The sequence below is a fragment of the Psychrobacillus lasiicapitis genome (assembly GCF_006861795.1).
In the GTDB taxonomy this organism is placed as follows: Bacteria; Bacillota; Bacilli; order Bacillales_A; family Planococcaceae; genus Psychrobacillus; species Psychrobacillus lasiicapitis.
The window spans coordinates 230,687-288,357 of record NZ_VDGH01000007.1 but is presented as its reverse complement, the minus strand read 5'-3'; the positions used below and the strand labels follow the sequence as shown (position 1 = coordinate 288,357).

Sequence of the window (57,671 nt, the reverse complement as noted above, 5' to 3'; positions counted from 1 at the left end):
TTCTTCATCATTCGCTCGACTTGCATGTATTAGGCACGCCGCCAGCGTTCGTCCTGAGCCAGGATCAAACTCTCCATAATAGAGAACTTAAAAAGCTCATTTTGTTTTGCTGGCATCATCATTAAATGATGTCAAAATTTTTTTATGAAGTTAATCATAAACTATATGTCTTAACGTTTTGCATGTTCAGTTTTCAATGTTCATGGTTTTAATTAATGGAGCGGGTGAAGAGAATCGAACTCTCATCATCAGCTTGGAAGGCTGAGGTTTTACCACTAAACTACACCCGCATATATAAAATTCAATATTATTGTTTAATTGGCGCGCCCGGCAGGAGTCGAACCCACAACCTTCTGATCCGTAGTCAGACGCTCTATCCAATTGAGCTACGGGCGCTTAATGTGTGCTTTGGTGCGGCCGAGAGGACTTGAACCTCCACGGGGTTATCCCCCACTAGGCCCTCAACCTAGCGCGTCTGCCGTTCCGCCACGACCGCGTAGTTTTACTTGGACAAGACTTATGATACTCTCATCAATCGAGTTTGTCAACAATAAATTGATGAGCCATGAAGGACTCGAACCTTCGACCCTCTGATTAAAAGTCAGATGCTCTACCAACTGAGCTAATGGCTCGTACAAATGGCTGGGGTACCTGGATTCGAACCAGGGCATGACGGAATCAAAATCCGTTGCCTTACCGCTTGGCTATACCCCAAAATGGCGGTCCCGACCGGGATCGAACCGGCGATCTCCTGCGTGACAGGCAGGCATGTTAACCGCTACACCACGGGACCTTTAAAGATATAAAATTGAAATGACCCCTACGGGATTCGAACCCGTGTTACCGCCGTGAAAGGGCGGTGTCTTAACCGCTTGACCAAGGGGCCATATAATGGCTCCGAAGGTAGGACTCGAACCTACGACCAATCGGTTAACAGCCGATTGCTCTACCACTGAGCTACTTCGGAATATTTTTTGTCGTTTTGTTCTTCTCGACTTTTTCTATTATAGAGAGCCTTTTACAAAACGTCAACTACTTTTATGAAATTTATTTAAGTTTTTTTGAAGAAACTAAAATAAGACCTCCCAAACACTTACCACATCTGTATTTGCTCGTATTTAAACGAATTTTCCGATTATATAACAAGGAGCATTTTGTACATTGATATGTGTAAATTTTACTTCTTACCCGCTCCTCCCGCTCTACAAGAGTCGAACAAAATCTTGGAGAATTGGTTCTTTTTAAAAGCTCTCTAAAATCTGCATCTCTATGTTTATACCCTTTTCCTTCTATATGTAAATGATAATGACAAAGCTCGTGCTTGATCACCCCAATCAATTCATCCATCCCATGTTTTTCAAAAACAAGCGGATTAATTTCTATATGATGTGTTCTTAACATATATCTCCCACCTGTCGTGCGAAGACGTTTATTAAAATAAGCATCATGTCGGAAGTCTTTCCTAAAAACTTCTTTTGATACACTACAAACTAATTCAGTCAATTTTTCATCTGTCATACTTTTTCACTCCTATTAGAAAAACGCAAGCATCTATGACTGCATTGCAGGCAAGATGCTTGCGCTGAATCTGTATTTATAAAAGATAGTTGTCCAATGCTTTAACATTGGCAACTACTCATTTATTAAATCTGTTGCTCTGGAGGAAGCATGGTAAGTGCAATTCTTCCTTTATTTGCATCGAACTGATCTACCCAAACTGTTACTATATCTCCTAATGAAACAACATCTAGTGGGTGTTTGACAAAACCTTTTTTCAACTTGGAAATATGAACAAGTCCATCTTGTTTGACACCGACATCAACGAATGCCCCAAAGTCGACTACATTACGAACAGTTCCTTGGAGTTCCATTCCCGCTTTTAAATCTTCCATTTTAAGCACATCTGTTTTTAAAATAGGTTGTGGAAAAGCTTCTCGTGGATCTCGCGCCGGTTTGATCAATGTGTCTACTATATCTTTTAATGTAATGTCACCAATTTCTAATTCTTTACTTACTTCTACTATTGAAATGTTTTTTAAAGCCTCTTCCGCTTCTTTGGAGCCAATTTGTTCTTTTTTCAATCCTGCAATTGCTAGAACTTGTTCGGCCGCCTTATAACTTTCTGGATGAATTCCGGTCGCATCGAATGGATTCTTTGCATCTGGTACTCGTAAAAATCCAATTGCTTGCTCGTACGTTTTGGCACCTAGACGAGGTATTTTCTTAAGCTGTGCTCTAGAAGTGAACCTTCCTTGCTCATTACGTAAATTCACCACGTTTTCTGCCACCGTTTTGGATAGACCAGAAACGTATTGTAAAAGCGATGCAGATGCAGTGTTTACGTTTACTCCAACTTGGTTAACAGCAGTTTCTACTATAAAAGATAGCGACTCGGATAACTTTTTCTGTGATACGTCATGTTGGTATTGACCTACCCCTACCGCTTTTGGGTCTATTTTTACTAGTTCAGCTAGCGGATCTTGTAATCTTCTTGCAATTGATACAGCACTTCGCTGCTCCACTTGAAGATCAGGGAACTCATGTCTTGCGGTTTCGGATGCTGAATAAACACTCGCCCCAGCCTCATTGACAATAACATAGGCAACATCACCCTCTGCTTCTTTCAGACAATTTACTATAAACTGTTCTGTTTCGCGAGAAGCAGTACCATTGCCGATAGCGATTAACGAAATCGGGTACTTTTTAAGATAAGAAAGTACTTTCTTTTTCGAGCCTTCTATATCCATTTTCGGTGCATGTGGATAGATTGCGGAAACCTCTAATAATTTACCAGTATCGTCAACTACCGCTAGTTTACAACCAGTACGATATGCGGGATCGACTCCAAGAATCACTTTCCCTTTTAATGGCGGCTGTAATAGAAGGTTTCGTAGGTTCTCTGAAAAAATATGAATTGCTTGTGCTTCTGCTTTTTCAGTAAGCTCCGTTCGAATTTCACGTTCTACAGATGGCTGAATTAGACGTTTGTAGGAATCTTCTATTGCTAGTTTTACATGTTCTATTGCATCACTTGATGAATGATTAGGTATCCACTCTGTTTGCATAACGGTCGTCACCTTATTGACCGGTACTTGGACACTTACTTTTAAGACATCCTCTTTTTCCCCGCGATTAAGTGCTAATATACGATGTGGAACTATCTTTTTTACTGGTTCTGCATATTCATAGTACATCTCATAGACATTTTTCTCGTCTAATTCTGCCTTTTTCAAAGCACTGATTATTTGTCCGTCTACGCGTGAAATATTGCGGATTTGTTCTCGAATTTTTGCATCATCCGCAAATTGCTCAGCAAGTATGTCACGTGCACCTTGTAGAGCTTCTTCTATTGTTAGTACTTCTCGTTCTTCATTTAAAAAGTCTTCTGCTAAAACAGCAACTGACTCTTTTGGAAAGGTCATCAATAGACTCGCAAGTGGTTCTAAGCCTTTTTCTTTGGCAATCGTTGCCTTTGTTCTACGTTTTTGCTTGAATGGGCGATATAAATCTTCTACTCGTTGCAAAACAGTCGCATTTTGAATAGCGCTACTCAGTTCTTCTGTCAATTTCCCTTGCTCTTCAATAAGTCGTATCACTTCTTCTTTTCGCTGCTCTAGTTGTTGTATGTAGTTGTAGCGATCTTCAATTGCTTTTATTTGAACCTCATCTAACGAACCAGTTTGTTCTTTTCTATAACGTGCGATAAAAGGAACCGTATTTCCTTCTTCTAATAATTTGATAACCTGTTCAGCTTGTGATGACTTAACGCCAGTTTCTTTAGAAACAAGCTGAAGCATTTTCTTCATTTCCAAAACAAACACACCCTTTCCTTATTAGATTTATTTTAACACAAAAAAGCTTACTCTAATGCCTCCTAGAGTAAGCTTCCTACTATAAACGTAGCGTCGTCGCCATGTTCTATTGTATTAAGCACCGAATGATAAAGACAATTAGCATTAAGTGCATTTTTTATCGTTTTCTTGGGACTATTCATGTTTACACCATCAGAATGTAAGATGAATAAGTCATTTTTCTTACATGCATACGTCTGTGTTTTTACTTTTTGTTTTCTTCCCGATAAATAGCCCATTACTGGTAAGGGATATAACATTTTATCTGTTTCTCGTTGGTACATATAAAATTTGATATTCCCTATGCAACTGTATGAGATAGTTTGGAGATGATAATCTATCTTCACAATCGCAACAGCTGCGCCTCTTTTTTGAACCATTCGTTCATTACATCGCAATAATAATTCATCTAGTGATTCTTCGGGATATTTCTCTAGAATCTCAGGAATAATATCTGCAGATTCTTTTGCAATTGGACCATTTCCTAAACCATCGGCAATAGCGCACAGCATGAAGTCTTCGTTTTTCGATACATAGTATGTATCTCCTGATTCTAAATTACCCGTCTTGGCTTCCTGAAATACTAACAGCTCAACTTTTTCGTCCGAAAAATTCTTCACTTTACTACTCCACCTGACGCTAATATTGCCTCTTGCAATTTTTTTATCGCTTTTCGTTGAATTCTTGAAACATGCATTTGAGAAATTCCAAGTCGATCGCCTGTCTCTTTCTGGCTCAGCTGCTCCAAGTATGTAAGTTGTATTACTTCCTTTTCACGATCAGATAACACACCAAGAGCATTAGCTACCAGTAACCGTTGATCGGTCTTTTCGAACTCTCCGTCTGTTTTTCCAATTACATCGAATAATGTAATTGTACTTCCATCAGAATCTGATTCAAGTGAGTGGTCCATGGACAATGCTTGATAACTTTTTCCCATTTCCATAGCTTCTAATACATCTTCTACTTCTACGTTTAAGTATTCAGCAATTTCCGGAACTAAAGGCGAGCGTTGAAATTCGCTTGTTAACGTTTCTACCGCTACTCTGATCCGAGGGCCAAGCTCCTTTATTCTTCGTGGCACATGTACCGCCCATGTCTTATCACGAAGAAAACGTTTAATCTCACCTATGATTGTGGGGATAGCAAATGCTTCAAAGTTTTTACCGAATGTCGGATCATATCTTCGAATCGCACCAAGCAGTCCTACCATTCCTACTTGTACAATATCCTCATGATGGGATTTACCATTTGAATACTTTCTTGAGATGGACTCAACTAATCTTGTATAATTTAAAACTAAATTGGTCTGAGCTTCTTCACTCTCAGTGTTTTGGTATTCACTTATCCATTCAAGAATTTTTTCCTTGGATTGCTTGTTAGGAAGAGATGTGTTTGACATTACCATCCACCTGCTCTATTCCGACATGCTTCGTCATAAATACAGTTACACCTTCCTGTTGATGAACTTTCACCTCGTCCATTAATGTCTCAATTAAATATAATCCAAGGCCACCTTCTCTTAAAAAGGATATTTCTTCCGATTCATTATAAGGTCCAACTTGAGCTTTTGTTTCTTCGAAATTAAAGCTCTTTCCATGATCTGCTACCATTATTTCCATTTTTTCTTCATATAAAGCACATCCAATGACAACTTCGCCATCTTCCTCTTCGGAATACGCATGTTGAACAGCGTTTGTAATTGCTTCGCTCGCAGCTATTTTTAAATCTTCTATCTCGTCATATGTAAATCCAACACGATTGGCTAGACCTGAAATCGTTAAACGCGCTACGCTTACATATTGTGGCTTTGCTGGCACTCGAATTTCAACATAATCAAACGGTTTCATCTATTTTCACCTCTCCACTGCTCGCTTGAATATCCATAATTTCCCCTAATCCAGTAATATCAAACAATCGTTTTAAACGAGATGAAAGTCCGATTAGCTCCATATGACTATTTGATGCATTTATGCTCTTGTAAAAGCCAACAAATACTCCTAGCCCTGTGCTGTCCATGTAGGAAACATCCGTTAAGTCTATTATCACTTGTAGGTTTTCTTTTAAGTCAATCTCTGCAAGTTTTTCTCTTAAAGTTGGTGCTGTAAATGCATCAATTTCTCCTTTAATAATCCCATTAACTGTGAGTAGGTCTGTTTGATGCAGTTCAACTGAAATATTCATGTGTTTTATCCCCCGTTTTATCTATATAGTGTTTTAATACCACGATTCAACTAAAGTTAAACATCTTTGCGAAAAAAACTATATTTTTTTGAAAATCACAAGGGTGAAATCATCTCGTTGTTCAAAGTCTTGTAATTCTTCCAACTTATGAAATACATACTCTACCATTTCTTGGGCAGGCTGATCTCTAACATTTTCAATAATATCCATAATCGTTTTTTGCTCGATGAAGCCTTCTTTAGAACGACATTCTGTTACCCCGTCTGTCATCATCACAACAAAATCGCCTTTGTTTAGTGTAATGGATTGTTGTTCATATTTTACATTTGGAATGACTCCTAAGAGTAGACCTTTTGCTTGTAGCTCGGTAAAACTAGATGTCTCTGAGCAGTAAAAAAGTGGAGGTTCATGTCCAGCCGAAGCATACGTAAATTCACTTTTCGAAGTATCATACTTTCCGTAAAACATGGAAATGAACATTGAGTCACTTACGCTTTTCTCTACGATTCGATTGATCACATCTAAAACAATCACTGGATCTGTTTCAGCTCCGTCTAAACTGTCCATACCATATTTAATCATGGACATACATAGTGCAGCAGGGATACCTTTTCCGATAACATCTGCTACTGCTATGCCTACATGTGTGTTGTCATGTAAAAAGTGTGCATAGTCTCCATTCATTTCTTTGGCGGGAACAGTTATAATACCGATATCTAAATCGATTTCTTTTGGTACTTTCGTTTTTAACAATGTTTGTTGCACATTAGCAGCAAGTTCCATCTCCATCTTAATATTTTGCTGTTTTTGTATCAACGTCTGATGTTCTTTAAGTGCCAATCCATAACGTATCATTACTTCAATGAGTAGATCAAAAGAATGTTGTACATCTCCATCTAAATCAGACATAATCTCTTCTAGCGATGCCTTATGTATACTAATTACTTCCTCAGGAGAGATATTTTTCTGTATTAGTTGTCTACTAATATTTTGACCTTCATATAAATTATGTTCCGTCTGTTTCAATATATACTGTTCTAATATTTTTTTATATTGTTTTTTAAACTCTTCCATATTTGCTTCACCTTCCTTACCTCAACCACTTTGTTGCACTAATCACCGTACCTTCTCCAAAAACTGTTTCAATCTTAAAGTCATCCATAAGTCGCTTTACTCCCGGAAGTCCTGCACCTAATCCACCGGATGTTGTAAATCCATCTTCCATCACTTTACGGACATCTGCTATTCCTGGGCCTTTGTCAGATGCAATGACTTGTAACCCTTTAAGATTGCCTTCTGCAATTTGTTTTATTTCTATGTTACCTTTTCCTGCATATAAATAAATATTACGAGCAAGTTCACTAATCGCTGTTGTAATTCTAGCTTGGTCAACTGTACCGAAACCTACATCCTTCGCTTCATTTCTTCCAAGCTGTCTAGCAGCAACAATATCCCACTCAGTTATGATATCAACAGAAGACCTTAAGTTCATAATGGACTAGTCCTCCAATTCTCGTTCTAATTTTTCCAATCCATTTTCTAAATCTAGTGCTGTTACCACATTTTCTAATCTAATACCCAGCTCGATTAATGTAATGGCAACAGCAGGCTGAATACCTGTAATAACTACTTTTGCCCCCATTAACCCCGACATATTAATAACATCTCCTAGTACTTTTGCGATGAATGAGTCGATAAAGTCGATTGGAGTCAGGTCAAGTACTACTCCCCTTGCAGCGGTCGTGTGTAATTTTGCAAGCAAATCTTCTTGAAATGCTAACGCAGTTTGATCATCTAATTCCCATTGAATTGAAACGATTAGGCATTCTCTTAATTTTAAAATTGGAATTCTTGTCATCATTTTACGTTCACCTCTACAATTGCTCTATTTGTTAAAGCCAGGGCTTGTTCCATTCCTCTTTGCAATGTACTTGTCGTAGTAAAGTCAGTCAAATTTATACCAAGTGTTACGATTGTTTGTGCAATTTCAGGACGAATTCCTACCAACATACATTTGGCACCTACTAAACGAACGGCGTCCGCCGCCTGGATAATATGATGTGCAACCATCGTATCTACCACTGGAACACCAGTGATATCTAGCAGAACAACCTCTGCACGATGTTTTACCACACCTTGTAGTAAGTTTTCCATAATGAGCTTTGCACGTTCCGTATCAATCGTACCTACTAACGGCATGACAGAGATTTTATCAAATACGGGAATTAGAGATGCTGAGAGCTCTTGTAAGGCAATCTTTTGTAAATTCACGGTTTTTTCCCATACTTTTGAATATGCATCGACGACACTCTGGTTAAGTGGTGTTATCCAATTTGTCAGTACTTCTCTAAATGATTTATAATTACTTTCATTTAGCGACCCCTCTTCTTCCATTTCTTCGTAAATTACTTCTGAGAAATTGTTAAGAGCTCTGAGTACAAAAGTGATCGACCAGCCATAACGAACAATTTGCACAGAAAAATCCTTCAGCTTTTCATCATAGGTTTCTTCACTTGCCGTTAAACTAGAAACCATCAGTTCCCCAAATTCTCGAACAGTTGTGTCAATAACTTGGTCGGACATTATTTGAAAGAAACGGTCGTCTTGATCGTCCTCCATTTTTGCTTTCCATCTTTCTAAAATTTTATCTATATTTTTTTGAATGTATATTGCTATTTCTCTATTCATACTTTGTCGTACATCTCCTCTTTTAAATAGTCGTACCTATAGTTTAACGAATAGTGAGCTGATTTACATCTTTTAAGGTAAAAAATAAAAAACACAATGCGTATTTGTCGGCTACACATTGCGTTTTGTCTATGTATTAAAATTTTACAATTCCTAAGCTAATACCTAATGCATGATCAACTTCACACATAACATCTTCATCTAAATGTGTAATTTTATCCGTCAGCCTAGATTTGTCTATTGTACGCAATTGTTCTAGCAAGATAACTGAATCTCGTTCAAAATCGTACTGTTTCGCATTGATTTCCACATGTGTTGGTAATTTTGCTTTTTGAATTTGTGCGGTAATTGCTGCAATGATAACAGTAGGACTGAATCGATTTCCTATATCATTTTGAATCACCAAAACGGGTCTGGTTCCACCTTGTTCAGACCCGATTACAGGTGATAAATCTGCAAAAAAAACGTCCCCACGTTTTACGATCAAGTTTTCATCCTCCACTTACGAGTCGCTCTGTCGTATGTTGCGCTTCATATTCCGCATGTAAACATTCCGAACTTATGGATAAGTTTATATGAGACATTTCAACATAACCTTTCATCATCGCTTCTCTTATAAGATTTGCCTGGCCTTTCTTAATGTATTCATTTGCTTGGACACGAGCTATATTTTCACTAGTAGCGAATGATCGTTTGACAACCTTTACTCCTTCATTAACCATTTGCTTTGGAAGCTCTATAACTGCTTCCTTTTTCTTTTTTCCACTTACCACAGCAAACACCTCCGACAAAACATTTCCCTATATGACAATATACTTAATCTTACCATTACTAGAGGCATAATAAAAGACATTATAAGAAATGGTTAGACAAATCATTCACTAAGTTCGAGTTTTGTCGAAGAATTATTCACTATATAATCTAGGAAGTCTATTGGAAAAGGTGCAGCAAATTTCATATGGTATTGTCTGCAAAGCGTTTGCCCATTCTTCTATCCTAATCTCTTCATTCATTTGTTTCCCTAGCAACACTACTTTTTCACCGATATCCACCTGTTCATCTAAGCGGATCATACATTGATCCATACAAATTTTTCCGACGATCGGCATTCTTTTTCCTTTTATTAATACGGATTGGTTATGCAATTTTCGAAGCAGTCCATCTGCATAACCAATCGGTAGGGTTGCAATCCATTCATCCGATGAAGCCGTATATGATGCACCATAGCCAATCGAAGTACCTTTTTTCACTCTCTTCACATGCACTACTTCCGTATGTAGCGAAAGTGCTCTTTCCAATGGAAATGGGAGGTTTTCATCGATCCAGGGAGACGGTGCAATTCCGTACATCGATATACCAAAACGTACAGCATCCCAATCTTGACTAGGATTTCTAAGCGTAGCAGCACTATTAGAAGTGTGGACAATCGCTGGTCGTTGCTCAAATAAATCAAGCATCTGTTCGAATGCAGCGATTTGTTTCTTAAAATGAGTAGCATCCTCTTCGTCTGCTGTCGAAAAATGGGTAAAAACCCCCGTTACGTTTATCCACTTTCTATCGCGTACAAAAACAAGTGCTTTCTGCAATTCTTCCTGCTGTACAAAGCCAATTCGACCCATACCACTGTCGATTTTAATATGCGTTTTAAATGATTTTGTAAAATGACGTGTAGCAAATAACCACTCGTAGGAATATGCTGTTAATGTGATGTTGCGTTCTGATGCAATAGGTAAAAAAGAGATTGGGGAAGCTCCGAGAACAAGTATATCAGCAGTAACTCCTGCATCTCTTAACTGGACCGATTCCTCCGGGGAGGCGACGGCTAATAGAGTAGCTCCTGCTTGTAAGGCTGCATTTGCAACTTCAATTGCCCCGTGGCCATACGCATTTGCTTTTACGATGGCCATTATGCTTGTATGCTTTTGTAATTTTTCTTTTAAGTGCTTAATATTAGACTTGATGGCTTGTAAATCTACTTGAATAAATGTTGGACGGTAGTATGACTGAGACATGAGACTTCCCTCTTTTTCCGTATGTTTTACTATTATTCGTTTCATTATCCTACTAGTGAGAAGAAGTCGTCAAATAGAAATTTATTTCAATCCAGCTATCGTCATAGATGATGCAACTTCAATCATTTCTTCTTTCGTTAATGATGTAGAGGCGATGAAGAATGACATTCCATCCTGTTCCCAAGTAAGCGATTTATCCGTTACCGCTCCAACAGCTACACCTAAATCCACAGGATCCCCTGGTGCGAATACTGGGATTGTAGAAGATACGCTTGGATCGCTTAGCTGCTGAATAATTGTAAATTCTTTCTCACCGCTGAAGGTTAAAATAACTCGTCTATCGTCTTCTACTTTCATCTCTTTTTCATCGATTAAGTGAACACCTTCCCACTTAATCATTGGGTAATGTGTTTCAAACTCTTTGTTTTCCATTTCCGCTGAAGCTTCTACAGTGCCCTCTTCCGTTTTTCCAGTTGGTGCTGACTGTTCAATCTTGTAATCTCCTGCTGCATGCGCTTTCCCAAGTGATACCTGTTTAAATTTTATATGAATTTGTTCTTCTTTATTTTCATTTAAGATCGCAACATCTTTTGGCAATAAAGTCTTTTTATCAATATAGATTCTTTGAGTTGGTAGCATGTTTTTGTGATTATTAGAGGTTTTCGTTTCAAATACATAGTTATTTCCTTCTTCTTTGAATGTAGAATTTTTATCTTTTTTAATATCTTGCGCAAGCGAACCTATTAGATATGCTTGGCTATTTTCCGCTGGCCAGTTACTTTGAAACTTATACGTTTTGTTAAGCGCTGGTGTTACAACAAAAACTCCCTCTGTGTTACGTACGATCATTTGTGTATTTTCCGCATTCGCATCAGATACTTTCACGCGATAAAAATCAGGCTTTGTATGCCAAACTTCCACGTCATACACTCTCGGCTCTTGACCAGTTAAGATGCTCATCTCCGCAGTTAACTCATATCCTTTTGCATCCACCCACTTATTACTCAATTTTTTTAATACATCTTCTTTTGACTCAGCTCCACATGCAGATAGTACCAGGATCATCATTGCTAATACAAATAACAGTTTGGCCACTCGGCTTTTCAATCAGTCCATCCTTTCTATTATCACTGCGTTCGTTCATTGTATGTAGTTGGACGACCGGTTATGATTGGAGAATTACTTGAGCAGCTACATATTCTTTTGTATGAGTAATAGAAACAAAGCCATTCACTTGGTTTCCTTTAAAATAAAGACTTGGTTTCCCGTTATTTTCCTTGAGAATTTCAATATCATGAAAACTACATTCTTTTCCTATTCCCGTTCCTAACGCTTTCGAAAATGCTTCTTTTGCTGCAAACCTTCCCGCTAGAAATTCTAATTGTCGTGTAGCAGATAAATTTTGCATTTGTGCAATTTCTTGATTCGTTAAAATTCTTGCTTCAAATTTACTTGTTTTTTCTGTTAATTTTTTTATTCTAGATAATTCGGTTATGTCTAAACCTATTCCTGTAATCATAAGGGTTTCTCCTTTTCAAATATAGCTTCTCCAAGCTATAATATTAGTAGAAAAATCGAGGTGAAATAATGTTTACAAGAACAGAAAACTTCAAGCAATACATTAAATACTATCCAGTCGTTTCTACGCTGCTTGCTTTAAATATTGTTATTTATATTTTAACAAATATCCCAGTTCTGGGTGACGTGATATACTCTCAGGGTGTTCACTTTAACTTACTTATAAGCGAAGGGGAATATTGGCGTCTAGTCACCCCATTGTTTTTACATGCGACTTTTTTTCATTTGTTATTCAATATGTTCTCTCTTTATCTATTTGGACCAGAGCTAGAACAAATTGCAGGTAAAGCTCGTTTCTTAACCATTTATTTGTTAGCTGGTTTAGTCGGTAGTATTGCTACTTATTTAATACACGATTGGAACTATGTGAGTGTAGGTGCTAGTGGCTCTATTTATGGTATTCTTGGTGCCTTTGGAGCTTTAGTTTATTATACGAGAAATCTATTGCCACAGCTTAAGCAAATCATTGTCCCTATTATTGTTATTGGTGTTATTATGACATTTCTTCAGCCTAATATTAATGCCACTGCACATATTGCAGGTCTTGTTACTGGCTTTATCATCGGCATTATTTATTTTCACCCAAAACGAATTGCTGCTTGGAGAAAACGGAAAAGTAAGCTTAGATCAGTGAAGTAAAAAAGTATAAAAATTCTATCATTTTGAAGTTTTTTGTTTGGTAGTTACTGTTCAATTATACGAGAGGCTTGTCATGACGTCAGTCGCAACAAGCCTCTTTTTTCTATTTAATCTTATTGCGTTGCGCTCTTCTATCCGTCTCCCTCCTTCAACAGTTCGGCAAGGTATGGATTTTTGGGGGAAAAGAAGTAAGATGATACCACTCCAACTCATAAAATCCAGCGGAAGACAGTATAAGGAAACTGCGCGGTAGTGAGTTGAATGAAGTGTCCGCTGGGATTTCCGCTTCAGGGCAGACGCTTTCCGCGGGGTGAGACAGGAGTCGCCGCCCTTCCGCTTCAATCCGATAAAGCAAGCTACTTCCTTCCTGTCACTAGCTATAAGGGAAATGTGAAATATTATGGAACAAGAGTAGATGTGATACCAATAACTAGTTGAAAAAGACGAGCCGAGCTTTATCCTAATAAACGAGCTACTTATTTGGTGATAGCCTTGTCTAATTTGGTTTGATTATTATGGAGTGGTAAACTTGATAAATTTATAACTTTGATACCTGCAGACACCAAGTTGGCAGCCCATCCATAATGATTGAAGCGGAAGGCGGCGACTCCTGCCGGAATAGCATGAGCTGAAAGCCCCACAGGAGCGTTAGCGACGAGGAGATTAAAGTCATGCCGGCGGAAAGCGTCCGCCTGAAGCGAAAGTCATAGTAAACTCCTAATAGGACACCTTACCTCACAGTTCCCCTAAATAGTTACTTACCTTTACCCTATGAGAAACAATAAAAGAACAGCCTAGTCTAATGGCTGTTCTATTTCTATGCTTATCTTTCGATGCGGTTCGTACCAATTTAAAATCATTTCTGCATCCGTTTTTTCGATATGTGGGATTGTTGTTGACACTCCCGTGACACCAGATTTAATCGTTGTGATAATAGATGAAACGTTTGCTTTCTTTTGAAAAATAGTTGCACGCTCCGTCATTGATTGAATCCTTCTTTTTTCCATCCACACCATAACTTTACTGAACAGTCGATATTGTATGACCAGCTGACGTTCATTCAAATAATAGCCTGCTGTTTTTTGTTGCCAAACACCAAGTCCATAGCTTAGTGGGAATAACAAAAGTGAAAATAATCCAAAAGGATAAAAGAAATAACTAACTGCTCCAGCAACCGGGATCATCCATATATAATCTAATCGATAGAAAAACTTTCTTGACCTTTTCGGTATTTTCGTAAGGATAGGATCAAACTGAAGCTCTGGAAATATTTCTTGTAAAATTGGTGTTATCTTCGTTTTTTTAATAAGTGGAAGCAAGCGAATTTTTTCATCTTTTTCCGCTAAAGAACCGCCAGCACTATCGACAATTACCGTTGCATAGCCCATTAGCTGACGCAACGGATTTTCAACAACTCTTACCCCTTGAATTCGGGAAAGTGGGATCGTTATTTTTTTCTTTTCTAACAATCCTCTCGTAATAATTATTTCTTCATCTTCTACTATAATCATAAATTCGTAGTAGTTTATAAAAGTCAGCACGACGGAAACAATCCAAGCGATTAATAACACAACAAAAACAACCAACGCCACAATAAGTGCACCAAAACGAATAAACACTACTATTTCTTCATAAATCGCTTCATATGGAATAACATTTGAAAATTGAGAGACAAAGACAGCTAACCCAGAGAAAAATACTCCCACTCCACCTGAAGTACTTGCAAGCACAAATAAGTCTTTTGGAGACATTTTAAAAATGGACTGTCTTTCCACTTTTACTACTTGTTGAACCTCCGCCGAGTCGTCTAATGGTTCCGTAAATTTATTTTTTGCTTGTAGCATTTCAAGTTTAATCTGTTCCGCTGCTGCTTTTGTAATCGCTGTTAACTCTGCGTCTGCTTCTTTTGTCGCTCCGCCGCCAGCTGTTTCTACTTTTACTTTCACGAGTCCAAACGGTCTATGGAAAATACCTTCTGTATAGTTCAAGCTTTGTATACGCTCAAAAGGAATATATCGCTTTTTCTTTACGAACAAACCATACTCAATACGAAGCTCCTCTTCCTCAAACCAATATCTGAATCGTTTCCATTTGATAATGCCACTAACTAACAAAAAGATTAGCATTATACCATAGATTCCATAGGTAATATAGGAGGACCAATCGCCAGAACCACCACTTCCTCCAAAACCATTCACTGCAATAACTACAATCAACGGGATAATCATTTCTTTTAATACTTTTACAAAGTTTATAACTGCAGAAATCGGATGTAATTTATATTTTTCTTTAGACATCATCTTCCGCCACCCTTGCAAGTACAGAAATTCTGCCACGTAGTTCATCCGCTTCTGCGGTTATTAGTGCTGGTATCGTGTGATTTGTTGCTGCTGTGGAAATTGTAATAGATGCTAAATCATATTTCCGTAAAATTGGCCCTTGTTCAGTGTCGACATGCTGGACTCGAACCATTGGCACTAAAGTCCGCTTTACAACGAACAAACCGTGCTGCAGCTCTATTTCCTGCTCTCTTACTTCATATCTCCAACGTGTCCATCTAACTTTCGGAAATAAATAAATGAGTAAATATGCAATGATTAGTACAATTACGACATCTACTATGTACAGCCAAATGTACTCACCAGTAAAGAAGTTTATAACCCCCGCCCCTATACCGAGCAATAATGCTATTAGCGTTTGGAAAACCCCATAGATTCTCCACACACGAAGTCCTTTTTTAGATATTCTATTTATTGGTTCTGTTCTCATTATCAACACCTCTTCCCTTGTATTGTATACGATTTCAGCGGGAAAATGTTTCAAATTATAGAAGAATGTTTTAGCTGGGTGAATGTCCAAATAAAAAAAGATGAATCTGCATCGAAATGCGCGATTCATCTTATAGACAAATATTATTTTAGTTTTCGTTACGTGGTGAACGAGTTCTAGTGCTACGTTGAGTAGAACCGTCACGTGGACCACTACTACGACGCGAGCTGCTAGGACGTGAACCGCCACCTGATCGAGAAAATCCACGATCGCCGCCTGAGCGTCCTGATGAGCTACGTCCGCCAGAACGAGATCCGCCTTTGTAACCACCACCAGAGCGAGAACCGCCTCCACCGCTACGCTCTCTGCGTGCAGGTAATGGACGCTCTTCAGAAAGAGCGATCGGAGTATCATCTGGCTCATTTGTCATTGATTTTAAAGCTGCAGCAATTACATCTACCGCTTCAAACTTTTCAAGCATTTCCGCAGCAAGTGTACGGTAATCACCTAAATCATTTTTATTCACGATTTCTGTTAATGATTCAATTGCTACTCGTTGTTGACCAACTAGTGCTTCGTCTGAACTTGGTGGACGAAGAGGAGTCATACGTTTTTTCGTTGTATCTTCAACGATACGTAAGTAACCCATTTCTCTTGGTGTTACGAATGTTACAGCTACACCATTTTTCCCTGCACGACCTGTACGACCGATACGGTGTACATAGCTTTCAGGATCTTGTGGAATATCGAAGTTGTAAACATGTGTTACACCAGAAATATCTAATCCACGCGCAGCCACGTCAGTTGCAACTAGGATATCGATTTTATTTGATTTAAATTGTTTTAATACAGACATACGTTTCGCTTGGCTCAAATCACCATGAATTCCTTCTGCAAGGTAACCACGGATGCTTAGTGCGTGCGCTAATTCATCTACACGACGTTTTGTACGACCAAAAACAATCGCAAGTTCTGGTTGGTGCACGTTTAGAATACGTGATAAAATATCAAATTTCTCACGCTCATGCGCTTTTACAAAGAACTGCTCAATGTTTTCAACAGTCATTTCTTTAGACTTGATTTTTACTTCAACTGGGTCTTTCATGAATCTTTCTGCAATTTTACGAATAGGTCCCGGCATTGTAGCTGAGAACAATAGTGTTTGACGATCATCAGGAACACTTTCTAAAATTGTATTGATGTCTTCGATGAATCCCATGTTAAGCATTTCATCTGCTTCGTCTAAGATAAGTGTTTGAACTTGATCAAGTTTCAATGTACGACGGTTGATATGGTCCAAAATACGACCAGGTGTACCAACGATTACTTGTGGTTTATTTTTAAGGGCGCGAATTTGACGACCAATCTCTTGGCCTCCATAAACAGATAATAGACGGACTTTTTTATCATACCCTAATTTATATAGCTCTTCGGAAACTTGGATTGCAAGTTCACGTGTTGGAGCGATGATTAAAGCTTGAATGTTAGGATTTTTAGTATCGATTTTTTCAATCATAGGGATACCAAATGCAGCAGTTTTACCCGTACCAGTCTGTGCTTGACCGATAACGTCGCGTCCACTCATAGCATGTGTAATAGTACCTTCTTGGATTGGTGTTGCTTCTTCAAATCCCATACGTTGAACGGATTTTAATGTAGAAGCACTAATATTTAATTCTGAAAAATTTGTCAAAATTTTAATCTCCTTTTTCTTTTGTTTTGACAAATGGTTACATTTTCAGATGAAATTGCGGCAAATTCGAGCCTATACGAGGAACGTTTCCGTTACTTAAAATTCTCTGTGGTTTTCAGTTCAGAGGGGTCTTATATAAAGGGAAAGCCCGGTCTTTTGCCGAGCGGTTCGTTTGTGAGAGATTCAATCCCTACTACCTAAACAAACCGTTATGTTCAAAAAAAAGTACTCTTCAATTAAAGCTGAAGAGTCTTCACACAAAATGTATCCATTGCTCTAAACGTAGTATATCATGCCTTATTATTAGTTGCAACGAAATAGCAACTGTTATAATTATTAGTTTAATTATCCACTCCTTTTTCGGTTAAAAACTTTAGCGCTCGATAAAACCAGTCTTCGCAATCCTCACAGTAACAAATATGGTGTTTACCTGTTTCGGAAAAGATCAGTTCTTTTTCCTCGGAGCCAATTTGGTCAAATAAAAACTCAGCGGTCGTATAAGGGACAATCCCATCTTTTTTACCTTGGACTAAACAGACTGGTATTTTAATGTGGCTATAATATGGTTCAACTATACGTACTAAACGGATAAATTCAAGCGTCGCCCGAATCGGCGTTTCTTTCAATTTAGAGCTATATCGCTTGTACAAAATATTGTCCTCTAGTTTTCCTTCCACTGCTTCTTTGGCCATTTCTTTAATATCTTGCAGGAGCTGTGTAGGATAAATATATTTAGCTGCTGCACTTAGCAAAATAAGTTTGGCAATTGGATACCGAATTGCTAAGTACATTGCAATAATCCCACCCATGGAAAATCCAACTATGTATACCTTGTCCACTTCTTTTAGAAGTTTTCTTAATGCTAGCTCTGCTGCCATCAACCAATTTTCCGCAGTTAGATTTTGTAATTCCAACGTTTCACCATGACCAGGAAGTGTAGGGACAATAATTTTCCAGTCTGTCCTTTCCTGTAAAAATTCCACGAATGGCTGCACCTCATATGGTCCACCCGTAAAACCGTGAATGCAAAGGACGCCTGTTTTCATATTGCCCTACTCCTTTCTAATTTTTACTTTTGAAACGGTTCGATTATCTGTTCTAACTTCATACCACGTGAGCCCTTTACTAAAACAATGGAATCTGCATTTATTCTTTGATTTAAAAATGAAATGATTTGCTCGTATTCATTTTCAACACAGATAAGCTGTTCGTTATTAAACTTACCTAGTAGTTTCTTGTAAAGCCACTCCATTCTCGGTCCAAATAAACAAACACCAGTAAACTCTTTATCGGAGATATATGCGCTCATCTCTTCATGATATTGCTTTTCGTTTTCACCAAGTTCCAGCATATCACCAAGGACAAGCCATTTATCTGATTTTATCGTTGACTTCTCTACAAAAGAAATCGCTGCTTTCATCGATGTTGGCGCTGCATTATAGGCATCATTAATGAAAATAGCCCCGTTAACTGCCTCTATTACTTGCATACGCATATCCGTCAATACGATTTCCTTTAATGCTATCCGCATCTGCTCGGAAGTAAGCCCAACTTCTTTTGCGATCAATAAAGCCGCTAATGTATTTTTCACTTGATGCTCTCCAAGAATAGGAATAGACATTTCTTCGTTGATCAAGCCGTCTGTACGAAATTTACTTCCTTGTTCGGTAAATGTCACTTCTACAATACGCAGATCATTGGCTTCCTCTTTACCAAAAGATATAGAATGTAAGGATGGAGTATTTTCTATAAATGGACGTAGTAATGGTTCATCGCCATCATAGAAAAGCTTTCCGTCTTCCTGTAAGCCTGCAATAATTTCAAACTTCGCTTTTGCAATTCCTTCGCGAGAGCCGAGATCTTGCATATGCGCTTCGCCTATATTTGTAATAACTACATACTTTGGCTTAGCAAGCTTGGATAGAAACTCTATTTCACCAAATGAACTCATCCCCATTTCCAATACAGCAAATTCCGTATCTTCTTCAAGGGCAAGAATTGTTAAAGGTAATCCTAGCTCATTGTTAAAATTACCTTCCGTTTTTTTCACACGGAAATACGGCGAAAGTATACCAGCCACTAAATCCTTCGTTGATGTTTTACCATTTGAACCCGTGATTCCTATAAAAGTTGCATTCAATTCTTCTCGGTACGCTTCCGCCATTTGCTGAAGTGCTTTTTCGCCACTTTCGACAAATAAAAGCGGAACATCCTTTGGTGGATTCGGTTCGTCCTTTAACCATAGAGACGCTGCTGCTCCTTTATCAAAAGCGTCTTGCACAAAACGATGGCCATTTACATTTTCCCCGCGAAAAGGGATAAATAAATCGCCGGGCTGCAATGTTCTTGTATTAATCGAAACGCCTGAAACTAGGGGATTATTTTCAAGAGAAACATCTTCCCCTAACCAGTTTGCGATTTCTGCTAAGCTTTTCTTCAAGTTGCTCACTCTCCGTCCTTCGAATGCTCAAGCTGTTGCTTTTCCTCGTAACGCTCTAGAGCTAGCATGATTAATTCTTCAATTAGACCCGAATAAGATAAACCAGATTCTATCCAAAGCTTCGGATACATACTAATCGGTGTAAAACCTGGCATTGTGTTTACTTCATTGATAATAATTTCTTCCTCATCCGTCACAAAAAAGTCTGCACGAACAAGCCCAGAACAATCAAGTACTTTAAATGCACGAATCGCTGCATCTTCCATTCTCTCCAGCAAATCAGCAGATACTACAGCTGGTATAGCATAGTTTGTCGTACCATCTTCATATTTTGCTTCGTAATCATAAAAATCTTTTGTAGGCAATACTTCGCCAGCTATAGAACATCTTGGATTATCATTTCCTAGCACACTCATTTCTAATTCGCGCGCTTTAATTCCTTGTTCTACAATAATTTTACGATCATATTTGAATGCTAATTCTACTGCTTTAATGAGCTCTTCTCTGTTCGTTGCTTTTGTAATCCCTACGCTTGATCCTAGATTAGCCGGTTTAACGAACATAGGCCATTTTAAGCTTTCTTCCATTTTCTGAATAAGCGTCTCCTGGTTACTTTTCCATTCTTTACGAATAAAATGCACGTAAGGAACTTGGGATAATCCCGCTATTTCAAAAAGCTGCTTCATGACTACTTTATCCATTCCAGCAGCAGAAGCGAGAACACCATTTCCGACATAAGGCAAATTCAACACTTCTAATAAACCTTGTACAGTGCCATCTTCACCATTTGGACCATGTAGCAATGGAAAAATAACATCTAGCTGAGAATCGTCGTTTCCTTCTACCGGCAAGAAACTTGAAATATTATTTGGCTTGCTCACTGCCTCACCAAATTTTAGTGTTTCCACGGATTCCGCAGGACCAGTCAAAACACTTCCTTTTATCCATTCACCTGTTTTTGTTATATATATTGGATATACTTCATATTTTTCAAAATTTATCGCCTGGGATACTGCTCTTGCTGTAAGTAATGACACTTCATGCTCAGCAGATTTACCACCGTATAATAAGCCTAATTTTATTTTCATTTGTAACTAACCTCCACGTTTTGGGATACTACCAGTTTATCACGGACCGCCTCATTAGATGAACACCTATCCGAATAATTTCAAGCCTACCACACCAAAGATAATGCAGCTTAAAAAGAATAACTTTTTCCAGCTTTTTTTCTCATGGAAAAAGTACATGCCTATCAATACACTTCCGGCTGCTCCAATTCCAGTCCATACTGCATATCCAGTACCTACAGCAATATCTTTAAGAGCAAGTGATAAGAGGAAAAAGCTTAAACAGGCAGAAATAACAGTAAAAATAGTGTATTTTACATTCTTAAAGCCATCTGAGAGCTTCATATTGACGACAAATGCTACTTCGAATATACCTGCAACAATTAACACAAGCCACTCCATTATGCAACCTCCTCTTCATCATCCACTAGTTTTAGCCCAATGATGCCAAAGAGTAATACACCTAAAAAGAATAGCTTACCGAAGCTAACTTCCTCGTGAAACCATAGAATTCCTACAATTACAGTTCCCGCCGCACCGATCCCTGTAAAAATAGCATATGCCGTTCCAATTGGAATCGTCTTCATTGCTTTTGCAAAAACGAAAAAACTTACGACTAAAAAGACGATTGTAATAATAGAAGGCACTAGCTCCGTAAAGCCATTTGCTTCTTTAAGACCAATCGCCCAAACGATTTCCGTTAATCCTGCAATGATTAATAATAACCAAGCCACTTCTAAAACACCTCTGTTCTATTACATTCACTCATTTTAGCACAAGAATGATTTAGGAAATAATAAAAACAAAACGGGTTAAGAAGATTAAGTATGTGTGTTGCGTATTATAGGGCAACTACGCGGTAGTGAGTTCATTGAAGTGTCCGCTAGGATTTCCGCTGCAGGGCGGACGCTTTCCGCCGGCTGGAGTCGCCGCCCTTTCGCTACAATCCACCATATTAGTCACAAGTTTACTGTTAAAATCGATAATTCTTAAGAGATGTTATGTTTGAGTAATTCGAATTTTATCCTGCTAAATGCAGATACTTTATAAGCAAGAAATTCCCATTGATTGAAGCGCAAGGCGGCGACACCTGCGGGATCAGCGGGACAGGTGAGACCCCGCGGGAGCGTACGACGAGGAGGCTCACCGCCCGCCCCGGGGTAAGCGTCCGCCTGCTGCGAAAATCCTAGCGGTCACTTAATACAACATTCTACTGCACAGATTCCCTAAATAGTGACGTACCACCTACTAAATATTTTTCTATAAAAAAACCTTTTGCACCTAAACATTGCAAAAGGTTTTTAACATTAAAGTTGGATTAAAAAATCAGCTGGCTTCTTTAAATGATGCTTTAAATCGCCTAGCACTTCATCTGGAAATATATTATCGGGTAAGCTTCTAATTTCAATGCCATAATTAGCCTTCCCTATTTTGCATAAAGACATGAGGACGCCATCCTCGTAGTAGTCGGCATATGCTTCTATCTTTTTGGTCGTCAATTCCGGTAAAACGATGTTGTTTTTTTTACGCCAAAAAGCAGTAGTTTTCACTTTTTCACTAATTTGTTGATTAAACACACTAGCAACCAATTGATGGAAGTCTTCTATGTCACGGAAATATATTTTCGTTATTTGTTCACTCTCATCCGTCAAATAAACAAATCTATTTTGCAGATGATGATAAAAAGGTAAACGTAACGTCTCTTTCTTATGTGCGATATATAGCAGCTCCGCTTGCTCTTGAGGAGATAACATATTTAACTTACGTTCATCCGTAAAGTCTAATAAGCATAAAGCGGTTGGCCTTTCTGCAAATTCCTTTAAAAAGCGGTTATATTGGCCATGCACAACAAACTCCAGCTGTGTATGAATATTAAAAGATGCTTCTTCGTATTCATGCTTTAACAATAAAAGAGCGGGCAAGTCTGAGAATTGCCGAATAAACTGGTGAACAGTAATACCACTAAACAACACAAAATGCTCGATATCATTTACATGCACATATAAATGCGTTATATATTCTTCAATTTCTTTCTCTTTTTTTGCCACTCAATTCACCCCTTTATTCTAAATAATATAATAGCATAATTTTTCCAATGAAACATCTTTATCTTAATCTTCGTCTCTTTTATCTACAAGCCAAAAACATTATTTTAAGCTATAATGAATAAGTGAAATTTGAAAGAAATTTAGGTGACTCTTATGGAAAACAAAAAAGGCTTTGCCGATCGCTTCGATTGGACCCTCGCTTTTATTATATTATTATTTTTAATCGTTAGTTTACTTGCTATTTCTTCTGCAGTAACTACTGGTCAATATGCTGGATACAACTTTGTAGCAAAACAAGTTTTCTGGTATGGCGTTGGTGCCGTCATTATCGGGCTTGTCATGTTTTTTGAACCTGATCAGTACAAAAAAATGTCTTGGTATATTTATGGTATTGGTGTACTGCTACTATTCATTCTTTTTATCTTGCCGGGTAGCTTAGCACTGGTTGAACCAAGAAACAATGCGAAAAGCTGGTTCCACTTACCTATTGGGGATATTCAACCCGCCGAATTCATGAAAACTTTTTTTATATTAGCTCTTGCCCGTTTAATCACAAATCATCATGAAGTATATTTAATGAAGTCTTTAAAAACGGATTTTATTTTACTCGGAAAAATCGCTATTACCTTGCTGATTCCATTAGCCTTTATTCTCAAACAGCCTGACCTTGGAACTGCGCTTGTTTTTATCGCTATTACAGCAGCGTTAGTTATAGTAGCAGGAATAACTTGGAAAATTATTCTGCCGTTATTATTGGGATCCGTAACTATAGGAGCGTCTCTTCTTTGGATGGCGCTTTATATGCAAGATTTTTTACAGGAAAAGTTCGGCTTACAGGGTTACCAATTCGCTCGTATATATTCTTGGCTTGATCCTTATTCCTATGCCTCCGATGAAGGAATGCACTTAATCACTTCCTTAAACGCTATTGGTTCAGGGGAAATATTTGGTAAAGGTTATGGTGGACGAGTTGTGTACGTACCTGAAAATCATACCGACTTTATATTTGCAGTTATAGGTGAAGAGTATGGCTTTATAGGTACAAGCATTGTCATCAGTATTTTCTTTTTACTTATTTTTCATTTAACGAAAATTACGCTTCAGCTTAAGGATGCGTATAGCACGTATGTATGTGCAGGAATCATTGCAATGATTACATTCCACGTGTTCGAAAATATTGGGATGACGATACAATTGCTACCAATTACGGGGATTCCATTACCATTTATAAGCTACGGTGGTAGTTCGCTCATGGGAAATATGCTCGCACTCGGCCTCGTATTCAGTATGAAATTTCACCATAAAACGTATATGTTCGCTAAAAATGAAGATGATGACTAAAAAAGAATGGATCTAAAAAGAGTGGCTCTAAAGTTCAATTTTATACGAACTTTTCGAGCCACTCTTTTTAACTTTGCGTGTGGGGAGTTTGTGCTGGTGGTGCTAACGCTTTAAGTATGTCAAGTCTCGATTTTGTCATTGTAACTGTAACACCCAGCTTTGAAAGATTACTTACAATTTTCTTTAAATCAACTTCCTTTGCCATTCTATCCACCTCGTCCTCTCCATTTATTATTACGATTTATGTTGAAAAAAGTTTCTTTTGTTTTTTATTTTGTTTTTATCATACCACTTTTTTATTCATTTTAAACTTTCTTTTATATTACATATTTTAAACTTTTGTAAACCAAACTAGTAAAGAAATGTGGAAGCGCCTATGTCTGCCCCGACAGGCAAATGGGGTGGGGTAGGTCTGCAAAGTGCGCCACATCGTGTGGCAAAGCAGACATAACCCGTATTGTACAGGCCAAGGAGGCAGCTCCTCAGCCACCACAAGCGATTTTGTTTGCGACGAGCTTTGCGCAGGAGTAGCTTTTTCAAATTTGACCCCAAGGGGGAAGGCGCTGAAACTAGACAGTTACAAAAAGAAAACTGCGAACAAAAGGAGTGAATTAATATGAACGTGAAAGATGTGATGAGTAGAGAAGTAGTAACATGTAATCCACAAGATTATGTAAATGAAGTGGCAGATCAAATGCGAACACTTGATATCGGTTGTTTGCCAGTGGTCAGTAACAAAAAATTGGTTGGTATGATTACGGATCGGGATATCGTGACACGTGCTGTTGCAAGAGATGTACGAAGTAAAGTAGAAGATGTCATGACGAAATCAGTCATTTCCGTTTCTCCTGACGATACAACCACAGATGCTTCAGCAGTGATGGCGCGCAATCAAGTTCGTAGGCTCCCCGTAATGGAGGATGGTTTACTTGTTGGCTTCGTATCTTTGGCTGATCTAGCATTCCCTTTTCCGCATGTGCAAGAAATTTCAAACGCTATGGAAAGCATTTCCGAACCACGAAGTTTTTAAACGAAGAGCTATCCCAAAATTTCAGGGGATGGCTTTTTTGAGTTTTCCATCACATTCAATGAATTAACTACATAAAAAAAGGACTCCATCTCCAATGTGCCAAACCGTATGAAAACATGTAATATAGAGAGTAGAAGTTTTCCAGAAGGCAGGTTTTTGTATGAAAAAGACTCTTTTTGTATTAATGTCCATACAGTTTTTAGTTTATCTAGGTTTCGGGATTATCATTCCTGTTTTACCCGAAGTCATTTTACATCAGCATTATCACGAGATTCATGTTGGCGGTTTATTAACCGTTTACTCCCTAGCCGCTTTTTTCACTGCACCATTTTGGGGAATGCTCTCTGATCGTGTTGGTCGGAAAACACTTATATTAGTTGGGCTAGTTGGATTTAGTTTGAGCTTCTGGCTATTTTCCTTATTTTTTGATTCATTGTTTATGCTTTATTTATCCCGTGTAGTGGGAGGATTATTCTCTGGTGCACTTTACGCAGCGGTAACTGGATTTGCTGCTGATTTATCAGATGAAGAAAATCGTAATAAGTATATGGGTTTTCTTGGGATGTCGATTGGTTTAGGCTTTATTTTTGGACCTGCAATTGGCGGTGTACTTGGACATGTTAACTTAGCACTTCCGTTTATTGTTTCGGCATTGTTATTACTGGCGATTTTTGTGTATGCATTTATTATTTTGAAAGAACCAGAACGTACTGGTGAAGCAAACAAACGCGCTCTTCTTCCCAAAGGTGCCGCAAGTCTTTGGAGTTATCGTATTAAGTATTTATTTTTGTTTTCATTTATGGTCACTTTTTTACTTGCTGGTTTAGAGGCTACGTTCCAACTGTTCCAAATTGAAAGAATAGACATTACCCCACTTCAAATTGGTTATTTATTTATGTTTAGTGGATTTGTTGATGCAGCTATTCAAGGAGGCGTCGTACGTCGTATAAAAAATGGCACGGAAACAAAGTGGCTCTTATATGCACAAATTTTCACGGCAATTGGCTTGTTTATGACTGTATTTACAAACAGTATTTTCTGGGCTGGTTTCTCCTTATGCGTATTCACTGCAGGAAATGCACTTGCAAGAACAACGATTGTTTCACTTACCTCCAAAGAGTCAGGTGGACGCTATGGTACGGCAGCTGGGATGGCATATTCAATGGATAATCTCGGCCGAATCATTGGTCCATTATTATTTGCATGGTTGTTCACCGTTCAACCGGATAATATTTATGTCTTGTCTGGTGTACTGGCCATATTATCTATCGGATTGATATTCGCATTCCGCAATTCAAAGAAGACGTTAAAGGTGTAGCATAAAATTGTATGCCAAGGAAGCGAGGAATCGCTCCTTGGCATTTTCTATTTCAGTTCAGGATGTGCGGTACGAATAACAGATGGTCTTGCAAGTATCAATACAACCGCTATTAATAACAGACTCGATACGATAAGAATACCTTCTGCAGGCAACAAATCATATAAAAATCCATAGATTACAGTTCCTAGGGGCATAAGCGCCATCGCCATCGTCTCTATAATAGAAAATACGCGGCCTTTGTAATCATCCTCAATCATCTTTTGCATCATCACCTGCATAGGAGTATTAGTGATGATCATCGCCGCTCCGAGACAAAACATTAAAACAGCATAGTAACCGAATGTAATATTGTAGGACATGCTAAAGATTAACGGTAAAGCTACTGCTCCCATGAGGATCCCCATTATCACTATGCTTCTCTTGGAAAGCAATAAAGGATACTTCACTTCTTTTCTAGTAGAGAAGTAAATGGATAAGAGCAACATGCCTACCGCAAAAGCACCCTCTGTTAATCCAAAATGCTCGGAAGCCACTTTTAGCTTTTCGATTAAAATAAACGAATATCCTACCATATAAGCACCAAATAAAAAGTTAATGAAAAGTGAAATCCACACAATCGCTTTCAAGATGGGTTGGTTTTTCAAATAACGCAATCCTTCTTTCATACTTTGAAGCATTGGTTCTTTTTCTTCTCCCTCCACCACTTCTTTGCGTTTTGCAAATAAAGTAAAATTCATCGTAGATTCTAAAATTACTGCAATAATGGACGCAACCATATACATAACTAAGAACACTGGCATAGGAACTGCTCCATACAATAATCCACCTAATGCAGGACCTCCTATTGCAGCAAATGAAATCGACATTTGGTTCATCGACATCGCTTTTTGAATTCGTCCTTCATCCACTAATCCTGTAATGGATGAGCTAAATGTGACACTAGAAAACGTAGAAGCTAACGATAAAACAACAGTCGTAGTATAAATCGCTACTAATGACAAATCAGCCCTTAAACTAACAATAAGCAGCCCTAATATCGCTAAAGTCGTTGCAATTTGTGCTACAATAACAATCATTTTCCTCGAATATCTGTCCGCTGCATAGCCTGCAAATGGCGCTACTAAAGTCCTTGGCAAAATACTGCAAATCAAATTCAATGCAAAGTTTGAAGCGGACCCCGTCAACTGTAAAATATAAAAACTAATTGCAAAAGCATACACTTGTGCACCAAAACTAGAAATCATTTTACTAATCGTAAACGTCCACAAATGATAAGTAGCCCTTTTAAGCTTTAGCACTTCTTCCATTTTCATTTCCCCTTTGAAATGTTTAATTTAATTAAACAAATAATAGCATAGCATCCCTTCCATTTCAATTAAAAGTTTAATATAATTAAACTAATAAGATAAAACTTCAATCAAGGGGTAATTCGCCCCCACTGATTGATAGTTAAACCAATCGGGCGCATGCCAGCAGTGGATATCCCACTTAGCTTTTTGCTTTTCTTAAATTTGAAGTGGGAGTCTTACTGCCCGTTAATGCGAGATAAAATGAGGTGTATAACATGTCAACCTTAGGAGAGCGAATTCGCAAACTAAGAAAACAACAAAAGATGACACTAGAAACTCTTGCGGGCACAGAGCTCACAAAAGGAATGCTTAGTTTAATCGAAAACAACAAAGCAAACCCCTCCATGGAGAGCTTGAATTATATAGCAGAACGACTAAATGTGGATGTGACGAATCTTTTAGAAGAGGTCAGCAACCTCGAATTAAGGGATATACTGGAAAAAGCAGAAATTCTTTTTAGCACCAATTATGAAGATCTAACAAATGAGCATGAGCAATTGATAGAATTAGTAAAACCTTATGTACCTAAGCTTACACAGGGATATGAAGCTGCTCGTTTACTTGAAATGTACAGTCGCTGTTTAGCTTTTACTAATAATAGTGATTCCGAGGATCTATTAAAACAAGTTGCAGTAATGTATGAGCAATTAAACTTAACTACGAAACGGGCAGATATTGGGACATCCCTTGCAGTAATTCCATATCGAAAGCACCAATACCAGGAGTCACTGGACATACTTCTTGCAGAACGTGGAAAATTGGAAGCAAATCCGTTATGGATAGATCCCCTTTCTCGGTTGGACTACGACTATTTAGAAGCTACTTTATATTTTGCTGTTGGCAAATACGAAGAAGCTATTCGAGTAATGGAAAAGGCAATTCATTATTCGAACAAACATAAAATATTTAAACAAGTGGATAATTTATATAGATTAGCTGCTGCACAAGCGATGATGGCAGAGGATGAGATAAAAAAGGAGTATTATCTAAACAAGCTTCTTGCATATAGTGAATTTGCCGATGACGAGGATTCGAAAATCTTCACTTATTACGCGGAAATCCATTACTTAAATTCTTATAAAAAAATGTATGAAGAAGCAAATCATTTATTCAATGCACTTTCAATTAAAGGTATAAACAAAAAATTATTCACGCCGTTTTTCTTGCTAGAAAAAGGAAAAATATTATACGGTTTGGAGCAATATGAGCAGGCTATTGATAAATTACAGGAGGTTGTCATTCCAGATGTTCTTCATCATCCTATCGATTTATCCATCTTCTATGAAAAAGATGCCTATATAGCTTTATGCTACCTAGAGTTAGATCAGCAGGAGAAGGCAATGGAAGCAGTACAAGTTGCTTTGGATAATATTCGTGAAATGCCAGACACACCATATAAAAAATATATCGAAGAAATTTATAAAAAAGTGTCGTCTCCCCATCAAAACTGACTGGGAGACAACACTTTTTATTTAAGACGATCTATTATTTTTTCAATCATCATTTACTTTGTATGGTATGCCCGATAATTATCCAGCCAATTTGTAAACTTCGACCAAGCATCTTCAAAATCTGGTTGAATACATGAAACCTGTAGCAGTCCTCGTTCTACTAAATAATCACTTTTATAATGAAGATCGAAGCCCGACATTCGTGCATCCTCGGCTAAATGAGGAAAGACTTTTTCCTGCCAAGTAATAATCATTGGGTAATGATCATTCGCTAATAATAGGATTTGCTGCTTCTTCACTTCTTCCTCGATAAACTTCATCCGATTTTGTAAAAGTGTATATCTTACACCTTTTTCATAGGCTTTCAGGGCATTCTCCAAACTTTGTACAAGCTGGGAGGACATCGTAAAGGGAGTCGTTTGACTAGCTGTTAGACCAATATCTAAATAAGCCGGAATGTTATCGCTCGTCACAATTTCCGAGTTAGAAAAGACGAATGCTAAACCACTCATTGTTCCTAAAGCTTTTCCACTGACACCAGTAGCTAAATACACGCCAGCCATTGAAAATGGCAACGCGCCAAAAGAACTTACACAATCTGCACAAAGCAGCACATTATACTTTTTACATATATTAGCGAATGCTTCGATATCATTCAACATTCCCGTAGAAGTTTCCCCATGCGTCATTAATAACCAGCTATAGTTACCAGTTGCAAGTTCTTTTTCAATTTCCATCCTATCAAATGATGTTCCCCACTCATAGGCTTGTACCTCAAAAGCAAGCCCCCATCGGCTGGCTTGTTTTTCCAAGCGTTCTCCAAATGCACCATTTGTAAGTATTAGCCCCTTCTCTCCTAATACATATAATTGGGCAATCATGGCTTCGTTTGCAAGTGTCCCACTTCCAGCTAAAAGATGTACATACTTTGCCTCGCTCATCTTCAAAAGTTCATTTTTTACTCGTTCAAGCATCACTTCAAATGCATGCGAGCGATGGGATATCGGTTTTTCTAAAAATGCCTGTTGAATCAGTTCCGTTGGTTGAACAGGCCCTGGATAAAACGAATATCTTTTTTGCTTAAAACGAGCAGCAACGGAACGGTCAAATCGCTCTCTTGTCAGCACCATTGGGACGAAAAGGGCATCCCCTGTCCCGACTGTTTCTGCAAAAGGTTCAAAACCTAGCTGATTATATAACTTTTGTTCACGAATAGTCCCAGATATAACAGCCGCCCCGTATCCGTTCTCATACGCATAATCAGATAATGCACGCGCTAAATAGTAAAATACTCGTCCATTCCGATGAGCTTTATCGACTGCCATTAGACGCACTTCACACAACAGTCCGTTAAGCGCATCTTCTGGAAGCAAATCCTCTACTGGTCCAAGCTTTAAATCTAAGGAAAAAGGACGGACTGCACGAAATGCAACCATCCCTGCGAGCTCTTGATCCTTAAGCACAATGACATACACGTTTTCATGATGAAATGGATCTATCCTCATTCCACTTGGATCTGGTTCATGCTGTGGAATTTCTTCTACAAACGTTTGATAATTTAGTCTAGCAATCGCTTCAAATTCTTTTTCTGTCCTTGCAATTTTACACCAGTACATCCCAAACACCCCTATCTATTCACTAGAATGGTATCGTTCTGTCCTTTTTTCTAGTAAAGTAATACCAATCACGATTAGCAATATAGCTAAAAGTATCATCATACATATATACGAAAAGACTCCACCTAAAGTTTCCCCATAAATGGTAACTCTTTTTAAAGCTTCCATTCCGTAATAAATAGGAGATATCCACTTCAACGCAAGCAGTCCTTCTGATTGAACGATTTCTAGCGGCCAGTATGCCCCACCAATCATTGCAAAGGCCACAGCAAGTAAAGAAATAATAACGCTGCTCTGACTAACGGTTTTCACAAGTGAGATAATAAACAATGAAAACGCCATGACGAGTAATACATACACACTAGAAATAACGACCACTTTCCAGAACCCACCGTACATATTTGTACCAATGATGAAGCGAAACAAGAAAATGACTAACAGCATTTGTATAAGTCCAATAAGATAACTAAATGATAAATGACCGAAATACAATTGAAATCTACTTATAGATGCAAGCTTCAAACGATTCCATATTCCTGTTCGTTTATCCTCTAATATAAACTGGACGTTGATCGAAATTGTATAAAAGACAAAATAGAGCATGAACCCAAAAAGACTTTGAAGGGCCCCGTCATATCTAAATACTTGGGACTCATCCATGGAAGACTTTTTCAATAGAAATGATGGTTCTTCCGCCATGCTTTCCTCTACTTCTTCCCACTTACTCTCTCCAGCATTGGTAATTATCTGTTCTTGAAAGGCAAGCTCGTTATAGATAGTTACTACTTCAAGAGAAAGCATTCTTACGACGTCTGATTCGATATCTACTAAAACAGAATACGTTTTTTCCTGAAGCTGTAAGCCGATTTTGTCCCTCTTTTCCTTCATCACTTCTTGCAATTCTGCTTCTGATAAAACGGTTATAGAATAATCATCCTCATGTTGTAGCCTTTCCAAAACCTTATTACTCATGTCCGTGTCATCCGTCGCAACTAATAAAGTTATACTACTACCGACGCCACCGCTTAATATATACGCAAAAATAATAGTCATAACCGTCATTGAAATAAGAACGAGAGGTTTTCGTTTCAAGTTTTGCAGTCTTGCGAGCCATATTCCTTTCACGATGTCACCCCTCTTTTTGGAAATAAAACAATGGATAGCAATATACAAATAACAAACCATCCATACAAAGTGAACATATAAAACCAAATGACTTCTAATAATTGTCCTTTTTGAATTGCTAAAATAGCGCTCATTGTTGCTCCATTAGGGGTAAAACTCCCTATATTTGCAAGGAGACTAGAGACGTCCCCTATGTTAAAAAACGAACCTCCTAAAAAAGCGAATATGGAAACTACTAAACCACTGAATATATTAGCAACTCCCTCTGACTTCGTTCGTAGTTGTAAGGTTGTAAGTAATGCAGAAAGCCCTCCGATAAATAAACTATAGCTTAACGCGATTAAAGCCATTCCCTCTAAACCAATCCAGTCAATCCCTAACACAAATTTACCGTAAAGTAGGATGATGACTTGCTGCATCAGTGCAATAATCATTCCCGTTATAAAAATAGAAAAAGCATATAGTGTGGCGGGTACACCTGCTAAGAGGATTCGATCGTATACTTTCCACTGTACTTCTTGCAAAGCGAAACCAGCCAAAAATGTCGGTATATAAAGAGCAAACATCACAAGCATTCCAACTGTGTAATAAATCGAAGCAGGAATTTTTCGCTCACTTCCTTGTAACGACTGTTCTATTCTTTCAACCGCTTGCCCATTCAGCATTACTTCGTCAGCTGAAATTCCTACTTTCGTTAAAGCAAGCGATTTAGTAAAACCAGTTTGCCACTCATCTAGCACCGATTGGATAATCGAAGCGCGTATTCCATTTTCTTGGCTTAAAAACAAATCCATATCAGGTGTTTCCTGTTCATCAAAATAAGCTGATTTTATGTAATTAAAGCGAAAGTCTGCAGGAATTAATAAGATGCCATCGATTTCTTTGTCTTTTCTAAGAATATCGAGTTCAGCAAATTGCCTATTTTCCTTTGAAATATATTTACTAATATCTTCCGAGCCAAAAATAGATTCTTCTAAAATGTGAATAGGATCGTTGCCCTTGAAAACTTGAAGTAAGGCCTCCAGAGCAGGTCCGCTAACTCCCTCTTCTTCCAAAAACCTTTTAATAGAAGCCTCTTCCTGCTCCCAGCTCGACTCATCTATTAGGACAAATTTAGCCTGAATAGCTGCTTCTTCCTCACTATTCATCACACTAGCAAGAGCAGTAGAAAGGATGGTAATGAGCACAACAGGCATCACTAGCAAAATAATAAGCGGCTGTTTGTTACGCAGCAACATTTTCATCTGTTTTCCAATTAAACTAAATAGCATCTCAGATTCTCCCCCCTAATCTCTCAATGCTCTGCCTGTCAAATGTAAAAATACATCTTCCAGGGAAGGAACTTTCACAATCGCAGAAGTAATAGTCACTGCATTTTTTGCAGCAATTGCAAATATAGTCGCCAGTGGCTCTTCGTTTTGAGGCATTGTAATCAAAAGTATTTCATCTTCTTTGCGAATATTAGCAGTTGGAAAATACTTTTTTAGCGCCTCCTCGAATTTCTGTGATAGAATATGCGCTTTTAATTCGATAGTTTGATTGTCCGATACAAGCGATTTTAATGTTTCTTTTGTTCCATACGCTATAATTTCACCTTGGTCCATAATATAAATCTTGTCACAGAGAAGCTCCACTTCTTCCATATAGTGGCTTGTATAAAGTAATGTCATGCCTTCTTCAACGAGCTGCTTGACAGTATCTAAAATATACGCTCTTGATTGGGGGTCAATCCCAACTGTCGGTTCGTCCATAATTAATATAGATGGATTATGTAAAAGAGCTGCTCCAATATTTAAACGACGCTTCATACCCCCAGAAAAGGTTTTCACTATATCGTTCTTGCGGTCAGTCAAACCGATTTTCTGTAAAATTTCTTCCGTGCGTTCTACGAGCAATTGTCCTTTCAATCCATAAATACGTCCAAAAAAGTGTAAGTTTTCTTTTGCAGAGAGCTCTGGATACAATGCTATTTCTTGTGGTACGACACCGAGCGCTTTACGGAGAGCCTCTGGGTTTTTATTAACGGATACGTTATTCCATAACACCTCTCCATTTGTCGGCATAATTAAAGAAGAAAGCATGGAAATAGTTGTAGATTTACCAGCACCATTTGGACCGAGTAGCCCAACAGATTCTCCTGCCTCCAGTTGCATATTAACTTTACGAACCGCTTCTTTTGTTTTGAATTTCTTGTGAAGATCAATCGCTTGTAGCATTTATCCAACTCCTTGTTATGCATATTTAGTTAAATTATAGCAAACTATTTTCCTAATATTGAAAATCCGTATGTTAAATCTATGTAAAGTGTAAGGAAATTATTTAGGAAGGGCTGGACAAAAATGTAGGTGACTTGCAGTTTAGGGATACTGTGCGGTAGTGAGTTGAATGAAGTGGACGCTTGGATTTCCGCTTCAGGGTGGACGCTTTCCGCGGGCACGGCTTCAATCTCCTCGGAGCTCTCGCTCCTGCGGGGCTTTCAGCTCGTACTGTTCCCGTCGGAGTCGCCACCCCTTCACTACAATCCAATAGAGTATGCTATTTACTCCATAATGAGACACTAAATTTAGTACGATGTTGCATTTTCTATGGGTGAAAACCTTTGATTAGTTGAAAAGATATACTATCTAGCAATTGTTGGGACCCATTGCTTGAATGGCTAATAGCAACCTTCCCTATAATTTGTACTGCACATAAAATGATTTTAAATGAGAAACAGCTTGACAGTGGTAAATAAATTAAAGAGCTTTTTTGCATTTAATTATGGATTAGTCAGCAAGTTCTATTGATGTAAGCGCAAGGCGGCGACACCTGCGGGATCAGCGGGACAGGTGATACCCCGCAGGAGCGTGCGACGAGAAGGCTCACCGCCCGCCCCGCGGTAAGCGTCCGCCTGGAGCGGAAATCAATTGCCTTTGCCGTATCTCTTTACGACGCAGTTTCCCCTATACTGCACATGAGGTGCCGATAAATCTAACGTACTAGCTTAGACATATTGTTGCAGAACGTTCTCGAATGCCAGAGATACACAATAAAACACAGAAAAGCCGCCCTCGAAAGGACGGCTTTTCATATTTCTATTAAGCTTCTACTGATTGTGTTTCTAACGGTGCGTTATATACGTCTTTATCTAACTCACCGGTAATTTTTGCTGTAGTAACTCCTGCTGTCATCGAACCACTTACGTTTACTGCTGTACGACCCATATCGATTAATGGTTCTACTGAAACGAGTAAACCAGCTAAAGCAACTGGTAAATTTAAAGCAGATAGTACTAGAATTGCGGCAAATGTTGCTCCGCCCCCTACACCTGCAACCCCAAATGAACTGATCGCAACAACTGCTACCACCGTTAAGATGAACATCGGATCTAATGGATTAATCCCTTGTGATGGTGTAATCATAAATGCAAGCATTGCTGGATATATACCAGCACATCCGTTTTGTCCTATAGACAAACCAAATGATCCTGAGAAGTTAGCTACTCCTTCTGATACACCTAATTTGTTTGTTTGTGTATTAATATTAATAGGTAATGTCCCTGCGCTTGAACGTGATGTAAATGCAAAAAGTAATGGCTCTGCTGCTTTTTTCAAATAAGTTATTGGATTTAGTCCAGATAACAAAATAATTAGCAAGTGCATGCCAAACACTACTGCAAGTGCTACGTAAGAAGCTACTACAAACTTACCTAAGTTGAATATTGCCCCAAAATCAGAGGTTGCTACTGTTCTTGCCATAATTGCTAAAATTCCGTATGGCGTTAAACGTAATACAATTTTCACTACACTCATGACAAGTGCATAAACTGCATCAATACCCTTTTTAATAATGGTTGCATTATCTTTATCTCTACGCGAAACCCCTAAATAGGCGAATCCTAAAAATGCCGCAAAAATAACTACCGCGATAGTAGATGTAGAACGTGCTCCTGTGAAATCTAAAAATGGATTTGCAGGAAGCAATTCAATGATTTGATCAGGAAGCGTTTTATCTGCTACTTCCGCCGAGCGGCCTTCATAATATTCTGCACGAGCTGATTCTGCATCTCCTTGTACAATTTGATCTGCATTCAAATCAAATATCGCCGCTGAGCCTATCCCTACAAGTGCAGCTATTGCTGTCGTACCGATTAAAATGCTTAAAATGATTGCCGCCATTTTCCCGAAGTTTTTACCAATAGTAATTTTCGTGAATGCCCCCAAAATTGAGATAAATACTAATGGCATTACAATCATTTGAAGAAGCTTCACATAACCTGTTCCAATTAGGTTATACCATAGTACAGAGTCGGCTAATACCTCTGAAGTTGCTCCGTAAATAAAGTTAAGTGCTAAGCCTAAAGCAATCCCTAGTCCTAACGCTGTAAATACTCTTTTCGAAAATGAAACATGTTTCTTTTGCATTATGATTAATATTCCAACGAAAACCAATAAGGCTATCACGTTAAGAATAATGAATAATAAATCCACCTCAAATACCTCCCTATTTAACTCTTAACATATAATAATTCTTTTATTCCTATTGGTCAAGTGGGTTTTTAACTAAATTGAACATTTAAGGAATACAAACTTCCTATTCCCTTCAAAAGGAAGGTAGATGTAGTTTAATATATCCAGCGGTAAGGGTATTATTTTTCTAAGCATCTGGTGCAATTCAATAGATGTCGCGATTACGCCAAATTGTAGTAGATATTTGCTTTTCTTCTTTCTTTTCGTTAAATCGGCTATACTGAAGATAAACTTCACTTTAGGGGGTGTTACTATGGCAGCAAGCGTTTATAGCCTACTCGTTTCTGGCATTCTTATTTTAAATATTTTCCTTGCTATTGCATTAATATTTTTGGAAAGGCGGGACGCTTCTTCCACATGGGCTTGGATTATGATTCTGTTTTTTATCCCTATCGTAGGATTTGGTATATATTTGTTATTTGGAAGAAAGTTACGTAAAAAGCATTTGTTTCGATGGGAAGGAAAAAACAAAATCGGAATTGATAAGCTGATCGAATTCCAAATGGAAGCAATAGAGGATGACTCATTCGATTTCCGCCTAGATGATGCTAGTCACTATAAAGAGCTTATTATTATGCATTTGCACAATAACCACGCAGTCTTAACACAAGACAACGATGTAGAAATCTTCACGGATGGTCGTAAAAAATTCGATGCCCTCTTACATGATTTAGAAAATGCGAAAGATCATATTCATATTCAGTATTATATCTTTCGTTTAGACAACCTCGGGCAGAAGATTTACCAAATGCTTTTAGCAAAAGCAAAACAAGGGGTAAAGGTTCGAATATTATACGATGATACAGGATCCCGTTCCTTAAGGAAAAGACATTTTAAAGAACTAATTGAATTGGGTGGAAGGGTGGAAGCTTTCTTTCCTGCCATTTTACCTCTCATTAATCCTCGGATGAATTATCGAAATCACCGAAAAATTGTCGTGATTGATGGCCGTATTGGCTATATAGGTGGATTTAATGTGGGGGATGAGTATTTAGGATTAAACAAAAAGTTTGGATATTGGCGAGATACACATTTACGCATTGAGGGGAGCTCCGTCCATCCGCTCCAAACACGTTTTATACTGGATTGGAACCAGGCTTCTGCTGAACATGATATCGAGTACTCCGATATTTTTTTCCCGGCTATCCCTTTAAAAGGTTCTGTCGGTTTGCAAATCGTTTCGAGCGGTCCGGATTCCGAATGGGAACAAATTAAAAATGGATACTTAAAGTTAATCATGATGGCTAAAAGGTATATTTATATCCAAACTCCATACTTTATCCCGGATGCTAGTTTTATGGACACATTACGTATTGCCTGCTTATCAGGTATCGATGTGCGGATCATGATTCCAAACAAACCAGACCATATTTTTGTTTATTGGGCTACTTACTCGTATGTTGGAGAACTAATAAAAGCTGGAGCAAAAATTTACATTTACGAAAATGGCTTTTTGCATACAAAAATGATTGTAATTGATGATGAAGCGTCTACTGTAGGGACAGCTAATATTGACGTTCGAAGTTTTAAGTTGAATTTTGAAGTGAATGCATTTATTTATGATCGGGAAACTTCTCATAAGCTAGCTGAAATTTTCGAAGAGGATATGAAAATATCAACGGAGATGACGTGGGAGATTTACGAGGAACGTACTAAAATGATTAAGTTTAAAGAATCACTTGCTCGATTGCTATCTCCAATATTATAAAAAAGAGGTTTCCAAAGTCGGAAACCTCTTTTCATTTATAAGTTGAAATATTCTTCTAACGTTATTCCTGCTTCAAAAACCTTTGGGGCAAGCTCTTTACCTACATATCGGAAATGCCATGGTTCGTACATATAACCAGTAATTTTTTCTTTTCCATTTGGATAGCGCATGATAAAACCATATTTATAGGCGTTGGCAGCCACCCATTTGCCAGCTTCTGTTTCTCCGAAGCTCTCTCTAGCAAAATGTTGTTCAAAATGCTTTTCTCCTATATCGAAAGCAAGTCCTGTTTGATGCTCAGAATATCCCGGTCTAGCGCTATAGCGATCGGCTGCCTCTTGACCATCGTTACTTACATACTTTTCATATAAAGTTGTTTGATATTCAAACGAACGATACGTACTAAATGCAACCAGTTCATAACCAGAAAGTTTTGCTTCTGCTGCCATTTCCTCAAAAGCTGCTCTTGCTTCCTTGCTTTCCCCTGGTGCATAAGTAGATGGTAATGGATATTTTTTACTTGCAATCAATATCCCTTCCACATAAGTTGGTTCTGCCGGCAATGTTTCGTTGCCCACATACCCTTTTGCTCCTGACATATCAACTTCAGGTTCCACAACAGTTGGGGTTTCTACCACTGGTTCTTCTTCTACCGGTTCTTCTACAGGTTTTTCTTCTACAGGAACAGACTCCTCTGTTTTAAGGGAAATTCCTAATGCAGCTATACTTTTATCTATATCCCAGTCATTCCACCAAATCCACCCGACAACTGCCACTATTAAAACGCCTAAAATAGATCCTGAAACAATATAAGGCCATTTTCTTTTCTTTTTTTGCAACATACTATATCTTGACTTCATGTACTCGTCTTCCTTCTTTCCACTAACGATACTTCTAGTTTACCATTTTTTCCTGAATAATTCGCTAGACTATCTTCCTTTAATTAAAAAATACGTCTACCTTTCTCAGGTAAACGCATTTTTAAAATAGTATTAATCCTAACACGACAAAAAACAGAACAGTAAAGATAATCGCCATGGTCCTCATCCACTTTGCCTCACGTGGAAATCCTTTTTCTTTAAAACTGATTGCTCGGTAGCCATTACTAAGTGCAAAAATAGCTGTCATAAATAAAACTGCTAAATTTAAATTACCTAGGACGATAAACACTAAGGCAGTAATTGCTGCTCCTACAATTAAAACACCAAAAATCCAATTTCTTTTCATTGCATACACCTCACAAGAAAAAACGAAGCTATAGAAGCTTCGTTTTTTATACTGATTCTTTCGCTTTCTCTGGATGATTAGAATAGAATTTTCGTCCTAAGTATGTTTGGAATATTAATAAAAGCCCACCAACTGCCCAGTAAAGTGGCAATGCTGCCATTGAGCTGAACGAGATGAACATGATCATAATAGGAGAAATATAAATCATCATCTTCATTTGTTGCTTTTGTTGTTCTGGTACTGTCCATAATGATACTTTCGCTTGTATGAAATACACTGCTCCGGCTATAAGTGTCATCGCGATATCAGGAGAGCCTAAGTTAAACCATAAAAATGGATGGGCTTTAATCTCTGTTGAATGCGAAATAGCAAAGTATAATCCCATGACAATAGGCATTTGAATAAGCATTGGCAAACAACCCATATTCAATGGATTTACACCATGTTTGCGATATAGCCCCATCATTTCTTGCTGTAAAGCCATTTGTTCTTCTTTAGATTTTGTTTCTTTTAATTTCTTTTGAATTTCATCCATTTCTGGCTTCAATTTATCCATTTTTTCTTTCATGCCTTGCTGGTGCTTATAGTTTCTAAGCATTAATGGCATAAGCGCAAAACGGATGATAACTGTGATTGCGATAATCGCTAGCCCATAGCTACCATTGAACATTTCACCAAAGAAATGTATCAAAAATTCAAAAGGTCGAACAAATATATTGTAAAAAGTACCCTCTTTGTTTTCTACTCCTGCACATCCCCCTAATACAAGGGCTGCGAACACAAGAATAGAAAGTAAACTAATCTTCTTTTTCAATTCATTCACCTACAATTATCAAACTATACAGAGTATACATCACTATGAAGCTATTTATCAAATCTAAAGTGATTTAGGCTCGTTAGGGAAAACATATTTAAAGGTTGGATGTTCCAAATGATTTCTAAATTGTTTAGGTGTTACACCTGTATACTTTTTAAAAATACGCGTGAAGTAACTTTGGTTGCAAAAATGGAATGCATCTGAAATATCCAAAATAGCTTTATTCGTGTGCCGTAAAAAAAATTGGCATTCTTCGACTTTACGAATATTTAAATACTCTACTAAAGTTACACCAGTATGTTCTCTGAATATACGAGACAAATGACTTGTACTAATATTGAAATGATTTGCAATATCTTCCACCGTTAAGCTAGTCTCAATCCCGTCGTTGATAAATAATATTACTTTATTCACTGTTTGGTGACCGAAGGAAGGTTTTTTCCTTTCTGTAATTACTAAAACAAAAAATTCTACTAGCTCATCTGCACATTGGAGAAATTGAGCATCATTCATTTGTGTATCGATAATATCAACGCTTGCAATATTAAAGGCCATTACTTTATCTGTAGGTACTTGGTTTTCGTAAAGCTTTCTCGCCATAATGGATGCTAATTGAATGTAGTAATTTTTCACATTTAATATCATTTGTTTTCCAGTTCTGGCGATAATTAAGTCGATCATTTTTCTTAGTACCGCTTTTGCTTCTTCTATTTCATATGAAAACATATGTAGAAATAACTTCTTCTCTAATTCGAAAAATTGATCTAAACCTTCAATTCTATTGGTGACTCCCATTTCTTTGTTATAAGACTTGGAGAAATACTCCAAAAATATTTTCTCTTTGCTATACATACAAACCTCATCTTTCTTTTCTTCTAGTACTTTTGGAATTCGCACTTTAGGAATACAGAATCATTTTATATCATTATACTGGAAGTTTAAAATATTATCACTTAAAATAGGTGAAGTTTTTCACATAAATTTCCTTCGTTATTATATAAACATAATTGTATTGATACTATAGTTTATTTCGTCATTTTCCACTATTTTTCAATTATCTTCTGTAAATTTTTATACTGTCCAAATATTCTTTTCCGTTTCTAGTGTGAATCACATCTAAATGCTAATATAAGGAATAGTTCGATATAGAAAAGAGGAACTGAATTGCGCTCATTTGTTTATCTCATTATCTTTTTCTCCTTTTTTGATCTGTTTACACAATTGCCGATCATGAGCCCTTATGCTAATAAACTTGGTGCAACTCCATTTATAACCGGCTTAGTTGTAGGTATGTATTCCTTCGCCAATACAATTGGTAACGTTATTTCTGGTGTCTTAACTGATAAAAAAGGACCCTATTATGTTTTATTATTTGGTTTGTTTGCCACTAGCGGTGCATTATTTTTGTATCATTTGGTAACAGAACCAATTGGATTATTATTCATACGATTTATCCACGGTTTGGTTGCAGGATTTATCGTACCTGCTGCTTTTACTTTTTCCGCTAACCAAACAGCTAGTGATAAACGTGGGAAAGGTGTCGCACTGTCTGGTGCCTTTGTTGGATTAGCTGCTATAGTAGGTCCAGCTATGAGTGGGATTATTGCCAGTAAGAAAAGCGAAGTATTTGTACTTAGTATTACGGCTTCCATCATGCTTTTGTTAAGCGTTTTATCGGTTGTTCTCTTAAAATCCATTACAATTCGTAGACAAACCACCATTACCAAGTCAACTTCTACTATTTCTATTCGTCAATTTTTTCAAGAAGCCGGACTTGTAAAAGCTTTTGCAGGAGCATTTTTCTTAATGTTTTCGCAAGGTGTATTAGCTTATATGCTCCCTTTAAAGATTTTACATCTCGGATTTGATACAAAAACTAGCGGTTTGCTATTAAGTATTTTCGGATTTGTCGCAATTCTGATTTTTATTATGCCAACCAATCGTATTTTCGATCAGGTAAAACCAGTGAAGACACTTGCTTTTGGAATGGCTCTTATGGGTACAAGCATGTTGCTTTTAGGACAAACGGAGATATTGTTGTTTATGTATATGTGGATGGGTTTATATGGGGTCGGCTTTGCTTTTTTATTCCCTTCTATTAATTCACTATTAATCGATTCTACCCATTCTTCTAACCGAGGCAAAGCATATGGTTATTTTTATGCATTTTTCTCTATTGGAGTTGTAGCTGGCTCGAGTGTGACTGGCTATTTAGAGCTAACTGCCAATGACGGCTTTTTTCTAACGGGAATTGTTTTACTCATAACATCTAGTTTATCTATTTTAATCTCTAAAAAGTAAAGGATCAGCCAAATTAAAAAGTGCCCGTAATAGGCACTTTTTAATTTGTTTTTTCTTGAGGTTTTTTAGTGTTGTCTTGTACTTCTTCGTTATAGTACTGAACACTTGTCATTGCCCCTTCAGATACCATTTTGTTATCTTGGATATCCTGGGGATCCGGGTTACCGGCTGCAGTTAAATCTGAATTATTATGTTGCTGAGCTTCCATAAAGGAATTTACTTTTGCTTTTGTATTATTAAACGCTACCATTGCTTTATCTCGGTTTTCTTTTTTTCTAAAATAGGCATATGCCCCCGCTGCAAGACCTGCTAATAGTAATGATTTGTTTTTTGCCATTTAAATTACCTCCGAGTTTTTCTTATTCTATTACCTGTTAATATATACCCTCTTTTACAACGCTTAAACTTCAATCTTTTTCTCCAAACATTAAAAGCTAGCATTTTTATTCTACTTATTGGTAGAAGATTGTTCGTATTTTTGATATGATAACTAAAAGAATTTAGAGGTGAGTTCGAATGATTAGGGCGACGACGTTAGAAGATATTTCAACTGTACAACAAATCGCAAAGATCAGTTGGAACGAAACATATAAGGGTATTATCCCTGATAATATACAATCCCTTTTTCTAGAAAAGGCATATTCGAATACAATGCTTGCGAAACGAATGGAAAAAACTATTTTCTTAATCGCCGAATATAAAGGGCAACCAGTTGGATTTGCAAGCTTTACATATGTAGATGAAGATGGTGATGCAGAACTAACTGCCATTTACATATTGCCCGAATATCAACAGCTTGGCTACGGTAAAAAGCTACTTCTAGCTGGATTAGAAGAAATGCATACTGGTCGCCAATTATTCGTTTATGTAGAAGGTGCAAATCAAAAAGCTCGGTTTTTTTATGAAAAATTTGGATTTGAATGCTTAGAAGAATTTGACGAATATTTTGAGGGTCATCCATTAACCACTGCAAAATACATGTACCTATTAAAAACACCAGCTTACTAAGCTAGTGTTTTTTAATTATACTGATTTGTAGTATTCTTCTTGATCATTGAATTGTACAGGTGCTTTTCGAACAAAACACATAATAGCAGCGATGTACAATAAGATCGAAGTCAATGAAATAATTCCCGCAAATAGTCCAGCTATTATAAACATAGCACCTGCAAGCTTCGGTTTTTTGTTTTTAGTAACAGCAACAATTCCTACGATATTCAATACAAGGCTAATCACAAGAACGATAACAAATCCCCACCCAAAAGTGCTGAACATTCCTGGTAATACGTCCAAAAATTGGACAACCATTTCAGCTTCCTCTCCTGTAAAATTCGGATCATTCAAGATTTCTTGTTGTATATCAGACTTTACTGACTCGTCTTGAATTGCAGCACTTCCACTAACTACAAGAATAGATACTCCTATAATTGCGATAATAGTAAAAACCGCACTAATTACTCCTAAAACTATTTCTCCAGTACGTGACATATAGATAACCTCCATAAAATTTTAATATAATTATTCTACGAATACCGCTCCTAAAAGTTTCGTCTTTTTTCATCTTCCCGCAACCTTTTGGGTTAAACCTGTTTATATTATTTTGTAATTGGGTATTTATATACTAACACTTATTCTAGAAGGGATGATTAGATGGAGAAAAAATTGATATTCAACCAGACTGATTTCTTTTACACATTGGCAGGTGCTTCGGTATTAACAGGTATTTTGGTATTCTTTACACAGATTTAATAAACAAAAAATAAAAAGGCAATCCACTTATCTATAAAGCGGATTGCCTTTTTGTATTACTAGGCTTTTACATCATTATATTCATCAGATTTATTGAAGACTGCTACAACATAGGAGCATACAGCTTCCATTTTCAAATTATTTTGGCGGGCATAGGAAGAGGCAGCATCCAGTAGTTTTTTTGCTATACCTTGACCTCTTAACTTATCAGAAACGTAAGTGTGATCCATTACCATAATGTCTCCCAATAATGTCCACGTTATCTCTCCAAGTTTCTCTCCCTCTTGCGTATACTCGTACGCAAAAACGTCATTGCCTAATTCTTTGTATTGAAAATCCATTGTCTACCACTCCTTTTCTGAATTTTATCACATTTATTTGTTAATTGACAACGGACGCAACTTGGCTTCTATTTGTGCTCTTTTTGGTTCTAAAAAAGGCGGTAATGCAAGTTTTTCTCCAAGGGTTTCCATCGGTTCATCAGAATCGAACCCCGGTTCATCTGTTGCCAATTCGTATAAAATACCGTTCGGCTCTCTAAAGTAAATAGATTTAAAATAATAGCGATCGACCAACCCAGAAGTAGTAAATCCATGAGAGCGCAGTAATTCTTCCCATTTTGGGTAATCTTCCATTGACGGTACACGAAATGCTACATGATGGACGCTTCCACGTCCTGGTCGTTCAATAGGCAAATCTGTGCGTGTTTCGATATGCACTTCTCCTGCTGGTCCACCTTCTCCTGTAGTATATACAAGAATATCAGGCATATTTTCTATTTTGGATGGATACGACCCTGCTAGTGTAAATCCGAGTATACTTTGAAGTACCTTTTCTGTTGCAGCCGATTTTCTTACTGTTAGTGTAACTGGTCCTAAACCTACTAGTGCGTTTTCAGCAGAGATTTCATCCTTTACCCATGGTTTTCCATAAGGAATCCCTTGGCCATCATCTACTACAAGCATCATTCTGGAGCCTTCAAAATCCTCAAAGTAAAGCGTGTTTCTACCGTATTTTTCTACTATCTGTTCGTGAGGTACTTCATATTTTTCAAATCTTGCTTTCCAAAATGTTAATGCATCATCGCTTTGCACACGAAATCCAGTATTACTAATACTAGATACTCCAGGATATGTTCTGCCTGCCATCGGAATGTCAAAGTACGTCATATCTGTACCAGGTGTCCCTACTGCATCTGCGTAAAACAAATGATACGAGGAGGTACTATCCTGATTTACACTCTTTTTCACTAAACGCATTCCTAATATTCTTGTAAAGAAATCATGATTTTTATCTGCATCTCCCGTAATGGCTGATACATGGTGTATACCCGCTAATTTCATTTTTATGTCCTCCTTATTTATCTTGAATTCGAGATATATTAGTTATATAATATCAAAGATTTATTTTGTATGCAAATAATAAAGCAGACGTGTCTTTAAGGATATTCTGTTTTCTATGGAAATAATATGAGCATTATAGGGAAACTGTGCGGTAGTAAGTTGAATAAAGTGTCCACTGGGATTTCCGCTACAGGGTGGACGCTTTCCGCGGGCACGGCTTCCATCTCCTCGGAGCTCTCGCTCCTGCGGGGCTTTCAGCCCGTACTGTTCCCGTCGGAGTCGCCACCCCTTCGCTACAATCCAATAGAGTTTGCTAATTACTCCATAATGAGACACTAAATTTAGTACTATGTTGCATTTTCAATGGGTGAAAACCTTTTATTAGTTGAAAAGATATACTATCAAGCGATTGTTATCTATTGTTGGGACCCATTGCTTGAATGGCTAATAGCAACCTTCCCTATAATTTATACTGTACATAAAATGATTTTAAATAAGAACTGCTTGACAGTGGTAAATAAATGAAAGAGCTTTTTTGCATTTAATTATGGATTAGTCAGCAAGTTCTATTGATTGAAGCGCAAGGCGGCGACACCTGCGGGATCAGCGGGACAGGTGAGACCCCGCAGGAGCGTGCGACGAGGAGGCTCACCGCCCGCCCCGCGGTAAGCGTCCGCCTGGAGCGGAAATCAAATGCCTTTGCCGTATCTCTTTACCTCGCAGTTTCCCTAAACAGCACCCAACCCTGTATATTGTGTATATTATCCAAATAGATATAAAAACATCCTAACTGTCGCTTATGGACAATTAGGATGTGCTTTTTAGTTAAATAGAGAACGAATAGAATCGATTAAATTATTAAAGAAGTTTTTAACGCTTTGCCAAAAGCCTTCATTATCCACAAGATTACCGACCTTTTCTTCAATTGTTTTACTTAAATCATTTAACTGATCGGACCATTTACTAAAATCGATATCTAATTGACGAATACGATCCATAATATCGATTAATAACTGACGGTCTTTTTCAGAAAGCTCAATTTGTAACTTGGAGAGCTGCTCCGATACGATTTTTTCTACTTCTTCTCGCGTCACAGGGTTTTGCTCAGCAATTTGTTTTTTAATTTCTGTAAGTAGCTCACTTACTTTCGCTTCATCAATACCTGCTTCTTCTGAAAGAATGGTCGCTACAGACAACTCATCATTTGCTACATCTGTACGCTCCGTATCTAGCTTTCCACCTGTTACTTCATAAGCTTTATATATACCAACTAATGCTGAATGACCAGTAACTGGTTTAGGAGCTGCAATTTCAACAACTGCATCTTGAATACCAGCTGTCAGCATGGCATTGGCATACATTTCAGATGTTACTTCTGTAATATTATCTGGTGTAACAATATTAATGACTAACCCTTTTCCTGCATCTTTTCTTGTAATCTTAGCAGAAGAAAACATTCGCGCAGATGCATCTCCATCTTTTAAATAGGTTACTAGATCTTGTCCTGTTACTTCAATTTCTTGAATATCAGAGCTATCTGTTATTTTTAAGCTTTCTTTTACACTATTCTTTTGTTCTTCTGTTAGATTGCCACCGTAAACAACGATGGGTGCACCAAATTTCTCATTTACCACTTCTTCGGTCGTCGATCCATCTGAGTCTGCTAGTGCAATGGACGGGGCAATAAATGCTCCTATTACTAATACTATAGCCATTATTGTTTGCAAAAACCTTTTCATTTTATCAAACTCCCTTCCAGTTGGCTCTTCCATTAGTACGTAAAAAGGAGTAAAAAGTTCCGAATGAATCGATTCTTTTTACCCCTATCTCTTTATAATTTCAATTGTGTCCAACCATCGGCTTGAACAATTTTTCCTTCTTTCATTAACTTTCCTAACGCCCGCTTGAATGCCGCCTTGCTCATAGAGAACATTTCTTGTATTTCCTCGGGTGTAGATTTATCTGTAAATGGCATTTTACCACCTACATCATTTAAGTAGCGGAAGATAGATTCCGCGTCGTCTCCTAAACGTTCGTGATTACGAGGAAGAAGCGATCCGTTCAAAGAGCCATCTTCTTTCGTATCGATAATACGAACTGTTAAATCTTGTCCTAGTCTTGGCTCTTCTGTACGTTCTGATTGATGCACGAAAATTCGATAGTTCTCTGGTACACTTAGTAAGAAAGTTCCAATTGGCAATAATCTATACGGTCTTGCCTGAATATTTTGGTTGAATAATGTAGTTGGGGCATCTATATATAGCTCTTCTACTCGATCCTCTGTTGCCAAACGTCCAAATAATTGTCCGTCTTTGTCTGTACGAAGAGTCATGTATAAATGATCGCCGTTTACTGGCCAAAGTTCTTTTATCTTCGGCAAGTCCTCTGCTTTTACTTGCACTTCTTTGGAAGTACCGATATCCACAAAAGCACCTTCTTTTTCAGAAACCTTAATCACTTTTGCCCATCCATAAGTTCCTTTTTGTATAGTAGGAAGTGCAGTTGTGGCAGATAAATTTCCTCTTCGATCTACGAATAAAAATACCTCAATCGTATCATCCACTTGTAAATTTTCTGGTGCCTCTGATGCGTTCAATGAAATTTCCGTTGTATTATGCTGAAGAATCCATTTTGATCCCTCTTGTGACGTCACTTGTAATTTCACAATCTCTCCTGATGCTAGTTCTGACAAATGTATCGCTCTCCTTATATCCATGTTATATGGTTTTGTTCTTAGTCTTTTGTTTCTTCTTTTAATGCAATAAGTCTCGATTGCAGCTCTGGATTTTCTTCCAAAAATAAAACCAAATCAGCAATTCGATCGATTGAATTCCAGCTTAAATGATGTTCAATACCTTCAACATCCGCATAAATATTTTCTTCTTCTACTCCAATTAATCGCAAAAAGTCTTCCAGTAAATCATGTCGTTTCACTAGTTTTTTACCAAGTTTCATACCTTTTGTTGTAAGGGTTAGACCACGATATTTTTCGTATATTAAGAAACCATCTTTATCTAGTTTTTGCACCATTTTTGTAACGGAAGACGGTAATACCGATAATGCTTCTGCTATGTCAGACACACGAGCATATCCTTTCTGCTCGATTAATATATATATTTGTTCAATATGGTCTTCCATGCTTGGTGTTGGCATTTACATCTTCCTTTCATCACTTCTTTGTTCATTTTACTACATACTGTTACCTATCACAATTCAAGACCTATTTCCTACCGTAGTTTCAGGAACTTAATGCTCGTTTTTGGGGATATATGAAGACAGGTTTGGTTATTGGAGCTATTTTCCAGTAAGATAAAATGTTTAATGCACCATCTTAAAGGGTAACTTTTTAATAACAACACATAACAACATATATTGATGGAAAGGATGTTCCATATGGGTAAAATTTTATGGACGATTATCGTCATACTAATCGTACTATGGGTATTAGGTTTAGTATTAAAAATAGGCGGTGGACTTATCCACACACTATTAATCATTGCGGGTATTATTTTTGTCATTCAACTTGTGACAGGAAGACGATCGCTCTAGAAAAAAGGTGTTGCCAATCGGCAGCACCTTTTTTAATATGTTTTATTCTTTTATCCCGCATTAACGGGCACCCCACTGGTTGAAGTTTCACTTTATTTTTGCGTAAATGCAAGTATCTCTTAACTTTTTGTTATCAGCAGAGAGGGAATCATGGCGAAGTGTGCCTTCTAATGTGTAGGATAACCTTGCTGCAACAGAGCGGCTTCGTACATTTTCGCTATCACAACGAATTTCTACTCGATTTGCATGTAACTCTTCAAACGCAAACTCGGTAATCCGTTCAACCGCTTCGGTCATTAGTCCTTTTCCTTCAAACTTACTATCAATCCAATAGCCAATTTCGAATTTTCGTACATTCCAATCGATTCGGTGTAAGCCCGAGGAACCTACAAACTCTCCTGTCTCTTTTAAGAACAAATGCAGCCTTAAATCTTTTCTTGTAATAAAATCCGCAACCGCTTGCCGCAAATTAGTTGTAGTCTGTTCTAGCGTTTGCTTCGATTGCGCCCATGGCATCCATTCTTTTAATGCATCATGGGAGCTTACAATTGCTTTCCAGACTACTTCGGCATCCTCTACTTTAGGTGCACGAATAATTAGCCGTTCCGTATGAAGTTCTTCCGAAAAAGAATAGTCTTCCTTTTTAGTCACTTCTGGATGGGAATCATCATCCCACTTTACTGGTGTTGACGTACCTTTTAAGAAGTCCTCTCTTGTCATGCCATACGTGACTGCATCATAATAAGATTCCTCTTTCGGAGAAAACCACGCTTGACGAAGCTGGGCTTCTTTTACAAAGCCAGCCCGTTCAAATGTTTTACGCATAGCAAAATTATCTTGTCTTGTATGTCCTTCTAAACGAATTTTTGCCTGTGGTAATTGGAAAACATATTCAGCTATCATTTTTAATGCACGTGGACCATAGCCTCTTCCTCGCGCTTCATCTGCAATTCGCAAATCGAATAAAGGAATCTCATCACGCAAGTCATAAATTTTAACGATACCAACCTGTTCTCCGTCTTCGTTTTCCACCCAAAACGTTTTTACTTCGTCGGATTGATAACCGCCTTCTTCAATTGTTTTTTCGATCAATTCTCTAGCTGGATGTGCATTTCCATGATATGGCCAAGTATTAGTAGTCATGAAATGGATCAGCTGTTCCTGCTCTTCCATTGTCCATTCTGTTAGCTTCATTTTATTCCCTCCGAACGTACTATTTATGCACTTTTAAAAGTCGCAATGAATTCAGCACTACGAGTAAGGTTGCCCCCATATCTGCAAAAATGGCAATCCATAAAGTTAACCACCCTGGAATGATGAGCAATAGTGCAATTATCTTTAGTCCTAAAGCAAACATAATATTTTCTTTAATAATATGCAATGCTTTTCGACTTAATCGAATCGTATATGGAAGTTTTTCTAAGTCATCCGCCATCAGTGCAACGTCTGCCGTTTCGAGTGCGGCATCTGTTCCCGCTCCACCCATCGCAATCCCAACCGATGCCGCTGCGAGAGCAGGTGCATCATTTACTCCGTCCCCAACCATTGCAACTGCTCCATATTTTTCTTTTAACGCTTTAATAGCTGTTAGTTTTTGTTCTGGCATCAGGCCTGCTTCAACATCTGTCATACCAAGTTTAGCCCCAATAGCGTTTGCAGTTCTTGTATCATCGCCAGTAAGCATCACGGTGTGTTTGATACCTACACTCTTAAGATTTTGGAGCACCTGCATGCTAGTTGTACGAACCGGGTCGGCAACTGCGATAAATCCTTTGTATACTCCATCCTCTGCTACAAGCATTACCGTGTTTCCTTCTGATTGCAATTGTTTGACACGTTCAATTACTTCAGCTGAAACGGCACTGATCGAAAGAATCCAAGAAACACTACCTACTGACCATTTATTTCCATCTATTATCCCTTCCGCACCACTGCCTGTAATGGATTTAAAATGATCAACAGTCAAGGCATGTATATGTTCTGTCTTGCCGTATTTCACAATTGCTTGTGCAAGTGGGTGCTGGGAGTATGTTTCAATCGACATCACTTTTTGTATGAAATCATGGGGATTTTCAGTCTCTACAACTGTTACTTCAGGGTATCCTCTCGTTAATGTACCTGTCTTATCAAAAGCAATCGCTCGTATACGACCAATTTCTTCTAAGTGAATCCCACCTTTTATCAGCACACCTTGCTTGGCAGCATTTCCAATGGCCGTTACGATCGCTACAGGTGTGGATACAACCAATGCACATGGACACCCTACTACTAATACCGCAAGTCCTTGGTAAATCCATGTTTGCCAGTCACCACCAAATAACGGTGGCACGATGGCCACAAAAAAAGCGATGGCTATAATGATAGGTGTATAATATTTTGCAAACTGATCTACAAACTTCTGAGAAGGTGCTTTTTCCGCTTGCGCTTCCTCTACTAAATGAATAATTTTCGCAATCGTCGTATCTTCTACTCTTTTGGTTACTTTTACTTCCAAAGAACCTTCTTCATTTAACGTACCAGCAAACACTTCATCACCATTCGCTTTATAAACAGGTACAGCCTCACCTGTAATAGACGCCTGATTGACCGATGAAGCTCCCTTTACCACAATTCCATCCATGGCAATTTTTTGTCCTGGTTTTATGATTAACACATCATTTATTTCAATAAATTCCGTATCAACCTCTACCAACTGAACACCTCGACGAACGGTTGCAGAAGGAGGTGCTATATCGATTAACTGACTAATCGATTGACGTGCTTTATTCATCGAGTATGCTTCTAATGCTTCACTAACTGCGAATAAAAAGACAACAACAGCCCCTTCACGCCACTCACCAATTATTGCTGCCCCAATAATCGCAATTGTCATAAGCGTTTTCATATCAAAATAAAAACGAGACAAATTAAACAATCCACTTTTGAACATATCGTATCCGCCAACTATAATTGCGATGACAAATAAACCAATTGCAAATGGATGTGTTTCTTCATACATAAAAGACGCGATAATCCCAATTACTAGAAAAACAAAGGAAATAGCCGTTACAACATTTTCTTTTCGTTTTAAAAATGGCGTTGTGTCTTGTTTCCGCTGTTTAATCGGTGCCACTTTAATCCCGTCAAAAGCGCCGGCCTTTTCAATATCCTCTACAGTAACATTACCAATAACAGCAACTTTAGATGCGCCGAAATTCACCAATGCTTCTTCCACATTCGGCAGGCTTTTTATATTATTTTCAAACTTCATCGCACAGTTGGCGCATGATAGATTTTCTAAGCGATACTCTTTTTTAATTGCTTTCTCCAATCTTCTCACTCTCTTCTATGGCGTGTTCGTACGCAATTTTAACTAACTGATTCACATGATGATCCGCTAATGCATAATAAACTAACTTGCCTTTGCGTTCTGATTTGGCCAATGACAAATCTCGTAAATATCGTAAATGATGTGAGGCCGTAGCTGTAGAGGAATCAATTATTTCACTCACATCACATACACAAAGCTCTTCTTCTATTGTTAGTGCATATGCAATTTTCAAACGTGTTTCATCTGCTAATGCTTTAAAAATCTTCGCGACGTTCGTTACATCAGGAAGTTGCTGTTTGACAGAAATCACTACATTTTCATTTACTTTCGTTACCTCACACATATCATTCGTTTGCATTTTCCCACCTCATTCAAATGTCCATTTGATTATTACCATCATTATATGTTCAAACTATTCGAATAGCAAGGTAATTCAAACAGATATTTGAATGTTGTTTTTCTTTTAATAGTGGTCTGATTTTTAATAAAGGAAGTGACATGATAAGGGATAGTAGACTCAATATGGGAAAAGATAATTGCGATGGGTGGAGGAGAGATTGTCCAAACTTGAAACGATTGTCCAAGTTTCAGAGGTGATTGTCCAACTTTCGAGAAAGATTGTCCAACTTCGGGGAGTGATTGTCCAAACTTGAAACGATTATCCAGATTTCAGATGTGATTGTCCAACTTTCGAGCGGGATTGTCCAAACTTGAAACGATTGTCCAGATTTCGGAGGCGATTGTCCAACTTTCGATAGAGATTGTCCACCTATTTGGAGGGATTGTCCAAATTACTATCAAATGGCGAAGAATGCTCATTGCTCACTCCGGTGAATGTGTATGCTCTGCAGTAATTCACCAAGACGCACTTTCTCCCTTATTGTATTTTAAAGCAGCCTGCTAATTTCCTTAAGGCATAAAAAAAGAACCTGTGAATATATATTCACAGGTCCACATTTTCTCCGACGATTTTCACTTCGAGTTCAAGCTCTATGTCAAAGTTTTTCTTTACTGCTGATTTTACCATTTCGATCGTGCTAATATAGTCGGTTGCAGTTGCATTGTTTTTATTAACAATAAAGCCTGCATGCTTTGTGGAAACTTCTGCTCCACCATATCCTTTTCCTTGCAAACCACTATCTTGGATAAGCTTACCGGCAAAGTAACCAGGTGGACGCTTGAACACGCTACCTGCTGAAGGATATTCGAGTGGCTGTTTAGATTCCCTTTGGAACGTCAAGTCTGCAATTTTGGCATCGATCTCTTCCTGTATACCGGGTGCTAATTCAAACTCAGCGGATAATACATAATATCCTTTTTTCGTAATAATACTTTTACGATAGCCAAGTTCGAGCTCGTCTTTTGAAAGAATAAGCTTTTCGCCGCTTGGTGTTAAAACAGTCGTTTGAACAATTACATCTTGAATCTCTCCACCATAGGCACCAGCATTCATCGCCATTGCACCACCAATTGAACCGGGAATCCCACATGCGAATTCTAATCCTGTAAGTGTTTCACTTGCAGCCGCTCTTGAAACATCGATAATATCGGCCCCACTTTCAGCGATCACTCTGTTGCCGTTTATCGTAATCTTGTTCAATTTTTCCAAACGAAGTACAATCCCGCGAACCCCGCCATCTCGTACGACCATGTTAGAACCGTTTCCTAGAAGTAATAATGGAATATTATTTTTATATGCATATTGAACTGTAAACGCAGCTTCGTCTTCCGTGTCAGGTGTCACAAATATATCTGCGGCACCGCCCATTCGTGTCATTGTATGCAAATTTAATGCTTCATCTATTTTTATGTTCTTCGGATCTATTCGTGCACTTAAATCTTGATACCATTGCTGTTTAGCCAAAAATAGCCAATCCTTTCTTCATTAACCTTTATCCTTTCATAGTATGCGTTCTCGCTCTTAATTTTTCAAGCGAAATTGTTAGAACCATTCTTTAGACCAAGATTCAATTCCATCAATCACATCTTTTAGGGCATACCCTTTGTCCGTTAAATTATATTCTACACGTACAGGAACTTCCGAAAAGACAGTTCTTTCTACTAGACCCTCTTTTTCGAGTTCTTTTAGACGCTCTGAGAGCAAACGACCACTTATAGGAAGAGACGACTCGATTTCATTAAATCTTTTCGCTCCATCAATTAATTGAAAAATAATTAACGCAGTCCATCTTTTTCCGAGCAACTCCATTGCCTTTGCTAAGCGTGGACATAATAATGTTTCTTTCATTTCATTCACCTCTATTACTACCTATTATACGCCTAGATAATTTTTTTGTAAAATAACAGTAATTTAATTACTTGACGTAAGCTCGGTATTAATCTAAAGTTAGTTACATAAAGTAACTTGTGGTTTATTTTATAGATGAATTGGGTAAAGAAAAATGTTTAAAGAATCAATTTGTTTTGAAATAAAACATCTTGATTTCAAAATTAATTTATTATATACTGAAAAAAACAAGAAATCCTGAGGAGGAAATTAAAATGACAAAGTTTAATCTTGACGCAGCGCACTCTAGTATCGACTTTTCTGTAAAACACATGATGGTTTCAAAAGTAAAAGGTTCTTTCACTAACTTTACTGCTGACTTGGAAGGAAATGCAGAGGATTTAACTGGTGCAACAATCAGCTTCGACATCGATGTAAAATCTATTACAACAAACAACGAAGATCGAGACAATCACTTACGTGGTGCTGATTTCTTTGATACAGAATCATTCCCAAATATCAAATTCGTAGCTACAGATATCAAAAAAACAGATGATGGCGAATACGATGTAACTGGTGACATGACAATTAAAGGTGTTACAAAACCAGTCACTTTTGAAGTGGAATATGGCGGTAAAGGTACAAACCCATGGGGTCAAGAAGTTGTAGCATTCTCTGCTGAAACTAAAATTAATCGTAAAGACTTTGATTTAGTATGGAACCAAGCACTTGAAACCGGTGGCGTACTTGTTGGAGAAGATATTAAAATCTCTGTAGAACTTGAGTTAAACCCAGCTCAATAATTTAAATAACTCTTAAGCAACTTTGGACTTCCAGAGTTGCTTTTTTTATTTGGAAATGTGCTGTTTATCTAAAGAAAACACTTACATTACTATCCTAAAAGTCTAACTTTTCTGAAATATATTATATACTAACCATTCATGTTATTATGTTGAGAATTCTATATTGTCAGAAAGGAATAATTATTATGTCACAAATGCTTGCACTAGTAATCGTTATCGCGATTTTATTCATAGGAGATCTAGTTTCAACCCGGACGAAGGCTTGGATTCCTTCTGTTTTTATATCTGCAGTGCTCTTCCTTATCGGCTACTGGACATTCTTCCCACAAGATATCGTCCCGATTGCCGGGGTACCACCAGTTGTAGCAACTATGATGATTTACCTGCTCATCACCAATATGGGTACTTTACTATCTATTCAACAATTGAAAGAACAATGGAAGACGATTATTATTTCCATCGCTGGGATTGTAGGGATTATTGCCGCTCTATTTGGAATAGGAACGTTCTTATTTGGTATTGAAACAATCATCGTCGCTATACCACCTTTAGTTGGAGGTATTGTATCTGCCTTAATCATGTCAGAAGGTGCTGCAAATGCAGGGCTGACTACTTTATCCGTTTTCGCCATTGTTATATACGTTATGCAAGGCTTTGCTGGTTATCCATTAACCTCTATTGCGCTGAAGAAAGAAGGGAAAGTACTTCTTGAAAAGTTTCGCAAAGGAGAATTAGCCACAACAGGACAAGCTTCTACTGCTTCTGAAGAAGTGGAAGAAGAGCTGAAAATGTTCCGGAAAATGCCTAAACAATATAATACCGATTACTTTAAATTTTTCCGCCTTGCTTTCGTCGGTTTCCTTGCTTATCTTGCTTCTACATTGTTAGCACCAATCGTAACAGTTAGTCCGTACGTTCTTTGTTTATTATTTGGTATTATTGCGAAAAGCATCGGCTTTTTGGAGCGTCATGTATTACAAAAAGCAAATGGATTTGGATTATGTGTAATGGTTTTAATGCTATTCGTATTTGACGGGCTAAAAGCTGCTACACCATCTATGATTATCGATATTCTATATCCTTTGATCGGAACAATCGTATTAGGGGTTATCGGAATGTACATCTTCTCCTTCATCATCGGAAAAGTGTTAAAAGTAAGTAAAAATATGGCTTTCGCAATCTCTTTAACTGCATTATATGGTTTCCCAGCAGATTACATTATTACAAATGAAGTTATCAACTCATTAACACAGGATGAAAAAGAACGAAAAGCATTGACCGATCATATGCTTGCACCAATGCTTGTAGGCGGATTTATAAGCGTAACCATTGTTTCTGTAATTCTTGCAGGTATTTTCGTAGGATTCTTATAAGTATAGGAGTGATAGAATGTTAGCCAATCAACAAAGAATTGAACAGCATATTGAACTATTAAGTCAATTTACCTCTACGCCTGGCGCTGGCGTAACAAGACTAACTTATTCGAAAGAAGATTTGAATGCTCGAAATTATATTAAAGAGCAGATGCTCAAATACGGACTTACCGTTTCAGAGGATGGGTTCGGAAATATTTTTGGTAAGCTTGATGGAACGATTCCAAACGCCCCTTCTGTTATTGTTGGCTCTCATTTTGACTCCGTTCCGAACGGAGGAGCTTTCGACGGTACTGCAGGTGTGATAATTGGGCTAGAAGTAGCTGCGTTATTTCAAGAGAATAATTGTCAGCCTGCTTATCCTCTCGAAATCATTGCACTTGTGGAAGAAGAAGGATCCCGCTGGGGCGGTGGGTTAATGGGCTCAAGAGGTATGATGGGTTTATTGACAAATGAAGACTTTAAAGTACTTGCGGATAAAGACGGCGTATTAGCTGAAGATGCAATGATTAGCATAGGTCTGGATCCTTCAAAAGAAAAATTTCGTGATCCCA

At 37.8% G+C, this 57,671-nt stretch carries 60 protein-coding genes, 8 tRNA genes and 1 rRNA gene (2 of these 69 running past the window's edge); 13 read left to right on the top strand and 56 right to left on the bottom strand.

Annotation, left to right across the window (positions count from 1 at the left end; translation table 11 throughout):
• The 24 genes from FG382_RS13820 to acpS form a co-directional block, all read right to left on the bottom strand.
• Positions 1 to 80: ribosomal RNA gene (locus FG382_RS13820) — 16S ribosomal RNA — on the bottom strand (its annotated part extends 306 nt beyond the left edge of the window); the annotation flags it as partial.
• A 136-nt stretch (positions 81 to 216) separates the two neighbouring features.
• Positions 217 to 290 (bottom strand) — tRNA-Gly (locus FG382_RS13815).
• Between the two features lie 29 nt (positions 291 to 319).
• Positions 320 to 396: transfer RNA gene (locus tag FG382_RS13810), tRNA-Arg, on the bottom strand.
• A 13-nt stretch (positions 397 to 409) separates the two neighbouring features.
• Positions 410 to 496 (bottom strand) — tRNA-Leu (locus FG382_RS13805).
• A gap of 63 nt (positions 497 to 559) precedes the next feature.
• Positions 560 to 632, bottom strand: a tRNA-Lys gene (locus tag FG382_RS13800).
• A gap of 7 nt (positions 633 to 639) precedes the next feature.
• Positions 640 to 714: transfer RNA gene (locus tag FG382_RS13795), tRNA-Gln, on the bottom strand.
• Between the two features lie 3 nt (positions 715 to 717).
• Positions 718 to 793: transfer RNA gene (locus FG382_RS13790), tRNA-Asp, on the bottom strand.
• A gap of 21 nt (positions 794 to 814) precedes the next feature.
• Positions 815 to 886, bottom strand: a tRNA-Glu gene (locus FG382_RS13785).
• A 6-nt stretch (positions 887 to 892) separates the two neighbouring features.
• A tRNA-Asn gene (locus FG382_RS13780) sits at positions 893 to 967 on the bottom strand.
• Between the two features lie 80 nt (positions 968 to 1,047).
• The gene (locus FG382_RS13775; protein WP_142539465.1) at positions 1,048 to 1,518 is read right to left on the bottom strand and encodes a SprT family protein; all 471 of its coding nucleotides are present in this window, start codon (positions 1,516 to 1,518) and stop codon (positions 1,048 to 1,050) included.
• A 125-nt stretch (positions 1,519 to 1,643) separates the two neighbouring features.
• Positions 1,644 to 3,812 carry a Tex family protein gene (locus FG382_RS13770; RefSeq protein WP_142539464.1) on the bottom strand — a complete coding sequence of 723 codons (2,169 nt, stop codon included), beginning with the start codon at positions 3,810 to 3,812 and terminating at the stop codon, positions 1,644 to 1,646.
• Positions 3,813 to 3,874: 62 nt separating this feature from the next.
• A complete protein-coding gene (locus FG382_RS13765; protein ID WP_229677414.1) occupies positions 3,875 to 4,471 on the bottom strand; it encodes a SpoIIE family protein phosphatase in 597 nt (198 codons plus the stop codon).
• A complete protein-coding gene (sigB, locus tag FG382_RS13760; RefSeq protein WP_142539463.1) occupies positions 4,468 to 5,253 on the bottom strand; it encodes an RNA polymerase sigma factor SigB in 786 nt (261 codons plus the stop codon). Before sigB ends, FG382_RS13765 begins: the two co-directional genes overlap by 4 nt.
• Entirely contained in the window at positions 5,231 to 5,701 is a 471-nt protein-coding gene (gene rsbW / locus FG382_RS13755) for an anti-sigma B factor RsbW (protein ID WP_142539462.1), read from the bottom strand. The genes sigB and rsbW overlap by 23 nt, the downstream gene beginning before the upstream one ends.
• A complete protein-coding gene (locus FG382_RS13750; protein WP_142539461.1) occupies positions 5,688 to 6,035 on the bottom strand; it encodes an STAS domain-containing protein in 348 nt (115 codons plus the stop codon). Before FG382_RS13750 ends, rsbW begins: the two co-directional genes overlap by 14 nt.
• A gap of 78 nt (positions 6,036 to 6,113) precedes the next feature.
• A complete protein-coding gene (locus FG382_RS13745; RefSeq protein WP_142539460.1) occupies positions 6,114 to 7,109 on the bottom strand; it encodes a PP2C family protein-serine/threonine phosphatase in 996 nt (331 codons plus the stop codon).
• Between the two features lie 16 nt (positions 7,110 to 7,125).
• On the bottom strand, positions 7,126 to 7,527 hold the full coding sequence (locus FG382_RS13740) for an anti-sigma regulatory factor (protein WP_142539459.1): 402 nt from the start codon (positions 7,525 to 7,527) through the stop codon (positions 7,126 to 7,128).
• 6 nt (positions 7,528 to 7,533) lie between these two features.
• A complete protein-coding gene (locus FG382_RS13735; RefSeq protein ID WP_142539458.1) occupies positions 7,534 to 7,896 on the bottom strand; it encodes an STAS domain-containing protein in 363 nt (120 codons plus the stop codon).
• Positions 7,893 to 8,723, bottom strand: coding sequence for an STAS domain-containing protein (locus FG382_RS13730; RefSeq protein WP_142539457.1), 831 nt, complete (start codon positions 8,721 to 8,723; stop codon positions 7,893 to 7,895). Before FG382_RS13730 ends, FG382_RS13735 begins: the two co-directional genes overlap by 4 nt.
• A gap of 136 nt (positions 8,724 to 8,859) precedes the next feature.
• Entirely contained in the window at positions 8,860 to 9,210 is a 351-nt protein-coding gene (locus tag FG382_RS13725) for a type II toxin-antitoxin system PemK/MazF family toxin (protein WP_093271851.1), read from the bottom strand.
• 4 nt (positions 9,211 to 9,214) lie between these two features.
• The gene (locus FG382_RS13720) at positions 9,215 to 9,496 is read right to left on the bottom strand and encodes a transcriptional regulator (RefSeq protein ID WP_229677413.1); all 282 of its coding nucleotides are present in this window, start codon (positions 9,494 to 9,496) and stop codon (positions 9,215 to 9,217) included.
• 132 nt (positions 9,497 to 9,628) lie between these two features.
• Positions 9,629 to 10,735 carry an alanine racemase gene (gene alr / locus FG382_RS13715; protein WP_229677412.1) on the bottom strand — a complete coding sequence of 369 codons (1,107 nt, stop codon included), beginning with the start codon at positions 10,733 to 10,735 and terminating at the stop codon, positions 9,629 to 9,631.
• 81 nt (positions 10,736 to 10,816) lie between these two features.
• Positions 10,817 to 11,842, bottom strand: coding sequence for a LolA family protein (locus tag FG382_RS13710; RefSeq protein ID WP_142539454.1), 1,026 nt, complete (start codon positions 11,840 to 11,842; stop codon positions 10,817 to 10,819).
• A gap of 58 nt (positions 11,843 to 11,900) precedes the next feature.
• Positions 11,901 to 12,254 (bottom strand): holo-ACP synthase, encoded by a 354-nt coding sequence (gene acpS, locus FG382_RS13705; protein WP_142539453.1) that lies wholly within the window; start codon positions 12,252 to 12,254, stop codon positions 11,901 to 11,903.
• A 68-nt stretch (positions 12,255 to 12,322) separates the two neighbouring features.
• Between acpS and FG382_RS13700 the strand changes: the two genes are divergently transcribed.
• Entirely contained in the window at positions 12,323 to 12,952 is a 630-nt protein-coding gene (locus tag FG382_RS13700) for a rhomboid family intramembrane serine protease (protein WP_142539452.1), read from the top strand.
• Positions 12,953 to 13,746: 794 nt separating this feature from the next.
• On the opposite strand, the gene FG382_RS13695 is transcribed toward FG382_RS13700, so the two are convergent.
• The 9 genes from FG382_RS13695 to FG382_RS13655 all read right to left on the bottom strand — a co-directional run bounded on the left by FG382_RS13695 (position 13,747) and on the right by FG382_RS13655 (position 22,969).
• Entirely contained in the window at positions 13,747 to 15,249 is a 1,503-nt protein-coding gene (locus FG382_RS13695) for a PH domain-containing protein (RefSeq protein WP_142539451.1), read from the bottom strand.
• Positions 15,242 to 15,721 (bottom strand): PH domain-containing protein, encoded by a 480-nt coding sequence (locus tag FG382_RS13690; protein WP_142539450.1) that lies wholly within the window; start codon positions 15,719 to 15,721, stop codon positions 15,242 to 15,244. Before FG382_RS13690 ends, FG382_RS13695 begins: the two co-directional genes overlap by 8 nt.
• Before the next feature lie 148 nt (positions 15,722 to 15,869).
• On the bottom strand, positions 15,870 to 17,414 hold the full coding sequence (gene cshA, locus FG382_RS13685) for a degradosome RNA helicase CshA (protein WP_142539449.1): 1,545 nt from the start codon (positions 17,412 to 17,414) through the stop codon (positions 15,870 to 15,872).
• A 341-nt stretch (positions 17,415 to 17,755) separates the two neighbouring features.
• Positions 17,756 to 18,460 carry an alpha/beta hydrolase gene (locus FG382_RS13680; protein WP_142539448.1) on the bottom strand — a complete coding sequence of 235 codons (705 nt, stop codon included), beginning with the start codon at positions 18,458 to 18,460 and terminating at the stop codon, positions 17,756 to 17,758.
• Between the two features lie 23 nt (positions 18,461 to 18,483).
• The gene (locus FG382_RS13675) at positions 18,484 to 19,854 is read right to left on the bottom strand and encodes a UDP-N-acetylmuramoyl-tripeptide--D-alanyl-D-alanine ligase (RefSeq protein ID WP_142539447.1); all 1,371 of its coding nucleotides are present in this window, start codon (positions 19,852 to 19,854) and stop codon (positions 18,484 to 18,486) included.
• A gap of 5 nt (positions 19,855 to 19,859) precedes the next feature.
• Positions 19,860 to 20,942: a D-alanine--D-alanine ligase gene (locus tag FG382_RS13670; RefSeq protein ID WP_142539446.1), complete on the bottom strand. Its 1,083-nt coding sequence runs from the start codon at positions 20,940 to 20,942 to the stop codon at positions 19,860 to 19,862.
• Between the two features lie 66 nt (positions 20,943 to 21,008).
• Positions 21,009 to 21,323, bottom strand: a complete 315-nt coding sequence (locus FG382_RS13665) for a DMT family transporter (protein ID WP_142539445.1) — start codon at positions 21,321 to 21,323, stop codon at positions 21,009 to 21,011.
• Positions 21,323 to 21,655, bottom strand: coding sequence for a DMT family transporter (locus FG382_RS13660; RefSeq protein WP_142539444.1), 333 nt, complete (start codon positions 21,653 to 21,655; stop codon positions 21,323 to 21,325). The genes FG382_RS13665 and FG382_RS13660 overlap by 1 nt, the downstream gene beginning before the upstream one ends.
• Positions 21,656 to 22,228: 573 nt before the next feature.
• Positions 22,229 to 22,969 carry a hypothetical protein gene (locus FG382_RS13655; protein ID WP_142539443.1) on the bottom strand — a complete coding sequence of 247 codons (741 nt, stop codon included), beginning with the start codon at positions 22,967 to 22,969 and terminating at the stop codon, positions 22,229 to 22,231.
• A gap of 153 nt (positions 22,970 to 23,122) precedes the next feature.
• On the opposite strand from FG382_RS13655, the gene FG382_RS13650 reads away from it, so the two are divergent.
• A complete protein-coding gene (locus tag FG382_RS13650) occupies positions 23,123 to 24,310 on the top strand; it encodes an FtsW/RodA/SpoVE family cell cycle protein (RefSeq protein ID WP_142539442.1) in 1,188 nt (395 codons plus the stop codon).
• A 67-nt stretch (positions 24,311 to 24,377) separates the two neighbouring features.
• On the opposite strand, the gene FG382_RS22670 is transcribed toward FG382_RS13650, so the two are convergent.
• A complete protein-coding gene (locus tag FG382_RS22670; protein ID WP_170206517.1) occupies positions 24,378 to 24,515 on the bottom strand; it encodes an Lmo0850 family protein in 138 nt (45 codons plus the stop codon).
• 411 nt (positions 24,516 to 24,926) lie between these two features.
• Between FG382_RS22670 and FG382_RS13645 the strand changes: the two genes are divergently transcribed.
• Together FG382_RS13645 and FG382_RS13640 are read left to right on the top strand one after the other, a co-directional pair.
• A complete protein-coding gene (locus tag FG382_RS13645) occupies positions 24,927 to 25,340 on the top strand; it encodes a CBS domain-containing protein (RefSeq protein WP_142539441.1) in 414 nt (137 codons plus the stop codon).
• A gap of 160 nt (positions 25,341 to 25,500) precedes the next feature.
• Entirely contained in the window at positions 25,501 to 26,658 is a 1,158-nt protein-coding gene (locus tag FG382_RS13640) for an MFS transporter (protein ID WP_142539440.1), read from the top strand.
• A gap of 47 nt (positions 26,659 to 26,705) precedes the next feature.
• Here FG382_RS13640 and FG382_RS13635 read toward each other — a convergent pair whose 3' ends face one another.
• Positions 26,706 to 27,968 carry an MFS transporter gene (locus tag FG382_RS13635; protein WP_142539439.1) on the bottom strand — a complete coding sequence of 421 codons (1,263 nt, stop codon included), beginning with the start codon at positions 27,966 to 27,968 and terminating at the stop codon, positions 26,706 to 26,708.
• Positions 27,969 to 28,225: 257 nt separating this feature from the next.
• On the opposite strand from FG382_RS13635, the gene FG382_RS13630 reads away from it, so the two are divergent.
• Positions 28,226 to 29,461 (top strand): helix-turn-helix domain-containing protein, encoded by a 1,236-nt coding sequence (locus FG382_RS13630; RefSeq protein ID WP_142539438.1) that lies wholly within the window; start codon positions 28,226 to 28,228, stop codon positions 29,459 to 29,461.
• Positions 29,462 to 29,514: 53 nt separating this feature from the next.
• On the opposite strand, the gene FG382_RS13625 is transcribed toward FG382_RS13630, so the two are convergent.
• The 5 genes from FG382_RS13625 to FG382_RS13605 form a co-directional block, all read right to left on the bottom strand.
• On the bottom strand, positions 29,515 to 31,077 hold the full coding sequence (locus tag FG382_RS13625; RefSeq protein ID WP_142539437.1) for an aminotransferase class V-fold PLP-dependent enzyme: 1,563 nt from the start codon (positions 31,075 to 31,077) through the stop codon (positions 29,515 to 29,517).
• Positions 31,078 to 31,092: 15 nt separating this feature from the next.
• Complete coding sequence (locus FG382_RS13620; RefSeq protein ID WP_170206516.1) at positions 31,093 to 32,202, bottom strand: ABC transporter permease; 1,110 nt, start codon at positions 32,200 to 32,202, stop codon at positions 31,093 to 31,095.
• Entirely contained in the window at positions 32,199 to 33,473 is a 1,275-nt protein-coding gene (locus tag FG382_RS13615) for an ABC transporter permease (RefSeq protein ID WP_142539435.1), read from the bottom strand. The genes FG382_RS13620 and FG382_RS13615 overlap by 4 nt, the downstream gene beginning before the upstream one ends.
• 15 nt (positions 33,474 to 33,488) lie before the next feature.
• The gene (locus FG382_RS13610; protein ID WP_142539434.1) at positions 33,489 to 34,418 is read right to left on the bottom strand and encodes an ABC transporter ATP-binding protein; all 930 of its coding nucleotides are present in this window, start codon (positions 34,416 to 34,418) and stop codon (positions 33,489 to 33,491) included.
• Between the two features lie 861 nt (positions 34,419 to 35,279).
• Complete coding sequence (locus FG382_RS13605; RefSeq protein WP_170206519.1) at positions 35,280 to 36,605, bottom strand: L-cystine transporter; 1,326 nt, start codon at positions 36,603 to 36,605, stop codon at positions 35,280 to 35,282.
• A 358-nt stretch (positions 36,606 to 36,963) separates the two neighbouring features.
• Between FG382_RS13605 and cls the strand changes: the two genes are divergently transcribed.
• Positions 36,964 to 38,418: a cardiolipin synthase gene (cls, locus tag FG382_RS13600; protein ID WP_142539432.1), complete on the top strand. Its 1,455-nt coding sequence runs from the start codon at positions 36,964 to 36,966 to the stop codon at positions 38,416 to 38,418.
• Positions 38,419 to 38,453: 35 nt separating this feature from the next.
• Here cls and FG382_RS13595 read toward each other — a convergent pair whose 3' ends face one another.
• The 4 genes from FG382_RS13595 to FG382_RS13580 all read right to left on the bottom strand — a co-directional run bounded on the left by FG382_RS13595 (position 38,454) and on the right by FG382_RS13580 (position 41,314).
• Positions 38,454 to 39,278 (bottom strand): M15 family metallopeptidase, encoded by an 825-nt coding sequence (locus FG382_RS13595; RefSeq protein ID WP_142539431.1) that lies wholly within the window; start codon positions 39,276 to 39,278, stop codon positions 38,454 to 38,456.
• Positions 39,279 to 39,399: 121 nt separating this feature from the next.
• A complete protein-coding gene (locus FG382_RS13590; RefSeq protein WP_142539430.1) occupies positions 39,400 to 39,645 on the bottom strand; it encodes a hypothetical protein in 246 nt (81 codons plus the stop codon).
• Between the two features lie 46 nt (positions 39,646 to 39,691).
• Positions 39,692 to 40,459: a membrane protein insertase YidC gene (yidC, locus tag FG382_RS13585; protein ID WP_142539429.1), complete on the bottom strand. Its 768-nt coding sequence runs from the start codon at positions 40,457 to 40,459 to the stop codon at positions 39,692 to 39,694.
• A 63-nt stretch (positions 40,460 to 40,522) separates the two neighbouring features.
• Entirely contained in the window at positions 40,523 to 41,314 is a 792-nt protein-coding gene (locus tag FG382_RS13580; protein WP_142539428.1) for a helix-turn-helix transcriptional regulator, read from the bottom strand.
• A gap of 312 nt (positions 41,315 to 41,626) precedes the next feature.
• Here FG382_RS13580 and FG382_RS13575 point away from each other — a divergent pair, with 312 nt between their 5' ends.
• Positions 41,627 to 42,763: an MFS transporter gene (locus FG382_RS13575; protein ID WP_142539427.1), complete on the top strand. Its 1,137-nt coding sequence runs from the start codon at positions 41,627 to 41,629 to the stop codon at positions 42,761 to 42,763.
• A 40-nt stretch (positions 42,764 to 42,803) separates the two neighbouring features.
• Here the strand turns inward: FG382_RS13575 and FG382_RS13570 are convergent, their stop codons facing one another.
• A complete protein-coding gene (locus FG382_RS13570; protein ID WP_142539426.1) occupies positions 42,804 to 43,100 on the bottom strand; it encodes a hypothetical protein in 297 nt (98 codons plus the stop codon).
• Between the two features lie 179 nt (positions 43,101 to 43,279).
• On the opposite strand from FG382_RS13570, the gene FG382_RS13565 reads away from it, so the two are divergent.
• Complete coding sequence (locus FG382_RS13565) at positions 43,280 to 43,771, top strand: GNAT family N-acetyltransferase (RefSeq protein ID WP_142539425.1); 492 nt, start codon at positions 43,280 to 43,282, stop codon at positions 43,769 to 43,771.
• Positions 43,772 to 43,786: 15 nt separating this feature from the next.
• On the opposite strand, the gene FG382_RS13560 is transcribed toward FG382_RS13565, so the two are convergent.
• The 6 genes from FG382_RS13560 to mntR all read right to left on the bottom strand — a co-directional run bounded on the left by FG382_RS13560 (position 43,787) and on the right by mntR (position 49,008).
• Positions 43,787 to 44,251, bottom strand: a complete 465-nt coding sequence (locus tag FG382_RS13560) for a DUF4064 domain-containing protein (protein ID WP_170206515.1) — start codon at positions 44,249 to 44,251, stop codon at positions 43,787 to 43,789.
• A gap of 320 nt (positions 44,252 to 44,571) precedes the next feature.
• Positions 44,572 to 44,853 carry a GNAT family N-acetyltransferase gene (locus FG382_RS13555; RefSeq protein ID WP_142539423.1) on the bottom strand — a complete coding sequence of 94 codons (282 nt, stop codon included), beginning with the start codon at positions 44,851 to 44,853 and terminating at the stop codon, positions 44,572 to 44,574.
• Positions 44,854 to 44,886: 33 nt separating this feature from the next.
• Complete coding sequence (locus tag FG382_RS13550) at positions 44,887 to 45,855, bottom strand: ring-cleaving dioxygenase (protein ID WP_142539422.1); 969 nt, start codon at positions 45,853 to 45,855, stop codon at positions 44,887 to 44,889.
• Between the two features lie 821 nt (positions 45,856 to 46,676).
• The gene (locus FG382_RS13540; RefSeq protein ID WP_142539420.1) at positions 46,677 to 47,594 is read right to left on the bottom strand and encodes a DUF1002 domain-containing protein; all 918 of its coding nucleotides are present in this window, start codon (positions 47,592 to 47,594) and stop codon (positions 46,677 to 46,679) included.
• Positions 47,595 to 47,686: 92 nt separating this feature from the next.
• Positions 47,687 to 48,547 (bottom strand): CvfB family protein, encoded by an 861-nt coding sequence (locus FG382_RS13535; RefSeq protein WP_142539419.1) that lies wholly within the window; start codon positions 48,545 to 48,547, stop codon positions 47,687 to 47,689.
• 41 nt (positions 48,548 to 48,588) lie between these two features.
• Positions 48,589 to 49,008, bottom strand: coding sequence for a transcriptional regulator MntR (mntR, locus tag FG382_RS13530; RefSeq protein ID WP_142539418.1), 420 nt, complete (start codon positions 49,006 to 49,008; stop codon positions 48,589 to 48,591).
• 240 nt (positions 49,009 to 49,248) lie between these two features.
• Here mntR and FG382_RS13525 point away from each other — a divergent pair, with 240 nt between their 5' ends.
• On the top strand, positions 49,249 to 49,404 hold the full coding sequence (locus tag FG382_RS13525; protein WP_142539417.1) for a lmo0937 family membrane protein: 156 nt from the start codon (positions 49,249 to 49,251) through the stop codon (positions 49,402 to 49,404).
• Positions 49,405 to 49,491: 87 nt separating this feature from the next.
• Here FG382_RS13525 and FG382_RS13520 read toward each other — a convergent pair whose 3' ends face one another.
• The 3 genes from FG382_RS13520 to FG382_RS13510 are packed head-to-tail and all read right to left on the bottom strand — an operon-like array spanning position 49,492 to position 53,072.
• Entirely contained in the window at positions 49,492 to 50,598 is a 1,107-nt protein-coding gene (locus tag FG382_RS13520) for a GNAT family N-acetyltransferase (protein WP_142539416.1), read from the bottom strand.
• A 19-nt stretch (positions 50,599 to 50,617) separates the two neighbouring features.
• A complete protein-coding gene (locus tag FG382_RS13515) occupies positions 50,618 to 52,714 on the bottom strand; it encodes a heavy metal translocating P-type ATPase (protein WP_280525888.1) in 2,097 nt (698 codons plus the stop codon).
• Positions 52,698 to 53,072 carry an ArsR/SmtB family transcription factor gene (locus tag FG382_RS13510; protein WP_142539415.1) on the bottom strand — a complete coding sequence of 125 codons (375 nt, stop codon included), beginning with the start codon at positions 53,070 to 53,072 and terminating at the stop codon, positions 52,698 to 52,700. Before FG382_RS13510 ends, FG382_RS13515 begins: the two co-directional genes overlap by 17 nt.
• A gap of 321 nt (positions 53,073 to 53,393) precedes the next feature.
• Between FG382_RS13510 and FG382_RS22990 the strand changes: the two genes are divergently transcribed.
• Positions 53,394 to 53,618, top strand: coding sequence for a hypothetical protein (locus FG382_RS22990; RefSeq protein WP_211356399.1), 225 nt, complete (start codon positions 53,394 to 53,396; stop codon positions 53,616 to 53,618).
• A gap of 39 nt (positions 53,619 to 53,657) precedes the next feature.
• Here FG382_RS22990 and murB read toward each other — a convergent pair whose 3' ends face one another.
• Positions 53,658 to 54,578, bottom strand: coding sequence for a UDP-N-acetylmuramate dehydrogenase (gene murB, locus FG382_RS13505; RefSeq protein WP_142539414.1), 921 nt, complete (start codon positions 54,576 to 54,578; stop codon positions 53,658 to 53,660).
• Between the two features lie 78 nt (positions 54,579 to 54,656).
• Positions 54,657 to 54,962: a winged helix-turn-helix transcriptional regulator gene (locus tag FG382_RS13500; protein ID WP_142539413.1), complete on the bottom strand. Its 306-nt coding sequence runs from the start codon at positions 54,960 to 54,962 to the stop codon at positions 54,657 to 54,659.
• Between the two features lie 254 nt (positions 54,963 to 55,216).
• On the opposite strand from FG382_RS13500, the gene FG382_RS13495 reads away from it, so the two are divergent.
• From FG382_RS13495 to FG382_RS13485, 3 genes are all read left to right on the top strand, one after another.
• Positions 55,217 to 55,744, top strand: a complete 528-nt coding sequence (locus FG382_RS13495) for a YceI family protein (protein WP_142539412.1) — start codon at positions 55,217 to 55,219, stop codon at positions 55,742 to 55,744.
• Positions 55,745 to 55,929: 185 nt separating this feature from the next.
• Entirely contained in the window at positions 55,930 to 57,117 is a 1,188-nt protein-coding gene (locus FG382_RS13490; protein WP_142539411.1) for a hypothetical protein, read from the top strand.
• 16 nt (positions 57,118 to 57,133) lie between these two features.
• Positions 57,134 to 57,671, top strand: partial view of a Zn-dependent hydrolase gene (locus tag FG382_RS13485; protein WP_142539410.1) — the 5' end (the start) only. Its footprint extends 695 nt past the window's final position; 538 of the gene's 1,233 nt are visible here — the first part of the coding sequence; it begins with the start codon at positions 57,134 to 57,136; the stop codon falls past the right edge of the window.

What these genes read in the sequence shown, in the direction of transcription:
- FG382_RS13730 (WP_142539457.1), bottom strand. Translation starts at nt 8,723, where the DNA reads ATGAATAGAGAAATAGCAATATACATTCAAAAAAATATAGATAAAATT.
- FG382_RS13525 (WP_142539417.1), top strand. Translation starts at nt 49,249, where the DNA reads ATGGGTAAAATTTTATGGACGATTATCGTCATACTAATCGTACTATGG.
- FG382_RS13615 (WP_142539435.1), bottom strand. Translation starts at nt 33,473, where the DNA reads ATGCTATTTAGTTTAATTGGAAAACAGATGAAAATGTTGCTGCGTAAC.
- FG382_RS13565 (WP_142539425.1), top strand. Translation starts at nt 43,280, where the DNA reads ATGATTAGGGCGACGACGTTAGAAGATATTTCAACTGTACAACAAATC.
- FG382_RS13645 (WP_142539441.1), top strand. Translation starts at nt 24,927, where the DNA reads ATGAACGTGAAAGATGTGATGAGTAGAGAAGTAGTAACATGTAATCCA.
- FG382_RS13595 (WP_142539431.1), bottom strand. Translation starts at nt 39,278, where the DNA reads ATGAAGTCAAGATATAGTATGTTGCAAAAAAAGAAAAGAAAATGGCCT.
- alr (WP_229677412.1), bottom strand. Translation starts at nt 10,735, where the DNA reads ATGTCTCAGTCATACTACCGTCCAACATTTATTCAAGTAGATTTACAA.
- FG382_RS13510 (WP_142539415.1), bottom strand. Translation starts at nt 53,072, where the DNA reads ATGCAAACGAATGATATGTGTGAGGTAACGAAAGTAAATGAAAATGTA.
- rsbW (WP_142539462.1), bottom strand. Translation starts at nt 5,701, where the DNA reads ATGAAACCGTTTGATTATGTTGAAATTCGAGTGCCAGCAAAGCCACAA.
- FG382_RS13745 (WP_142539460.1), bottom strand. Translation starts at nt 7,109, where the DNA reads ATGGAAGAGTTTAAAAAACAATATAAAAAAATATTAGAACAGTATATA.
- FG382_RS13670 (WP_142539446.1), bottom strand. Translation starts at nt 20,942, where the DNA reads ATGAAAATAAAATTAGGCTTATTATACGGTGGTAAATCTGCTGAGCAT.
- FG382_RS13650 (WP_142539442.1), top strand. Translation starts at nt 23,123, where the DNA reads ATGGAAAACAAAAAAGGCTTTGCCGATCGCTTCGATTGGACCCTCGCT.
- FG382_RS13700 (WP_142539452.1), top strand. Translation starts at nt 12,323, where the DNA reads ATGTTTACAAGAACAGAAAACTTCAAGCAATACATTAAATACTATCCA.
- FG382_RS13560 (WP_170206515.1), bottom strand. Translation starts at nt 44,251, where the DNA reads ATGTCACGTACTGGAGAAATAGTTTTAGGAGTAATTAGTGCGGTTTTT.
- FG382_RS13640 (WP_142539440.1), top strand. Translation starts at nt 25,501, where the DNA reads ATGAAAAAGACTCTTTTTGTATTAATGTCCATACAGTTTTTAGTTTAT.
- FG382_RS13635 (WP_142539439.1), bottom strand. Translation starts at nt 27,968, where the DNA reads ATGGAAGAAGTGCTAAAGCTTAAAAGGGCTACTTATCATTTGTGGACG.
- FG382_RS13550 (WP_142539422.1), bottom strand. Translation starts at nt 45,855, where the DNA reads ATGAAATTAGCGGGTATACACCATGTATCAGCCATTACGGGAGATGCA.
- sigB (WP_142539463.1), bottom strand. Translation starts at nt 5,253, where the DNA reads ATGTCAAACACATCTCTTCCTAACAAGCAATCCAAGGAAAAAATTCTT.
- FG382_RS13610 (WP_142539434.1), bottom strand. Translation starts at nt 34,418, where the DNA reads ATGCTACAAGCGATTGATCTTCACAAGAAATTCAAAACAAAAGAAGCG.
- FG382_RS13495 (WP_142539412.1), top strand. Translation starts at nt 55,217, where the DNA reads ATGACAAAGTTTAATCTTGACGCAGCGCACTCTAGTATCGACTTTTCT.
- FG382_RS13580 (WP_142539428.1), bottom strand. Translation starts at nt 41,314, where the DNA reads ATGTATAGCAAAGAGAAAATATTTTTGGAGTATTTCTCCAAGTCTTAT.
- FG382_RS13605 (WP_170206519.1), bottom strand. Translation starts at nt 36,605, where the DNA reads ATGCAAAAGAAACATGTTTCATTTTCGAAAAGAGTATTTACAGCGTTA.
- FG382_RS13750 (WP_142539461.1), bottom strand. Translation starts at nt 6,035, where the DNA reads ATGAATATTTCAGTTGAACTGCATCAAACAGACCTACTCACAGTTAAT.
- FG382_RS13520 (WP_142539416.1), bottom strand. Translation starts at nt 50,598, where the DNA reads ATGAAGCTAACAGAATGGACAATGGAAGAGCAGGAACAGCTGATCCAT.
- FG382_RS22670 (WP_170206517.1), bottom strand. Translation starts at nt 24,515, where the DNA reads ATGGCAAAGGAAGTTGATTTAAAGAAAATTGTAAGTAATCTTTCAAAG.
- FG382_RS13775 (WP_142539465.1), bottom strand. Translation starts at nt 1,518, where the DNA reads ATGACAGATGAAAAATTGACTGAATTAGTTTGTAGTGTATCAAAAGAA.
- FG382_RS13735 (WP_142539458.1), bottom strand. Translation starts at nt 7,896, where the DNA reads ATGATGACAAGAATTCCAATTTTAAAATTAAGAGAATGCCTAATCGTT.
- FG382_RS13680 (WP_142539448.1), bottom strand. Translation starts at nt 18,460, where the DNA reads ATGAAAACAGGCGTCCTTTGCATTCACGGTTTTACGGGTGGACCATAT.
- FG382_RS13740 (WP_142539459.1), bottom strand. Translation starts at nt 7,527, where the DNA reads ATGAACTTAAGGTCTTCTGTTGATATCATAACTGAGTGGGATATTGTT.
- cls (WP_142539432.1), top strand. Translation starts at nt 36,964, where the DNA reads ATGGCAGCAAGCGTTTATAGCCTACTCGTTTCTGGCATTCTTATTTTA.
- FG382_RS13625 (WP_142539437.1), bottom strand. Translation starts at nt 31,077, where the DNA reads ATGTACTGGTGTAAAATTGCAAGGACAGAAAAAGAATTTGAAGCGATT.
- FG382_RS13665 (WP_142539445.1), bottom strand. Translation starts at nt 21,323, where the DNA reads ATGGAGTGGCTTGTGTTAATTGTTGCAGGTATATTCGAAGTAGCATTT.
- FG382_RS13490 (WP_142539411.1), top strand. Translation starts at nt 55,930, where the DNA reads ATGTCACAAATGCTTGCACTAGTAATCGTTATCGCGATTTTATTCATA.
- FG382_RS13555 (WP_142539423.1), bottom strand. Translation starts at nt 44,853, where the DNA reads ATGGATTTTCAATACAAAGAATTAGGCAATGACGTTTTTGCGTACGAG.
- mntR (WP_142539418.1), bottom strand. Translation starts at nt 49,008, where the DNA reads ATGCCAACACCAAGCATGGAAGACCATATTGAACAAATATATATATTA.
- acpS (WP_142539453.1), bottom strand. Translation starts at nt 12,254, where the DNA reads ATGATTACAGGAATAGGTTTAGACATAACCGAATTATCTAGAATAAAA.
- FG382_RS13695 (WP_142539451.1), bottom strand. Translation starts at nt 15,249, where the DNA reads ATGTCTAAAGAAAAATATAAATTACATCCGATTTCTGCAGTTATAAAC.
- FG382_RS13590 (WP_142539430.1), bottom strand. Translation starts at nt 39,645, where the DNA reads ATGAAAAGAAATTGGATTTTTGGTGTTTTAATTGTAGGAGCAGCAATT.
- FG382_RS13570 (WP_142539426.1), bottom strand. Translation starts at nt 43,100, where the DNA reads ATGGCAAAAAACAAATCATTACTATTAGCAGGTCTTGCAGCGGGGGCA.
- FG382_RS13500 (WP_142539413.1), bottom strand. Translation starts at nt 54,962, where the DNA reads ATGAAAGAAACATTATTATGTCCACGCTTAGCAAAGGCAATGGAGTTG.
- FG382_RS13690 (WP_142539450.1), bottom strand. Translation starts at nt 15,721, where the DNA reads ATGAGAACAGAACCAATAAATAGAATATCTAAAAAAGGACTTCGTGTG.
- FG382_RS13630 (WP_142539438.1), top strand. Translation starts at nt 28,226, where the DNA reads ATGTCAACCTTAGGAGAGCGAATTCGCAAACTAAGAAAACAACAAAAG.
- FG382_RS13540 (WP_142539420.1), bottom strand. Translation starts at nt 47,594, where the DNA reads ATGAAAAGGTTTTTGCAAACAATAATGGCTATAGTATTAGTAATAGGA.